This is a genomic window from Lentisphaera araneosa HTCC2155 (assembly GCF_000170755.1).
In the GTDB taxonomy this organism is placed as follows: Bacteria; Verrucomicrobiota; Lentisphaeria; order Lentisphaerales; family Lentisphaeraceae; genus Lentisphaera; species Lentisphaera araneosa.
Genome location: NZ_ABCK01000025.1, coordinates 1 through 57,671, shown reverse-complemented (window position 1 = coordinate 57,671; position 57,671 = coordinate 1). Strand labels below are relative to the sequence as shown.

General features: G+C 38.9%; 52 protein-coding genes and 4 pseudogenes (1 of these 56 running past the window's edge). 35 read left to right on the top strand and 21 right to left on the bottom strand.

What is annotated here, in order from left to right; translation table 11 throughout:
* From nqrE to hisS, 7 genes are all read right to left on the bottom strand, one after another.
* Positions 1-297, bottom strand: the 5' portion of a protein-coding gene (nqrE, locus tag LNTAR_RS19720) for an NADH:ubiquinone reductase (Na(+)-transporting) subunit E (protein ID WP_007280524.1). Its footprint begins 441 nt before the window's first position; 297 of the gene's 738 nt are visible here — the first part of the coding sequence; the start codon lies at positions 295-297; its stop codon lies off the left edge, out of view.
* Positions 298-299: 2 nt separating this feature from the next.
* Positions 300-914: an NADH:ubiquinone reductase (Na(+)-transporting) subunit D gene (locus LNTAR_RS19715; protein WP_007280523.1), complete on the bottom strand. Its 615-nt coding sequence runs from the start codon at positions 912-914 to the stop codon at positions 300-302.
* Entirely contained in the window at positions 914-1,669 is a 756-nt protein-coding gene (nqrC, locus tag LNTAR_RS19710) for an NADH:ubiquinone reductase (Na(+)-transporting) subunit C (protein ID WP_007280522.1), read from the bottom strand. Before nqrC ends, LNTAR_RS19715 begins: the two co-directional genes overlap by 1 nt.
* On the bottom strand, positions 1,656-2,819 hold the full coding sequence (locus tag LNTAR_RS19705) for an NADH:ubiquinone reductase (Na(+)-transporting) subunit B (RefSeq protein ID WP_007280521.1): 1,164 nt from the start codon (positions 2,817-2,819) through the stop codon (positions 1,656-1,658). The genes nqrC and LNTAR_RS19705 overlap by 14 nt, the downstream gene beginning before the upstream one ends.
* A 2-nt stretch (positions 2,820-2,821) precedes the next feature.
* On the bottom strand, positions 2,822-4,183 hold the full coding sequence (locus tag LNTAR_RS19700; RefSeq protein WP_007280520.1) for a Na(+)-translocating NADH-quinone reductase subunit A: 1,362 nt from the start codon (positions 4,181-4,183) through the stop codon (positions 2,822-2,824).
* A gap of 78 nt (positions 4,184-4,261) precedes the next feature.
* Positions 4,262-4,492 carry a hypothetical protein gene (locus tag LNTAR_RS19695; RefSeq protein WP_007280519.1) on the bottom strand — a complete coding sequence of 77 codons (231 nt, stop codon included), beginning with the start codon at positions 4,490-4,492 and terminating at the stop codon, positions 4,262-4,264.
* A gap of 147 nt (positions 4,493-4,639) precedes the next feature.
* Positions 4,640-5,947 carry a histidine--tRNA ligase gene (gene hisS, locus LNTAR_RS19690; RefSeq protein WP_007280518.1) on the bottom strand — a complete coding sequence of 436 codons (1,308 nt, stop codon included), beginning with the start codon at positions 5,945-5,947 and terminating at the stop codon, positions 4,640-4,642.
* Between the two features lie 160 nt (positions 5,948-6,107).
* On the opposite strand from hisS, the gene LNTAR_RS26125 reads away from it, so the two are divergent.
* From LNTAR_RS26125 to LNTAR_RS19655, 7 genes are all read left to right on the top strand, one after another.
* On the top strand, positions 6,108-7,307 hold the full coding sequence (locus tag LNTAR_RS26125) for a 50S ribosomal protein L11 methyltransferase (RefSeq protein WP_007280517.1): 1,200 nt from the start codon (positions 6,108-6,110) through the stop codon (positions 7,305-7,307).
* Positions 7,300-7,749 carry a lasso peptide biosynthesis B2 protein gene (locus LNTAR_RS26120; protein ID WP_007280516.1) on the top strand — a complete coding sequence of 150 codons (450 nt, stop codon included), beginning with the start codon at positions 7,300-7,302 and terminating at the stop codon, positions 7,747-7,749. The genes LNTAR_RS26125 and LNTAR_RS26120 overlap by 8 nt, the downstream gene beginning before the upstream one ends.
* Positions 7,742-9,514 carry an ABC transporter ATP-binding protein gene (locus LNTAR_RS19675; RefSeq protein WP_007280515.1) on the top strand — a complete coding sequence of 591 codons (1,773 nt, stop codon included), beginning with the start codon at positions 7,742-7,744 and terminating at the stop codon, positions 9,512-9,514. Before LNTAR_RS26120 ends, LNTAR_RS19675 begins: the two co-directional genes overlap by 8 nt.
* A gap of 110 nt (positions 9,515-9,624) precedes the next feature.
* Positions 9,625-9,903 carry a PqqD family peptide modification chaperone gene (locus LNTAR_RS19670; RefSeq protein WP_007280514.1) on the top strand — a complete coding sequence of 93 codons (279 nt, stop codon included), beginning with the start codon at positions 9,625-9,627 and terminating at the stop codon, positions 9,901-9,903.
* A 3-nt stretch (positions 9,904-9,906) separates the two neighbouring features.
* Positions 9,907-10,434, top strand: a complete 528-nt coding sequence (locus LNTAR_RS19665; protein ID WP_007280513.1) for a hypothetical protein — start codon at positions 9,907-9,909, stop codon at positions 10,432-10,434.
* A 25-nt stretch (positions 10,435-10,459) separates the two neighbouring features.
* Positions 10,460-11,311, top strand: a complete 852-nt coding sequence (locus LNTAR_RS19660) for a hypothetical protein (protein WP_007280512.1) — start codon at positions 10,460-10,462, stop codon at positions 11,309-11,311.
* A 27-nt stretch (positions 11,312-11,338) separates the two neighbouring features.
* Positions 11,339-12,898 carry an asparagine synthase-related protein gene (locus LNTAR_RS19655; RefSeq protein WP_007280511.1) on the top strand — a complete coding sequence of 520 codons (1,560 nt, stop codon included), beginning with the start codon at positions 11,339-11,341 and terminating at the stop codon, positions 12,896-12,898.
* A gap of 146 nt (positions 12,899-13,044) precedes the next feature.
* Here LNTAR_RS19655 and LNTAR_RS19650 read toward each other — a convergent pair.
* The 8 genes and pseudogenes from LNTAR_RS19650 to LNTAR_RS19620 form a co-directional block, all read right to left on the bottom strand.
* Positions 13,045-14,265, bottom strand: a pseudogene (locus tag LNTAR_RS19650) (IS1380 family transposase); the annotation flags it as partial.
* Positions 14,266-14,370: 105 nt separating this feature from the next.
* Positions 14,371-15,264, bottom strand: a pseudogene (locus LNTAR_RS19645) (IS256 family transposase); the annotation flags it as partial.
* A gap of 318 nt (positions 15,265-15,582) precedes the next feature.
* Complete coding sequence (locus LNTAR_RS19640) at positions 15,583-16,479, bottom strand: HPr kinase/phosphorylase (RefSeq protein ID WP_007280507.1); 897 nt, start codon at positions 16,477-16,479, stop codon at positions 15,583-15,585.
* Positions 16,480-16,489: 10 nt separating this feature from the next.
* Positions 16,490-16,957 carry a cupin domain-containing protein gene (locus LNTAR_RS19635; RefSeq protein ID WP_007280506.1) on the bottom strand — a complete coding sequence of 156 codons (468 nt, stop codon included), beginning with the start codon at positions 16,955-16,957 and terminating at the stop codon, positions 16,490-16,492.
* A 667-nt stretch (positions 16,958-17,624) separates the two neighbouring features.
* Complete coding sequence (locus LNTAR_RS27360; RefSeq protein ID WP_007280505.1) at positions 17,625-17,768, bottom strand: hypothetical protein; 144 nt, start codon at positions 17,766-17,768, stop codon at positions 17,625-17,627.
* A 134-nt stretch (positions 17,769-17,902) separates the two neighbouring features.
* Positions 17,903-21,097 carry a beta strand repeat-containing protein gene (locus tag LNTAR_RS26115; protein ID WP_157473738.1) on the bottom strand — a complete coding sequence of 1,065 codons (3,195 nt, stop codon included), beginning with the start codon at positions 21,095-21,097 and terminating at the stop codon, positions 17,903-17,905.
* Positions 21,098-21,108: 11 nt separating this feature from the next.
* Complete coding sequence (locus LNTAR_RS19625; protein WP_238527699.1) at positions 21,109-22,380, bottom strand: ISL3 family transposase; 1,272 nt, start codon at positions 22,378-22,380, stop codon at positions 21,109-21,111.
* Between the two features lie 20 nt (positions 22,381-22,400).
* Positions 22,401-22,679 carry a hypothetical protein gene (locus LNTAR_RS19620; protein WP_007280503.1) on the bottom strand — a complete coding sequence of 93 codons (279 nt, stop codon included), beginning with the start codon at positions 22,677-22,679 and terminating at the stop codon, positions 22,401-22,403.
* A 276-nt stretch (positions 22,680-22,955) separates the two neighbouring features.
* Between LNTAR_RS19620 and LNTAR_RS19615 the strand changes: the two genes are divergently transcribed.
* The 5 genes from LNTAR_RS19615 to LNTAR_RS19595 all read left to right on the top strand — a co-directional run bounded on the left by LNTAR_RS19615 (position 22,956) and on the right by LNTAR_RS19595 (position 30,803).
* Positions 22,956-23,480, top strand: a complete 525-nt coding sequence (locus LNTAR_RS19615) for a sigma-70 family RNA polymerase sigma factor (RefSeq protein ID WP_157473736.1) — start codon at positions 22,956-22,958, stop codon at positions 23,478-23,480.
* Positions 23,473-25,044 carry a LamG-like jellyroll fold domain-containing protein gene (locus LNTAR_RS19610; RefSeq protein ID WP_007280501.1) on the top strand — a complete coding sequence of 524 codons (1,572 nt, stop codon included), beginning with the start codon at positions 23,473-23,475 and terminating at the stop codon, positions 25,042-25,044. Before LNTAR_RS19615 ends, LNTAR_RS19610 begins: the two co-directional genes overlap by 8 nt.
* Before the next feature lie 79 nt (positions 25,045-25,123).
* Positions 25,124-28,255 carry a DUF1553 domain-containing protein gene (locus tag LNTAR_RS19605; protein WP_007280500.1) on the top strand — a complete coding sequence of 1,044 codons (3,132 nt, stop codon included), beginning with the start codon at positions 25,124-25,126 and terminating at the stop codon, positions 28,253-28,255.
* Between the two features lie 11 nt (positions 28,256-28,266).
* Positions 28,267-29,682, top strand: a complete 1,416-nt coding sequence (locus tag LNTAR_RS19600) for a DUF1501 domain-containing protein (protein WP_007280499.1) — start codon at positions 28,267-28,269, stop codon at positions 29,680-29,682.
* Between the two features lie 8 nt (positions 29,683-29,690).
* Positions 29,691-30,803 (top strand): NHL repeat-containing protein, encoded by a 1,113-nt coding sequence (locus tag LNTAR_RS19595; RefSeq protein WP_007280498.1) that lies wholly within the window; start codon positions 29,691-29,693, stop codon positions 30,801-30,803.
* A 4-nt stretch (positions 30,804-30,807) separates the two neighbouring features.
* Here the strand turns inward: LNTAR_RS19595 and LNTAR_RS19590 are convergent, their stop codons facing one another.
* Positions 30,808-32,229 carry a sulfatase-like hydrolase/transferase gene (locus LNTAR_RS19590; protein ID WP_040915372.1) on the bottom strand — a complete coding sequence of 474 codons (1,422 nt, stop codon included), beginning with the start codon at positions 32,227-32,229 and terminating at the stop codon, positions 30,808-30,810.
* A 183-nt stretch (positions 32,230-32,412) separates the two neighbouring features.
* On the opposite strand from LNTAR_RS19590, the gene LNTAR_RS19585 reads away from it, so the two are divergent.
* The 3 genes from LNTAR_RS19585 (at position 32,413) to LNTAR_RS19575 (ending at position 34,317) form a co-directional block, all read left to right on the top strand.
* Complete coding sequence (locus LNTAR_RS19585; RefSeq protein ID WP_007280496.1) at positions 32,413-32,991, top strand: hypothetical protein; 579 nt, start codon at positions 32,413-32,415, stop codon at positions 32,989-32,991.
* A gap of 77 nt (positions 32,992-33,068) precedes the next feature.
* The gene (locus LNTAR_RS19580) at positions 33,069-33,656 is read left to right on the top strand and encodes a hypothetical protein (protein WP_007280495.1); all 588 of its coding nucleotides are present in this window, start codon (positions 33,069-33,071) and stop codon (positions 33,654-33,656) included.
* A 151-nt stretch (positions 33,657-33,807) separates the two neighbouring features.
* A complete protein-coding gene (locus tag LNTAR_RS19575) occupies positions 33,808-34,317 on the top strand; it encodes a transcriptional activator RfaH (RefSeq protein WP_007280494.1) in 510 nt (169 codons plus the stop codon).
* A 1-nt stretch (position 34,318) separates the two neighbouring features.
* On the opposite strand, the gene ppk1 is transcribed toward LNTAR_RS19575, so the two are convergent.
* From ppk1 to LNTAR_RS19560, 3 genes are all read right to left on the bottom strand, one after another.
* Positions 34,319-36,391: a polyphosphate kinase 1 gene (gene ppk1, locus LNTAR_RS19570; RefSeq protein WP_007280493.1), complete on the bottom strand. Its 2,073-nt coding sequence runs from the start codon at positions 36,389-36,391 to the stop codon at positions 34,319-34,321.
* Positions 36,392-36,394: 3 nt separating this feature from the next.
* Entirely contained in the window at positions 36,395-37,924 is a 1,530-nt protein-coding gene (locus LNTAR_RS19565) for a Ppx/GppA phosphatase family protein (RefSeq protein ID WP_007280492.1), read from the bottom strand.
* A 120-nt stretch (positions 37,925-38,044) separates the two neighbouring features.
* A complete protein-coding gene (locus tag LNTAR_RS19560) occupies positions 38,045-38,683 on the bottom strand; it encodes a hypothetical protein (RefSeq protein ID WP_007280491.1) in 639 nt (212 codons plus the stop codon).
* A gap of 135 nt (positions 38,684-38,818) precedes the next feature.
* Between LNTAR_RS19560 and LNTAR_RS19555 the strand changes: the two genes are divergently transcribed.
* From LNTAR_RS19555 to LNTAR_RS19530, 6 genes are read left to right on the top strand one after another with little or no spacing between them, the layout of a single operon-like run.
* Entirely contained in the window at positions 38,819-39,799 is a 981-nt protein-coding gene (locus tag LNTAR_RS19555) for a polyprenyl synthetase family protein (protein WP_007280490.1), read from the top strand.
* Positions 39,796-40,395: a UbiX family flavin prenyltransferase gene (locus tag LNTAR_RS19550; RefSeq protein WP_007280489.1), complete on the top strand. Its 600-nt coding sequence runs from the start codon at positions 39,796-39,798 to the stop codon at positions 40,393-40,395. Before LNTAR_RS19555 ends, LNTAR_RS19550 begins: the two co-directional genes overlap by 4 nt.
* The gene (locus LNTAR_RS19545) at positions 40,388-41,203 is read left to right on the top strand and encodes a menaquinone biosynthesis protein (protein WP_007280488.1); all 816 of its coding nucleotides are present in this window, start codon (positions 40,388-40,390) and stop codon (positions 41,201-41,203) included. Before LNTAR_RS19550 ends, LNTAR_RS19545 begins: the two co-directional genes overlap by 8 nt.
* A gap of 13 nt (positions 41,204-41,216) precedes the next feature.
* Positions 41,217-41,939: a ubiquinone/menaquinone biosynthesis methyltransferase gene (locus tag LNTAR_RS19540; protein WP_007280487.1), complete on the top strand. Its 723-nt coding sequence runs from the start codon at positions 41,217-41,219 to the stop codon at positions 41,937-41,939.
* A 3-nt stretch (positions 41,940-41,942) separates the two neighbouring features.
* Entirely contained in the window at positions 41,943-42,176 is a 234-nt protein-coding gene (locus LNTAR_RS19535; protein WP_007280486.1) for a hypothetical protein, read from the top strand.
* Positions 42,160-43,350 carry a BaiN/RdsA family NAD(P)/FAD-dependent oxidoreductase gene (locus LNTAR_RS19530; RefSeq protein ID WP_007280485.1) on the top strand — a complete coding sequence of 397 codons (1,191 nt, stop codon included), beginning with the start codon at positions 42,160-42,162 and terminating at the stop codon, positions 43,348-43,350. The genes LNTAR_RS19535 and LNTAR_RS19530 overlap by 17 nt, the downstream gene beginning before the upstream one ends.
* A 458-nt stretch (positions 43,351-43,808) precedes the next feature.
* Here the strand turns inward: LNTAR_RS19530 and LNTAR_RS26775 are convergent.
* A pseudogene (locus LNTAR_RS26775) lies at positions 43,809-43,964 on the bottom strand (tyrosine-type recombinase/integrase); the annotation flags it as partial.
* Between the two features lie 576 nt (positions 43,965-44,540).
* On the opposite strand from LNTAR_RS26775, the gene LNTAR_RS19520 reads away from it, so the two are divergent.
* From LNTAR_RS19520 to LNTAR_RS19430, 14 genes and pseudogenes are all read left to right on the top strand, one after another.
* Positions 44,541-44,861: a hypothetical protein gene (locus LNTAR_RS19520; RefSeq protein WP_162026430.1), complete on the top strand. Its 321-nt coding sequence runs from the start codon at positions 44,541-44,543 to the stop codon at positions 44,859-44,861.
* Between the two features lie 117 nt (positions 44,862-44,978).
* Positions 44,979-45,305 carry a hypothetical protein gene (locus LNTAR_RS19515; protein ID WP_007280482.1) on the top strand — a complete coding sequence of 109 codons (327 nt, stop codon included), beginning with the start codon at positions 44,979-44,981 and terminating at the stop codon, positions 45,303-45,305.
* Between the two features lie 535 nt (positions 45,306-45,840).
* Positions 45,841-46,125 (top strand): hypothetical protein, encoded by a 285-nt coding sequence (locus LNTAR_RS19510; protein ID WP_007280481.1) that lies wholly within the window; start codon positions 45,841-45,843, stop codon positions 46,123-46,125.
* 676 nt (positions 46,126-46,801) lie between these two features.
* A complete protein-coding gene (locus tag LNTAR_RS19500; RefSeq protein WP_007280479.1) occupies positions 46,802-47,266 on the top strand; it encodes a hypothetical protein in 465 nt (154 codons plus the stop codon).
* A 547-nt stretch (positions 47,267-47,813) separates the two neighbouring features.
* The gene (locus tag LNTAR_RS19490; RefSeq protein ID WP_007280478.1) at positions 47,814-48,212 is read left to right on the top strand and encodes a hypothetical protein; all 399 of its coding nucleotides are present in this window, start codon (positions 47,814-47,816) and stop codon (positions 48,210-48,212) included.
* Between the two features lie 53 nt (positions 48,213-48,265).
* Positions 48,266-49,285 carry an ankyrin repeat domain-containing protein gene (locus LNTAR_RS19485; RefSeq protein WP_007280477.1) on the top strand — a complete coding sequence of 340 codons (1,020 nt, stop codon included), beginning with the start codon at positions 48,266-48,268 and terminating at the stop codon, positions 49,283-49,285.
* 83 nt (positions 49,286-49,368) lie between these two features.
* Positions 49,369-49,668 carry a hypothetical protein gene (locus LNTAR_RS19480; protein WP_007280476.1) on the top strand — a complete coding sequence of 100 codons (300 nt, stop codon included), beginning with the start codon at positions 49,369-49,371 and terminating at the stop codon, positions 49,666-49,668.
* 82 nt (positions 49,669-49,750) lie between these two features.
* Positions 49,751-50,104, top strand: a complete 354-nt coding sequence (locus LNTAR_RS19475; protein ID WP_007280475.1) for a hypothetical protein — start codon at positions 49,751-49,753, stop codon at positions 50,102-50,104.
* A 290-nt stretch (positions 50,105-50,394) separates the two neighbouring features.
* Positions 50,395-50,565 carry a hypothetical protein gene (locus tag LNTAR_RS27355; RefSeq protein WP_157473730.1) on the top strand — a complete coding sequence of 57 codons (171 nt, stop codon included), beginning with the start codon at positions 50,395-50,397 and terminating at the stop codon, positions 50,563-50,565.
* Between the two features lie 1,819 nt (positions 50,566-52,384).
* Positions 52,385-53,041: a hypothetical protein gene (locus LNTAR_RS19465; protein WP_040915370.1), complete on the top strand. Its 657-nt coding sequence runs from the start codon at positions 52,385-52,387 to the stop codon at positions 53,039-53,041.
* Positions 53,042-53,107: 66 nt separating this feature from the next.
* Positions 53,108-53,461 carry a hypothetical protein gene (locus LNTAR_RS19460; RefSeq protein WP_007280472.1) on the top strand — a complete coding sequence of 118 codons (354 nt, stop codon included), beginning with the start codon at positions 53,108-53,110 and terminating at the stop codon, positions 53,459-53,461.
* Positions 53,454-54,894 (top strand): annotated as a pseudogene (locus LNTAR_RS19455) (transposase). The gene LNTAR_RS19460 and the pseudogene LNTAR_RS19455 overlap by 8 nt, the downstream one beginning before the upstream one ends.
* 931 nt (positions 54,895-55,825) lie before the next feature.
* Positions 55,826-56,203 carry a hypothetical protein gene (locus LNTAR_RS27605; RefSeq protein WP_007280467.1) on the top strand — a complete coding sequence of 126 codons (378 nt, stop codon included), beginning with the start codon at positions 55,826-55,828 and terminating at the stop codon, positions 56,201-56,203.
* A 79-nt stretch (positions 56,204-56,282) separates the two neighbouring features.
* Entirely contained in the window at positions 56,283-56,834 is a 552-nt protein-coding gene (locus tag LNTAR_RS19430) for a hypothetical protein (protein WP_007280466.1), read from the top strand.
* Between the two features lie 330 nt (positions 56,835-57,164).
* Here LNTAR_RS19430 and LNTAR_RS19425 read toward each other — a convergent pair.
* The coding region (locus LNTAR_RS19425; RefSeq protein ID WP_007280465.1) for a transposase at positions 57,165-57,671 on the bottom strand (507 nt) is incomplete at its 5' end.

Sequence of the window (57,671 nt, the reverse complement as noted above, 5' to 3'; positions counted from 1 at the left end):
GAGGAACTGAACCATGGCCGCAATGAGGGCAATGTAAGAAACGAAAGTCAAGAAAGTTAAGTCAAGGTCAGGCTTGTTGAACAATTGACCGATAAGGTTTTGCTCACCTGGCTTAAGGAAGTAATTAGAAACGAGCCATGAAGCTGGGCAAGTTACAGTCGTAACGAACCATACAGCACAACCCATACCAACAGAAGTATCTACTTTCTTTGATACGGCTAAGTAAGAGCACATACCAAGGAAAAGTGCGAAAATCATGTTTTCAATGAAGATCGCTTTTAATGCTAATTCTAACATGATTAATCCTCGAACTGTTTAGTGTAGTTATGGTGAACCCACACGATCAAGGAAATAATCACAAAGGCTCCGGTAGGAACTACCATAAGACCACTGTGCTTGTAACCAAAAGCATCTGGAGAAGAAGTGAGTATCTCTTTACCGAGGAGTTTGCCCACTCCGAAAAGTTCGCGGAAAAACGCCACAATTACGATAATTACACCATAACCGAGACCGTTACCAATACCATCCATAAGAGCTGGTACAGGAGGGTTGTGAAGTGCATAAGCTTCGGCACGACCCATTACGATACAGTTTGTAATAATGAGACCAACAAAAACTGAGAGCTGACGAGAGATGTCGTAAGCATAAGCTTTGAGGATTTGGTCAACAAGAATTACCAGTGTAGAGATGATTGTTAATTCGATAATAATACGAATTTTATTTGGTATCTGCTTACGGAGTAAAGAAACCGTAAGGTTTGAAAGACCCATAACCGCCGTTACTGCTACAGCCATTGTAAAAGCAGGCTTTATCTGCGTTGTTACAGCCAGTGCAGAACAAATACCAAGTACCTGAACAGCAATAGGGTTTTGAATGATAAATGGGTCTTTAAACGCTTTCATTGTATCGGACATTATTTGTTGCCTCCACGATAGTGTTCAATAACTTTTTCATAGTTCTTAAGAGTTTTAACAAGCCCCTTATCAATACCATCCATTGTAAAAGTAGCACCACTAACCGATATGTAGTGATTTGGACTATCTTTTGCGATGGCGGCATCTTTAGACGCTTTTGGTGCAAGAAGTGCTCCATTATTATCAATAATTTTCTTACCTTCAAAAGAGACCTTCCAAAACTCTTGCTCAATCTCTGCACCAAGACCAGGAGTTTCTTTGTGATCGTAGTAGACAATACCTTTAATAGTTTCTGCATCACTCTCTAAAGAGAGATAACCGTAACAAACTGACCACAAACCAAAATCTTGAGTCGGAAGCACAATGGCCGATGGTTTATCTGCTGCTTTGTCAGCAGCTGAATCAAACTTAAGAAAGTATGGGTAGCGACGCGAGGCTACTGGCTCTTTCTCTTGTTTATAAAGGTCGAGATTTTTAAATTCGATCTCATTCATTTCAACTTCATTGCCATCAGCATCTTTAATAATACGAACAATAAACTTATCGTCTTTGCCTGCCTCAGAAAAGTATTCTTCAACATCTTTATCATTTTCAGCAGCTAGACCGAAAACTTGAACAATATTCTTTAATTTGAAAACTTTCGCATTAAGCTCCTGCTGGGGCTTAAGTGCTGTGGCAGTTGCACCCAGGATAACAGCGCAAACAACTGTAACAATCGTTGCGAAAGTCATCGTTTTTACATTAGACTCTTGCACGGTTCAATCTCCTTTTAATGCTCGACTTAACCACATAGTGGTCAATAAGTGGTGCAAAGACATTCATTAGAAGAACGGCTAACATTACACCCTCGGGATAAGCTGGATTAATAATACGGAAAAGCATTGACATCGCACCAGCACCAAAACCATAGATCCATTTGCCAAGATCCGTATTTGCTGATGAAACCGGGTCTGTCGCCATGAATACTAAACCAAAGGCAAATCCACCCATACAAAGATGCTTAACTGCACCAAGGGCCGCGATGTCGTTTGGATTTGTGCTACCAAGACTAATGAGCCATGCGAAGAGGAAACCACCTACAAGCATACCGAGCATAGTTCTCCAAGATGCAACTCCAGTTATTAAAAGAATGATACCACCAATGATACAAGCCAATGTAGATGTCTCACCAATTGAACCCGGGATAAAACCTAAAAACATATCCATTGTTGACCAAGTGATCTCATCGCCTTTAGCTGCAAGTCCCATTGGAGTAGCTGTTGCAACAACTTCTTGACCACGATCAAAACCTACCCATACTTTATCACCAGAGATCTGAGATGGGAAGTTAAAGAACAGGAACGCTCGGGCTGTCATTGCTGGGTTCAAGATATTCATACCTGTACCACCAAAGCATTCCTTGCCGATAAAGACGCCAAATGCTGTAGCCAATGAAACCTGCCAAAGAGGAATACTTGCCGGCACTACCATTGCTATAAGAATTCCTGTTACCAAGAAACCTTCATTAATCTCGTGTTTGCGGATACAGGCAAAAATACCTTCTATTATACCACCAGTGATATAAACAGTAAGAATAACCGGCACCACCATAATTGCGCCATAGACAATCATATCTACCATTCCTGGGAGAGCTTCGATTTGTCCATCACTTAGAAGTGCAGAATAATGTTGTAAACCTGTATTATAAATACCAAAAAGAATACATGGGACCATGGCAAGAACCACAGTAATCATCATTCTCTTGAGGTCGATGCTATCACGAACGTGAGCACCACGGTCAGTACGCTTATCGGTTACGAGGTGAAATGACTCACCCGCTTCGAAAAGGTAGTAGAATTTTTCAAGCTTGCCGCCCTTTTCAAAAAGGGGCTTCACCTTGTGAATTTGATCTTCAACGAATTTCACAATTAGCATCCTTCTTTACGGAAGAAGTCAAGACCCTTTCGGAGTGTGTCTTGAACTTCAATTTTAGATACACAGACAAAGTCGCAGAGTGCTAAGTCCTCAGGAGCAACTTCAAGGATGCCCAAGCCTTCCATAGCTTCCAAATCACCTGCCATAATACATTTTATTAAATGCACTGGATAAAGGTCCATTGGAACTACCGACTCATAAGCACCCGTCTGAACGAAAGCACGTTCACCACCATGATAACCTGTGTTGTGAGAGTATTTTTTATTTGGAGATAAGAATGAAAAGAAAGTTCTTGAAAATGATTCTTTCTCGTTACCAGGTAGTACCCACCCCATAAATTCCATTTTATTGATTTCTGGAATCACAGTAAGTTGAGAAGTACTTGAACCAATAAAGCCTCCAGTTATAGTACGGCCAGAGAGAACATCTCCCGAAATATAACGTAAGTTCTCATCTGATTTAACACGCCCCTTAGTGACATCGGCAACTGAAGCGCCCGTAATTACTTTCACGTGCTTGCGTTTATCAATTGACTCACCAGTAAGTGCGATAACTTTCTCTGAAACAACTTTACCTTGGATGAACAAATTACCGATGCTGATAACTGCTTGTGCGGTAAGAGTCCAAACGACTTCGTCTTTGTTAATGGGTGCAATGTGGTGAATTTGAATACCCACGTTACCTGCTGGGTGAGGGCCATTGAAGTGGTGAACTTTAGCATTTGCAGGATTCTTAAGAGCTTCAGAAAGATCAGAACGACCTCCCTCAATACCGAGATTTACAGAACCTGTTGTCAATTTCGAGAGCGCGTTGATACCTGCTTGGAAAGCGGCTTCGTTACCTTCGAGGATTAAATTGATTTCTGGAGCTAAAGGACCCGTCAAGTAAGCTGAAACGAAAATATCGCGTGGTTCAACTGCCGGATCTGCGAGAACCGCAAATGGGCGAGCTAGAACCTGGCCAAATAAGCCTGACTTGAGGATTTGCTCGAGAATCACTTCACGGCTTGTGTTGAGTAAGTCACCGGCACTAATAGCTTGAAACTCTTCAAACTCATCAGTTTCGTCAGCATCTACAATAACTTCTTGTAGAACACGACGCTCACCGCGCTTAACATCTTTTACTGTACCACTGACAGGGCTTGTGAAATAGAAATTTTCAGTCCCTTTCTGCAAAAAAAGCGGGGATCCGGCTTTTACCTTGTCTCCTGCTTTCACCATCATCTTGGGGCGTAGACCGTGAAATTCACGACCATCGAGCGCGACTTGCGTCGGTCGAGGTAGAGTCTCGAGAGTTGCTTCCGCATCTCCTTTGATTCTCAGGTCATAGCCTTTTTTCAGTTTGTAACTGCTCATGGCTTGTTTGTTTTCCTTGCTTGTTTATCGAAAAATTATAAGCTGTTATTTTTTTAACAGCTCGATTTAAAAAAATTGTTAACTACTCGCTTCTTCACTTTTTTTAGCTTCTTTGAGTGGACTGCCGTCACATCCGGTAGGATCCTCTTTTCCACATATGGAGCATCCGCCTTCGTTTAAAAACTCGTTGCGAGATGCACAACTTCCTTGAACTTCGTCATCTTTCTTTGCGAGAACCTTAAGGCCAACACCGAAAAAGAGGACGCCGAAAACGACCGCTGCTATAACTATATTTAAAAATGCATCCATATTTTATATAAAGACTCGTAGGTTAAAAAATCGCAAGACTATAGTGGATGTTTTATGAATTAAAACCAAAATATCCGATTTTTAAACATTTTATGACTTCTTACAAAACGCTTTCCTGCTCAAATTAAAAAATATAAACCTTTGATTCTAAGAGCTTAAAAACCCTCTCATCTTCTCGACGGAGAAATCTTCTTGATCACCAGTTTCCAGATTCTTCATCTGATCTTCACGGTCTTGCTCGGGAATAACGATGAATTTGGCGCCGCGTTTCTCGGCAAATTGAATCTGCTTGCCAAATTTTTTCACACTGGGAGCCACTTCCACATTAATACCATTAGCACGCATTTCTGTCGCCATTTTATTGGCTTTCGGACGCTGACTCTCATCAAAAAGAACGACATAAGTTTGCACTGGCGTTGGCGCTAGAGTATCGAGTCGGCCATTTTCAAAAAGAAGGTAGAGCAAACGACTTATACCAATTGATAAACCTACACCAGGAAGTTTCTTTTTAGAGAACTTCTCTGCTAAGTTATCGTAACGCCCACCCGAACAAACACTACCATAACTCTCGAGGCCATTAATCACACATTCATATACTGAGCCGGTGTAGTAGTCGAGGCCTCTTGCTATCGATAAATCAAAAATGACCGCACCATCCGGCAAGTGACTGAGGTTATCAAAAATTGTTTTAAGTTCATTCTGTGCAGCTGCCAAAAGCTCGTCACTCGTATCTAATTCTTGGATGAATTCCAGTGCTTGAGAAACAGAAAACTTCTTTTCTGCGAGTTCCGCGCAAAAAGTCGACTGCTCAATACTCAAACCACTCTTAATAAGAAGACGAACGACTTCGTCTTTGCCAATTTTATCAATCTTGTCGACGATAATGAGAGTTGCATTCATGTCATCAACATCCTGCTGACGATAGAGACCTTCAAGTAACTTGCGATTATTAATTTTCACCGTGAATTCGCCAATATTGAGCTGAGTGAAGATATCGTAAATAACTTGAACAACTTCAGCTTCATAGTGTAGGGGAAGTGTGCCGTCACCAATCACATCAATATCTGCCTGATAAAATTCACGATAACGACCTTTCTGAGGACGTTCACCACGCCAGACTTTTTGAATCTGATAACGCTTAAAAGGAAACTGCAGTTTAGCAAAGTTATCCGCTGTGTAGCGCGCCGTTGGTAAAGTTAGGTCAAAGTGCAAACCAAATTCAGCTTTCTTGTTCTCACCCTCTCCTGCTAAGCGATGAATGCCAAAAATTTCTTTACTCACATCACCCGTCGTCGCTAAGCTTTTCACTTTCTCTACTGCAGCAGTTTCAATCGGAGTAAATCCGTAACTCTCGTAGACTTTGGCTACAATATCTAAAATGCGCTTTTCTTGTCTTTTTGCAGCTGGCAACCACTCGGGAAAGCCACTCATCATTTTTGCTAATACATCTGCCATTGTTTGGCCCTCTAATCAAATTATTTAAAAATCCGCGCATTATACACTCCAGTGCATCAAAATCCACTCACTGCATAAGCCCTACACTATTGATTTATGAGCTTCCATGGTCTAGACTACAGCATTACACACCTACAGTAATTACTCAACAAAGTGAAGCATGAATCCTGAACAGATTTTACAAACTAACAAGAGATATGAGATTATTGCCTCTTCGCGACGACAGGTAAAAGTAATCATCAACAAAAAAACTTATTATTTATCGGATTCTATTTTTTCTATTCTTGCCGTTACGACACTGCCAATCAGCTACAATGAAATCATTCAAAAACTGACCACCTTATCTAGCAGCCACTCCCATTGGGTTCAATTGACGACTACTCTAAATCAAGCTATCAATATTGGTTTAATAACTTCGCCAGATAACTCCGCCATAGTAATCGGCACCAACTCTGCAAACTTTGATTCTGCCCCCGTTCATATTCGCATGCTCAATGATAAAACTCGAACTCTAGCTTACCAAAAAGCAATTCGTGAAGTCGTAAGCGAAAATGACATAGTCGTCGATATAGGAACTGGAACTGGAGTACTTGCCATCACTGCGGCACAAGCAGGCGCCAAACATGTTTATGCAATTGAGGCAACAGAGTTGGGGAAAGTTGCAGAACGCAACTTTGCAAAGAATAGGCTAAATGATAAAATCACTCTACTCGAAGGTTTATCAACTGAAATACATCTCCCTGAAAAAGCCAGTGTTTTAGTCAGTGAAATTATCGGTAATGACCCACTGAATGAACGCATAATACCCACTACAAAAGATGCTTGTAAAAGACTTCTTAAGCCTGAGGCTCGTCTCATTCCTCAAACCTTAGAAATATATCTATTGCCTTTAACAGTACCAACGAAGCTTATCAACAAGTACTTTTTCACCAAGAGAACTTGCTCTGACTGGAAGAATGCCTACCAAATAGATTTTTCAGAACTCCTCAACACTCCTACTAGTAATAGATTAATCGAACTTGGATCACATAAATGCAAGGACTTCCCCACTTTTAGCGAACCTCTCTTAATTTCCAAAATCGTTCTTAGTAAAATAAGTAATGAAACCCTATCAATACAAGGCTCTTTCAAATCTCAAATCGATGGAGTCCTAAATGGTTTTTTAATCTACTTCAACTCCAAACTATCTCCTCATACACTACTTACACTGCATCCTAATGAATCTGACTCACGAAACAACTGGGGAAACTCTATTTACGTCCTAGAATCAGCTCAAGTTTTATACACAAATCAAACAGTAAACTTTACTTATTCTTTTAAAAATAATCAATCCTCTATAGTGATTACCGACAATGCTTAAAAGCTTTCTCACTTTCATTAAACTCCCCTTTAAAATCAAGTTCTTAGCTTTAGAAGTTTTTCTTGAGCTCAACTTAGCCTGCCTACAGCTCAAAACTAAGGAATTTAAAAACCTTGCCAAAACTTTGGGTCAGAGCGAAAGTGAATCTCCTCAAAATGAATCCTCCATCTCAAATGAGATCAAGCTCCTTAAGCACCTCATTTTTCGAATAGCTGAACTACTTCCTTGGAAATGTGTCTGCTTTCCACAGGCGATCGCTGGGCAAAGAATCCTCAATAAAAAAAAACTTGAGTCCACACTCTATTTAGGCCTTAAAAAAGAAGATGGCGAAATCAAAGCTCATGCATGGTTGCGTCATCAACAGTATATTGTCACTGGCGATAATGGCATTGAAGAATACACAGTCATCAACAGCTTCACTCACGAGGTTTCTGATGATTAGAAAACGTTTAGAGTTCTTTTTCACCAAGGATTTCATCACTCAGATGAAAGTTTTTCTTAAACAGATTTCTCACTATAGGGAAATCATTTCCTTTTCACTTTTGCTGTCTATTATTGCGAATGCTCTAGGCTTGATTCCCGCTTTAATAAGTGGCCAAATTGTTGATGGCTACCTGAGCGGGAGAGAACTGGCCAACTCTCCACAAATTGAAAAAGAAATTTTGCTCTGGGCTGGCGCACTGTTCTTAGCCTACGTTTTAAGCGAAGTTTTAAATATTATCCAAAATCAAGTTCAACTACGTTTTAGAACCTCTTTCAACCATAGCCTTCAAGACAAGCTCTATAAACACGTGCTTCACTTGCCCATAAACTTTTTCAACAAGACAAAGTCAGGAGAGCTTCTTTCTCGTTTTACTAACGACATCAATCAAATCACTGGCCTCAGTAATCAACTGATCCTCACCCCTATCAACGCCCTACTTCGTCTAAGCGTCATCCTTGCTTACTGCTTTTACTTGAGTCCGTGGATTGCCCTTTTGATACTATTGATCATCGGAACTCTCACAATTCTCTGTATGTTCCTCACCAAAAAAACGCGCCCTCTGCAAAATGAAATCTATGATAAGCAAGCTGTGATCCACGGCTTTTTAAGCGAGGTCTTTCAAGGCATACGCACTGTTCGCTCTCATGCAAAAGAAGCAGAAGAAATATCTCAACATAGCCAACGCCACCTCGACCTCAATGACACTCGCCTCAAATCAAACCTTCAAATACAAGGTATCTACACTCTTTGGTCATTTATGCAGGCTATTGCGGCTGCCCTCATGCTGGCAGGTGGTTCCATCATGATCATTCGAGGTCATATGAGCTTAGGTGAATTAGTGGTAGTACAATTTTTCACAGCTCAACTTATGAATCCCATTTTCAATATCCTTTCTTCTATCAGTTCAACTCAAGGTGGACTCGCCTGCCTCGAGCGCTATCACAAGATCTTGTCAGAAGAACTCGATAATCCCCCTGACTCCAACAGGAAAAAGCTTGATAAATGTATTGAAAAAATTAAAATCGTCAACTTAAACTTCTCCTATCTTCCCGATAAGCCAGTACTAGAAAACATTTCTTTTACTATGCAAAAAGGAAAAACCTATGCCCTTGTAGGAACAAGTGGTTCAGGGAAAAGCACCTTAGCCGACCTTATATGTGGGTTCCAAAAAGCTTCTATCGGCAATATCCTTATTAATGGAATCGAACTCCAGGAACTCAACAAAGAAAATTACATCCAACATTTGGCCATCGTTCACCAGGCGAACTTTGTTTTCGATGGCACCATTCGTGACAATATCCTTTACGGCAATACTGAACTGACAAGTTCAGATTTAATCGAATTATGCCAAAAAGCTCAACTCCATGATTTTATTGACTCCTTAGAACTTGGTCTAGACTCCTACATCGGAGAAAATGGCATCAAACTCTCAGGGGGTCAAAAACAACGCCTCTGTTTAGCTCGCGCCTTTGCAGCAAAAGCCGACCTCATCATTCTCGATGAAGCGACAAGTCATTTAGATTCCATCAATGAACGACTTATTCAAAAAGCTGTTTTTGAAAATAAAAATGACCTCATCACCCTGATTATCGCTCACAACCTCAGCACCATCAAAGATGTCGATCAGGTCATTGTACTAGAGAAAGGGGAAATAAAAGAAATAGGAACTCATGAGGGGCTTATGAAGCTGAGAGGACTTTATTTTAACATGCTTAAAAGCTAAAAACTTAGTAAAGAAGTCTAATTTAACTATCATTTCTTGAACAAAGAATTGAATCCATCTAAACTGAAAATATTCTATTCATACATAAGTTTAATTTAGGTTCACAAAATATGAAATTAACAAATGACACAGTCTTACAACGCAATCCTGAAATTATCTCCAGCAAAATTGATGATGAAGTGGTGATGATGAGTATTGAAGAAGGCAAGTACTTTGGACTCGACCCCATTGGCTCAATCATTTGGGAGCTTCTCGATGAGCCCCAATCTCTTGAGCAAATACTCCCTATACTCATGCAAGAATTTGATGTTACTGAGGCACAGTGTGAAAAAGACTGCATGACTTTTATCCTCGATATGATTGATAAAAAAACCTTAATTTCACATTAGTTAATGGCCACAAGTCAAAATCAAGAACAAGAACTCTGCAAAGACTGTGGTTTTTGTTGCGACGGCACTCTCTTCACAAGGGCTACATCTTTCAAAAATGAAGCTCTACTTCCTAAAATGGGAGTTGAAATAGTCGATGATTCTTATTGGTTCAAACTTCCCTGTCAATATTTTGATAAATGTTGTACTGTCTATGATCATAACCGGCCTGCTATTTGCGGTGATTTCAAATGTCGTTTATTAAGTAAATTCTCTAATGGAAAGCTTGAATTCGATGAAATCAAAAAAAAAATCGAACAAATCAAAGATCAAAAAATTCGGCTAAAAAAACTCATCCCAAACATCAAAGAAACTCAATTACTTAAAGAAGCTTATTATGCTTTTTTAGAGAAAAACAAAAACGAGCTCAAAACAAAAAAATTTAGAATTCAGCATAGTCAGCTCTTACTGGAATGGGCTTCTTACGAAAATCGCCTCTCACAATTTCACCATAAAGAAAAAACGGCTAGAAAAGCGCCTAAAACTAAGTGATCATAAACAATGCGCAGCTTGACTCATGAATAAACTCGATAAGACCATGCTAAATAACGGCTCCTATGGCTTATTTGAAAACATTAGGCTAAATGAAGGCTCCATCCCGAATACTAAATCGTCAACAATCCAGCTTTATCCAAACTTAGGCCTCAACGCAAATAAAGTCATTGTAGAATTTGAGAATACAGGCACTTTCTATATCTCTAATGGAAATCAAATTGTCTATAATTTCATAGCCAATAAACTCTCATTTAATGACTATCTCCATAGCTTTATCACTGGCTTACTCCTCTTTCAAAGAGGGCATTTATTACTTCACGGCAACAGTTGCATATGGACTGATCAACACATTGCTTTTTGCGGAGAATCAGGCGTAGGAAAATCTAGCTTAGCCGCTCAATTTCACAAAAATGGAGCTCTATTCTTCTGTGATGAAATTATTTGTTTCGACAAACTGAGCAATATCACTTTGCCGGGCTTCCCCTTTCTTCGCTTATGGAAAAATGATCTAGATTATAACAAGTTTAACTCATCTCTTGTCTCTAAACTCTGGAATAATGAAGAGAAGTATAAACTCGATACTTCATCACAAAGAGTTGACGTAGATAAAGAATTAGACATCCTCATTTATCTAGAAACTGATGATTCCCTGAATAGCCCTCAGCTTAAGGAAGTGACTGGAACAGAAAAAGTAACCACATTTTGGTCGAGCTACTACCAACGTCCTGTGATCGACTCCATTGAATTAACGGCTCAATTTAATCAACAATCTTTCGATATTTTAAAAACACTTCGAGTTTTTAAATTAAAGCGCCCCAATCACAAAGAGTCTCGCTTAGAATGTTTTGAACTTATTAAAAAAGCTTTAAAGTAAATAAAGATCACTAAAAGATAAAAACACATGCTTTCTCACTCTCAGCTTGATATCCAAGGTGATATCCATATTTACTCTCATTCATCTTTAGCAGAACAAGCTGAAGAATACGTTTTATCATTATTTACCCAAACAGAAAATAACTTTGTAAATAAACTCTACGGTGACTTTTCCTTCCTCATTCACGATCAAACTAAGAACGAATACTTTGGTGCCAGAGATCATTTAGGTGTCATCCCGTTTTTCTACTGCTTCCAAAATGATAAGATATTCTATTCCACTAAACTCAAAGACCTCGTCCATAACCCTGAAATTACTCCGCAAATCAATGATGATTGGGTCATACGTTATTTAAATGACTGGGAAGAAGAGGAACACGAAACGGCTTATAGCAATATTTTTCGCTTACCACCAGCTCATTCACTTCATTATAAAAATGGGAACTTAAAAATCTCTCGCTATTGGCAAATGACGAAACCTGAAACTATTAATATTAGCCGTGAAGAAGCTTGCAGACTTTTTAGAGAAAAATTGACTTATGCCGTCAAACAAAGACTTCCTGTTGATGATACTCCGCTGGCAAGTGAGCTTACGGGAGGTGTTGACTCCACTACCATTACCGCACTTGCTTCAAAAATTGACAGTGCAATACATAGCTTTACTCATGCCGCAGAGCACGGTAATGATGAACGTTATTTGGTTAATGACTTTCTAGAAATGCACCCGGAAATCAAACACAAACTGATCACAAAAAAAAATGTCAACATTGCTGATGATTGTCGTTGGGCAACTACACATTTAGCTCAACCGCCAAGAGCAGGTGTGGGTGAATGGGCTCGTCAACTTATGCAGGCCGCAAGTGAATCAGGTTCCAAAATTATTTTCTCAGGCTTCGGTGGCGATGAGGGGGTGAGTCAAAGAGCTAGCGGCTGTGCTTATGCAGAATTCATTAAAAACCACCAATGGGGTCATATCTACATCGAAGCTAAAAACCGCCGCCCTATTTTATGGCCCTACACTTTTTCTCATATTATCTATAAATACTTCTTCAAGAGCAAGCCACTTTTTTTTGACAACTCCTTTGACCAAAACTTTCTCAAACCGGAATTCCGCCTCCCCCCACAAAAGCAAAACCATGGCCTACCAAGAAAAAGCACTTTTGAATACACGAAATACCTACTTCCCGACAGGAGACATACTGCTCAGCGCCTTGAAGAATCTTATCAATTAGGCGCAGAGTTCGGCTTACAATACCGTTACCCTTTACTCGATATTAAACTCATTGATTTTTTCAATTCCTTACCTACGCACTGTAAAGTCTACCTCAATCAAAATCGCTATCTCTTTCGAAACGAATCCATGTCCGACCTTACACCAAAAACCATACGCTACAACTATGACAAAAGCATTGGAGGCAGTATCGTCCCCGGCTTAGATGAAGTTTGGACTACTCTTAACTCTGAGTTAGATCAAGTTTTTGATTTGCCCCACATTAATCAGCATTATATTAAGCAAGCTCATCAAGAGAAACATCCCACAATCCCCATATACCTACTTATTGCTTGTAAAGAACTCTATCGAAAGTAAATCTTAGACTCGCTTTGGGAGTAAGCGACATACATAATTAACTCGCGCATTTCTTATCCTGCCCCTTCCCCTTAGTCCTACCACAACGATTACTATTGTTCTCTATACCGTTATCACCACCACCCGTATATGTGTAATGATCAATCGACAGAGATAGAGTCCCGTATCACGCAACGTAAACGTCGTCGTTGGCCTTTAATTTTTACAGGAGCCAACGGTTTATTCTTGATTAGGTGAGTACCGATAACTCTGAGAATATTAAAGGCGAGCATGGCGCAGTGCAGAAAAAACTGGTTTGCCACGAATTTGCCCGAAGGTAGGCGTTCCACATTCATATCGGTTTTGAGTTCGCTATGATACTGTTCGCTGGTTCCGTGATCATGGTAGAGATCAATTACATCTTCAGCTTCTTAAGGGAGGTTTGTCCAATATGTTTCAACTTCTATCTCAGGTATTAAGAGCTTATTGCCGTCTTGATCTTCCAATCGCTCTGTAACCTTAAAGATTAAAGGAATCGCGCTACGTTTTTCATTGTTGCCCGGAGACTTATGATGAACTTCTCCCACCAATATATTCTTGCCATCACGCGATTTGAGTTGACGGCCAAGGCGTCGCGCATTAGCAAGCCACTGAACTTTATCTTCTTTTCGAAGGTTTCGTTTTATCAAAAAGTAGTGGTCTTCTGGTAGGTGATCAAAGTTAATTTCAGCACCATGAGCAGAATCTAAGCGAAGTAGAACTGGGTGATTAAGATTAAGTTCTTTGACCATAGTAAAACTCTCGTCTAAAAACTGCGGCATTCCTTTCTGTGCGTGCTGTGATCCTGGTCGTAATTCCTGATTGAGCATAAAACCCTGAGTTCCGATATAAGCAAACATGGGAGAAAAACCATCGTGGTTTTTGTATGTCCAGCATACATGCTCTTTTTGACTACCGGAATTATCCATGGGTGAAACGTCCATATCAAGTGGAATGAAATCCATGCCACCTTTTGAAATTTGACCTACCGACTGCTTTTTAAGAAGCTTTGTATTCGCTTGCTTCAAAAGGCTTTTATGCTTGGATGGCATCGTTTCCAGGCGTTGGCGAAGTCGTTCCTCTGAGGGCACACTATTTAATCCAAGCGATTTGCTAAAGACTTCATTTTCACGAAACTGATTTATGTCTGTGTAGCGCTCACGACCTTGAACCAGCAAACCTATTTGTGACTTAAAGATATCTATATCCTGAAAGGTATGATTTGCTTTATGCTCTGTATTGAATGTTTGATCTATTTCACTTTGATGGAGTACTTGACCGGCGAGATATATTCCACCAAAACTGTGAAGAGAATCATTGCCAGTAGCGAGTTTAAATGCTTTATTCATGAAGAAACCTGTTGGGTGATTTTGGTGTGGTAACTTAAATTAATGTAAACCAACAGGTTTTCTTGTTTTTACGGTGTTTTTTCAGAAACAGCTCACGGATTCAGGAGTAAGCTTTAAAAGCCTTTCAGCCTCAAGCTTTGAAGGTGCATTAAAGATATCTCTAATATCTTGAGCTACTTCTGAGCGCATAGCTTTCTTAGGGACATAAGCACCAGCATTTTGCTGTAAGTGAAATTGACATCTCTGCCATGGGATAGAACCAAATACAGTCTTTAACGCTGCTTTTAGGCCCGAATGACTATCACTGGTAATCATCTTGAGGCCATGGAGTCCTCGAGCATTCAATGACAGAAAAAAGTTCCTCCAATGAACTTCCGCTTCACTTAAAGAAACACTTGTTCCGAGGACTGAACGTTTTCCTGATTCATCTATTCCATAGGCAATAAGTAAAGCACAATCTCGAACAGTCTTATCTACTCTAACCTTCTCGTATCTCGCATCCACCAAAAGATAAGAATATTTACCTAAAGGACGGTTGCGCCACTTTTCTAAACTCTCATCTAGCTCAGTTACCACACGGGATACCTGTGATTTACTTACAGATAGACCACACATTTTCTCTAAAAGTTTAGTCACCTTTCTAGTCGATGTCCCCTGAATATAACTCTCTGCCATAGCTGTCATTAAAGCTCGTTCACTTCGCAAGCCTTTCTCCAAAGAACTTGGATAAAAATCAATTTCACCTCTGACTTGAGGGATATTAAGCTTCATTGCTCCAAGTCGAGTGTTTACAGTTTTATTTTTATAGCCATTAGCATAACCCAAGCGACTTTCATTACGTTCATATGGATCAGCTTCAAGAGAATTACTTCTCTCCACTTTCATCGCTTCATTTAATAAAACTCTCATCGCTTCAAGTATTCCGCTTTCGCCGTTTTCTGTAACTTGTTGGATCATTTCTAATAAGACGCTACTGTTTTCTTGTGTAGAGTGGTGCATAATAATTCCTTGTGGGTTGTTTTGGTGCAACACCACTCTGCATCTTCTTTACCCCGAGTTACAAACAACTTCCTCAATTTCGCTCCGACGAGAAAGTTCCCATTCTCGCGAAGTCTCGGAAGCTATTCATAACTCTTAAAGCAGAGCAATAGCAGAATTTACAGAAAATTTGGGACACTACCTCGACAGACTTATTACAGTAGGTTTCAACCATTTTTTTTTCATCGCAAATGCATCCTTAAATTAACTGAATATACAAGTAATAGAAATAAAATCCTATCCACCTAATACTAAGTATATATGGTGAAATCACCCCATTTACAAATGAAACTTAAGATTTATGTAGTCAATCATTTGCATTAAGCAATAGTATGTATTGGGGCGATCCAAGTAATGACACTTAGCGATATTCGCAATTTTTGTACGTCTTTTCAGCATATCTTTCTCAGAATAAATCAGTTTCTCGATACTTTTTCGATAGTGGCCTTCTTCAAAGAGATTTAACTTCTCCCAACCACTCACATTTCTTATATTTGGCTTGGTGCAGTCTGTGGGATTCAAAATAAGTAACTCATCCAACTCAATTTCATCGCTGCAAAAACTAAAACCCTTCACATAATTTAACTTTGTGGGGAAATGATCAATATTTTCAAAATCCGCTGCCCTCACTGACATCCGGGTCATTGTTTCTTTCGTGACTCGTAAACGTGGGAAGCCTGGATGCATCATCAACTTATCACCTTCGACCTTCAAGGCAATGACATCATCAGAATAAACTGTGTACCCCTCTTCCATAAAAGCCAGAGTCAATGTTGACTTACCCACACCAGATGAGCCACAAAAACCAACGGCTCTATCTCCTATTTTCACACAGGCTCCATGAAGTAGGAAGTATCCTCGCAACAGCAAGCAGGCGCTCAATACCTGACCATAAATGAAACTACGCAGTTGAAAGTCATCTTCGGTAAAGACTTGCAAAGTTACTTCTTTACCATTTCTAGAGACTAAGGCTCGGATGACATCGGTAAAATCACACAGTAGACAATAATCATTAGCCTGCCACCAGTCCCCATACCAATCAGGGCCATTGATTTGATCTGGTGTTTCACCAAATACAATTTCTATATCAGCTTCGCCTTTAAAGTCCCTGACAATCAACTCATCGAGTTCAATTTCTGAAGTGACTTTTAGGCCATAAGCAAAATATTTGAACACAAAAACCCTATTAGATAAACTTTGCGAAATTCGCGAAGTTCTGTTTCATTAAATCGGCTTTCGCTTCGGATAGAAATGCGAAGTCCGCAAAATCAAAGCCAGGCGCCACTGTACAACCTACGAGAGTATAATTACCTGTACTTTCCGCCGCTTGCCAACGACCACCCTGAATACAGTGCTGATAATTTGTTGAAGCTCCTCCTAACTCAAATTCTTCAAAGCTCTGTAAATCTCCAGCAATCAAGCGCAAGGGAGCTCCCTCGAAAAAATGCCAAAACTCATCATGTAATACTTTATGGAAACGACTCACTTGCCCTTTGCATAATAAAAAGTAGATCTCCGTGACGGCGGATCGTTCGGATTCTGCAGGGTGAGAAAAGACATTTTCACTCGAGCGATAGGTCTCTTTGTAGTAACCACCTTCCGGATGCTCAATCAACTCTAGAGTTTCAATTAGTTCTTTGGCACGTATGTTCACTTGATATCCATTTTAGTTACTTCCTTGAACTACTTAAAAATATACAACCACATTTAAAAAACTAGAAGATTGCCTCACTATGGTTTTAACAGAAAACATGCCTAAAAATAATCCAATGCTTCACGAAATAATAAACACACTTGTTAATCTAAACAAATTAAATATATTTATATAATTAATGATAGGTTATTTGCATGAAAAAACAATGGAGCTCACCAAGCATTGCAATTATATTTATTAGTCCCAGCACATTAGCCGGTGGTACAAAGAGTGGTGAAGAAAGGTATAATAGAAGATGTGAATTAAGGAGGGTAAAGCGGCAGAACCCACCTACTAATAGAATATGTAGTTAGTATTGTATTAGAAATACATACCCATAAAATTAATGAATCCAAGTAGTAAGTTCAACAAGTCTGTTAGCCCTAAATATTTAATTTTATCTGCTTAAACGAAGTATTAAAAAGCTTGCTTAAAAGGAATGGAAATTATTTTTCTCACTCTTAAAGGCTCGAACGGCTGAACCCTAATCATTTTATTTTATTATGTAATGAGCTGATACAACAGTGTTTTATTGAATAATTCATCCCTAAAAAGCAAGATTAGATTATTTGAGAAATAAAGGGCACTATAAGTAAATGAGGTAAATGTTAAGTTCTAACAATTAAAACTAACTACCAATATAACGACGCCCAAATTTCTTTTTACCAGACTCTAAAATCGCAGGGTTATTTCCCCCAAAAGTTGAACTCAGTACCTCTAATTCATTAACTTGAGGGCTTTGCCAATTCTTTTTTTTAAAATTTTTCTTCATAAAAGCTTTTATTAAAGTTTAGTCGCTAATTTTCAACAATGTTAAATTCTTTTTTTGACGCATTAATTCAAAATAAAATAGCTGAGAAATCGAAAAACAAGTATTTGATTTGTATAAGTTAAACTTACTTACAACTAAATAATTGTCACTGAATTTTGAATGAGTAGGTCAGTCTCGGTATATGTGCTATGGGAGTAATGCTGATAGGTATTACCATCCAAATCAAGAGAGCCATTGTCTATCCAATCAATCAAGCCGAAATCGACTGAACCACTTCCTTCAACTCTTAATGCACTTGTCTCGTCTCCTATAATGAGTGAATCTGGGAGACTCTGAATTAAATCAAGGTCAATAGTCATACTGCGACTGCCATTAATTTCTAGAATTTCAAAATCTCTAATTTTACTATTAAAGTCACCTAGATTAATATTATTTACATTAACACGTAATGTATCAATACCGCTCCCACCATCAACTCGCCGAAAATTTTGATTATTAATAACAACCAAATCATCTCCTGCACCTGCAGAGGCCGATTCCGGATTACCTGAATTCACACCTATACTAAATAAAGTATTTGACGTACTATCACCTATTAAATGCCAATCTGAGCCTGTTGCAGAGTCAGAACCGCTCACTTCTTGAATATTATTCCCCCCATCAGAGAAGTCTTGACCTAAAATCACATACGCACTACCCGCATTAGTTCCTGAGTCATGATATGGCGCTCCGACAACAATATCATCATAACCATCTCCGTTGATATCACCTGCTCCACTCACATCAATACCAAAAAAATCTCCAGTCGTATTACCTAAAATAGTCAAGCCAGAGCTTCCCAATAAATCTAGAGAGGTATCACTAAGGGTATCACCACCAAATACGACATACGCCGCACCTGCATAAACCTCGCCTACTGAACTATAAGCCGCTCCAATCACAATGTCGTCAAAACCATCACCATTCACATCGCCAGCCGATGCAACACTAATACCTGTATAATCCCCTGCTTCTGCGGCGTTAATTGTTATACCCTCGGATGATGACAAGGCCGATAAATCAATATCGTTACCTAGAGTATTATCACCGTATACTACATGAACTCTCCCATAAGTATAATAGCTATTGGTTGGAGAGCCTATCATTATGTCATCAAAGCCATCTCCATTAATATCGCCAGCTGATGAAATTGAGTATGAACTATAATCAAATGCATTTGCTCCTGTTATTTTAAGACCCACACCTGTTAAATTAGACAAATCTATATCTGAATGAGAGGTATCCCCAAAAATTAAATATGCTGCCCCTTTATCGTCAGCTCCATTTCTAAAGGATCCAATCAATATATCGTCAAGATCGTCTCCATTCACATCACCTATTGATGAGACCGAAAAACCACTCCAATCTTGAATACTTTCTCCTGTTATTTTTATTCCCGAACTACCTAAATTGTCTAGATCGACATCGCTAAGGTCTGTATCACCGTAAATCAAATAACTCGTTCCAGATCTAGTGCCATTCTCAGATGCCCATGGTGCTCCAATAAGTAAATCATCTATACCATCTCCATTCACGTCTCCAGCACCATCTAGTGAAAAACCTGTCACTGATCCAGCCTGTTCGTTTAAGGTAGTCAGAACAATAAGATCAGGATCATTAACATTTGTTAGATTCCCAAGATTAATACTACCAACCGATTCACTCCCTTTAATAATATACACACGACCACTGTCCTCTCCTAATCCATCGAAACCCCAGGCTCCCACAATTAGATCATCATAACCATCACCATTAAGGTCTCCACCAGATGAAACCTTGTAGGCAAAGTCATCACCTTGGTCACCCCGAATCCTACGTATACGGTTATTCCCCAAATTAGATGCGCTTTGGTCGTCGGGCTGTTCTTTACCAAAAACAATATATGAAGTACCCGCATCAGTTCCTCCATCATCGTTAAATTTTGCCGTGACTAAATAGTCGTCAAAACCATCGCCATTATAGTCTCCTGCATCAGAAACTTCACCACCAAGTTGATCCCCATCATTTTTGCCATCGACAATTACACCGAATTTAGCTATATCATCAGTCGCATTAATTACTGTAATTGGGTTCGAAATATCTTCGTCTATATCTCGTTGAATTTCTAAATTAGCTCCACCATTCGTATAAACCTCAAAAATGGTGCCTCCATCAACAACATTTTCTTGCTGCTCCCAAGTCTCAAGAGAGCTTGTTACAGAGCCATTAGTCCCTGTAAATCGGAGAGTCCCAGTTTCTGAGATGGAGATGATATCTGACGCAGAGACGTTGATTATTTGTCCACTAGACCCAAGATCAATGACATCAAGGTTTTGAATACCCTCAGCAATCAGTTCATTGAGACCCAGTTCAGAATCTGAATTATCGTCTAAAGCTACAAAACCCGCATCAGAAAAAGAAAGCGTATCGCTACCAGTACCAAAATCTAAAGTACTCGAAGTCAAATTAGCTAATGTTAAAACATCATCTCCATTAGAACCACTAATCGTTGATCCCGAAGCATTAACTATTGTCGATCTACCAGCAGTCAAAGTGACATTTTCCAAGTCAATCAAAGTCATTTCTGCGTTACTAGTTCTATCTAGAACAACACTATCATCCAGCCCATTAGTCCCATCTATCGTGCCTTGGAAGTTATTTTTCCTAAGGTCTACTGTATCGCTATCTCCTTCAAGGTAAATTATCCCTGCGAAACGCGTATTGTTTACGATAACAGTATTATTCCCCGCAGTATAAGCCCCTGAACCTGTATGCAACTCTGCGTTAGAATCTGTCCGAGTAACTATTATCCTATCATTTCCCGCATCACCATAAACAACACCTGCAGAATCTGTCCCCCTCAATCGAATTCTATCCGCTCCATCTCCACCATTTATCACGCCACTAAAACCCGCTCCATCAATAAAGAAATTATCGCGTGAATCCCCACCGTTAACTACGCCACTGTAATTATCACCATCAATTTCAATTCGATCATTTCCAGACTCTCCATTTATAATTAAATCACTAGCGTTAGAATTTAAATAAACGCGATCTCCGCCATTGCCAAGATTTAAAACCCCTGTGGCGTTGATTGAATCAACGCCGTAGGTGATTGTATCTCGGTTAGCTCCCCCAAAAAAAGTAATATTAGAATTTTCACCTGTCACATTCAGGATATCATTACCTAAATCCATACTCAAATTAAGCGCAGTAAATAAGTCTCCATTAATACTAACTACATCTGCACCAGAACCTGTATCCAATAATGTAAAGTTAATATTATCACCATTAACGGTTATTGTATCCAAATGGTTCTTTCTCACTTTGAGGGGATGAGGTTTGGTATCCCAGTTAAATTTCCTTTAGTGAAATAGAGCATCATTTTTAGATATTCTTTAGATCTAAACCCTCTGGCCCGTCTTTTAACTGCTGAGAAAACGGAATTAATTCCTTCCAATACAGCATTACTTGTTCCGTGCCTCCATCGAGCAATAATTCCATCAAAATGTTTTGTAAGAGATTCGGCAAATTTCTTTAGAGGGTTTAAAAAGTATTTCCACATTTCTTTTTCAGCTTCATTATGAACCCAAGATATCCATGCTTTTAACCCTAACAAAGCTTTGATTTCGGACTTCGTTTTAAAAATATCTTGGAGACTTAAGCGCATTTGGTATGCCATGGCTGTTGCAGTGTTCAGCTCTTTTAATTTTTCTATAGTTTGCTGATCTTTTTCCTTGAGTTTGTCTCTGTTCTTTTGAAATAAACGAGGCTTTTTTAGGAGGTTTCGAATATCACCTTTTGTACGGCGCTCTCTGGAACAAACTTTGCCAATTGCTTTGTTTAAGTTTTGTGCAATATGGAAGTAGTCAAATACTTTACGAGCATTGCGCATATTTGAATCAACGCCACTTTTATAAGAGGGACTCATATCCATGCTAACTTCAGTAATTGCATGAGGGTGACCGTCTTTCAGGTAAAGTTCCTCGGTGAATTGTTCAAAAACTTGTGCATCTTTGCCGTCTGCAGCGAATAGAACACTATGGTTTTCCATATCCACAAAAACACTTACATAACGATGACCTTTTGCGATACTCAACTCATCTACTCCAATTCTCGTGAGTTCACTCCAGTCAAGTTTGGCCCGTTCTTTATCAATATATACTCTTAGAATCCTCCATAATTTTTGATCATCAACTTTCATTAATTTACCTACTTTTGACACGGGCATATGACGCATGAGGGTCAAGGCTAATGCCTCAAAGTCTTTACTGGAATGTTTATTGACACCTTCCCAAGGAGCTCGAATTGTCCACGTTTTTTTACAGGATTTACAAAGGGCACGAGGCAATCGGCATTTTAATACAGTTTTATAAGTCCACATTTGTAGATGATCCCATAGCCTTTCATTTGCATGATCTTTTATAATTAAATCGGTTCTCTTACAACAAGGGCATTCCATACCTTCTAAAAGTTTAGCTGTATCTTTAATTGTCACTTCAATACATGATTGCTCTGCCAAAACTTCTAGTTTACTAACTTCCCATTTATCCCCGAGATTTAACATTTCTGCAAAAAGTTGTTCGGTCATCATTAGCTCCTATTTTGATAAGCTTAACAATACTCCTTGGAGCATCTATCCACAAAAAATGAGAAAGAACCATCCAAATTATTATAAAATGATGCTGACGATATATTAACGTTGTTGGCATCTACTATAAAACTATCTAAACCGTTAGTTCCGTTAATGCTCCCCGTATGTCCAATTGCGGGACTTTCAATATTTATTGTAATGCCTGACAAACCATCGGCTTGCCCATCTATATCAGAGTTGAATAAGACATCATTTGTATCTACAATCGTGTAAGTGGCAGTTCCTGGATCAAGAGGCATAAAATTTTACCTTATCTAATGAATTATCTAAATAACTTTGTAAGTAATATTAATAAAAATCAAGAGCAAACCACAAACTAATCCGAAGATTAGTTTATTTTGTAACATAAAACCGTCTTAAGCGCCTAGATTTTACATAATATGTTTACAATTCAATACTTAAAAAACTAATAATCAGGCTCTAAAATCAAAACCCTAGGGTATTTACATATTATGCAGGGCAATTTCACTCTGAGTGGGAGTATACTTAATGAGAAGAACTTTTGGAAAACTTTTATGAACGACAAAGACAACTACGGACTCTTTATTGCAGAATATGGCAAAGCGCTCCCAGCTTTACGTGCTTTTCTGCGTCAATTACTGCCGACTTGGCATGATGTAGATGAAGTGATGCAAGAAACAAGCATCATTCTTTGGAAGAAATTTGACCAATTCGAACAAGGTACCAGTTTTTCGGCCTGGGCCAGTATGGTGGCCCGCTTTGAAGTCCTCAAATACCGCCGCGGCAAAAGCCGCGATCGCCACGTCTTTTCTAACGAAACTCTAGAAATCCTCGCTGAAGAATGCCTAGAAATTGAGGAACTACTAGCTGAACAACGTCAAACACTTAAAACTTGCTTTGCCAAGCTCGAGCAAAAACAACAAACCCTCCTCATCCAATCTTATTCACGTGATTTAACTATCAAAGAACTCGCAGAAAATGAGGGTAAAACGCCAGGGTCGCTCTACAAAGTTCTCGACCGTTTACGTATCAAACTCATGAAATGTGTTAAAGAGAATGGAGATTTAGCTCATGGATAAACTCGAAAAGCTCATTGCCGCCTACTGTGATGGCAACATTTCTGATCAAGACTCCCAAGAACTCGAAAGCATTCTTGGATCGTCCGCAGAAGCGCGCAAAAAACTCATCGAATACATGAACATCGATGCTGGACTCAAAGAAATAGCTGATGCAGAGAACGACATCATTGCTTTCCCAAAAGAAAAAATTCAGAAAAAAACTAGCGCCTGGCTCTATGCTGCAGCGGCCTTACTCGTGATCAATTTAGCGCTCCTTTTTCAGCCGACTAAAACTCAACCCGAAATGGCAGAGGCACTCGTAGAAAAACCACAGGCCGAAACTCAGATTCCAGACTTTAATCGCAATGCCATTGCGCAAATCACCCGCGCCGTCAACACTGAATTCGTTGATGAGAATTCTAAAACTCTCAATCCTGGACAACTCAAACTCGAATCGGGTTTGTTGCAAATCGAATTTTTCTCTGGCGCCACCATGGTATTGGAAGGCCCGGCTGAAATTGAACTCATCAGTGCCATGGAAGTCGCAGCCCTCTCAGGTAAAATGCATGTCAAGGTTCCCGAAACGGCTCAAGGCTTTATTGTCGACACAGGAAAAATGCAGGTTCATGATTTAGGAACAGAGTTTGCCATCGATATGAATAAACCCTCTCCGGAAGTTCACGTCCTCGATGGTGAAGTGGAAATTCACCACGACAAGAAAAAACTCAAAACCCTTCTTAAGTCAGATTCTATTGCTTGGAATAATTCCTCTGAATCAGTAAAATATATCGAATCGCGAGAAGATTTCATTTCCTACCGTCAAATAGGTCAAGTCGACAACTATAATCATCAAAACCGTCAACAAGAATGGTTGAGTTACCTCGACGAACTCAAAAGCAGAGATGACCTCTTACTCCTTTACGACTTTCAACAAGAGGAAGAATGGCAACGCACCCTTCAAAACCAGGCCCCCTTTGGCAAAATGGAAGGCGCTATCATTGGAGCTCAATGGTCAGAAGGCCGCTGGCAGGGAAAATCAGCCTTAGATTTCAAATCAATCAACGCCCGTATTCGTCTCAACATCCCTGGTGAGTACACCAACATGACCATGGCTTGCTGGGTGAGGATCGATAGTTTTGACCGCTGGTTAAGTTCACTTCTTCTCACCGATGGCTTTAAAAAAGGTTCATTACACTGGCAACTGAGCGACATTGGTGAAATGATCCTTGGTTCTAAATTCTCTGATCAGAGAAATTCCAGCTTTGATCAGGTCGCTTACAATGTATTTTCACCACAAGTCATTCAGCTTGATGATATGGGCCAGTGGATTCATATCGCCGTAGTATATGATCATGAAAACGCTAAAATAACTCATTACCTCAATGGGGGAGCTATTCATTCTGAGGCTATAGACCAAACTCAAACTATCGTTCTAGGCAATAGTGAAATTGGCAATTGGAATCACCATAGAGATAACAGCAAAGACATTCGTAGTCTAAATGGTCGCATGGATGAATTCCTCATTTTCTCGTCGGCATTAAGTTCTGGCGAGATTAAAAATATCTACGCACAAGGAAAACCTTAAGTTTTTTCAAAAAAGTGCGGGCAATTTATTTGGAGATGGGAGTAGAAGGGCAAGACATTAACTAAAACCCGGAAACTTCATGAAAAAAATCTTACTCTCCTCCTTCTTGATTTTCTCTCTTGCCGCTGAAGACAAGATTAGCTTCAACGAGCAAGTACGCCCCATCCTTTCAGAAAAATGCTACTACTGCCACGGTCCCGATGCCGAAGATATAAAAGGCCATGTTCAACTCCACACTTTCGATAAGGTCACCAAAGAACGCACTTATAAATCACGTAGCGGGAAAGTAAAAACTCTCGATCCCGTCATTATCCCTGGAGACCCCGAAAACAGCTTACTCTTTAAGCTTGTGACTACCGATGATGAGGATGATATTATGCCTCCAAAAAAACGTCACATGCCAGTGACTAAAAAAGAAATTGAAGTCTTACGCCAGTGGATTAAAGAAGGCGCCGAATACGAAGAACTCTGGTCATTCCAGCCCCTTCCCGGTAAAGTTGCGATCCCCGCAAAAAGCTCTGAAAAAGCAAAAAATAATATCGACTACTTCGTTCAGCAAAAGCTTCAAAAAAATAAACTTCAGCCAGCCCAAGACGCCAATGAAGACATTCTTCTTCGACGCATCTACCTAACGCTTACAGGCCTTGTCCCCACTCCTGAACAAATTGCCGAATTCAAAAACGACAAGAGCGGCAAAGCCTACGAAAATACCGTTGATAAACTCCTCAAATCCAAAGCTTGCGCGGAGCACCTCGCGGTAGAATGGATGGATGTGGCACGTTATGCCGACTCCTATGGCTATCAAACTGACCGTGGACGTCACGTTTGGCCCTATCGCGATTGGATACTCCGCGCCTTCGACAAAAACCTTCCCTACGATCAGTTCATTCACCACCAATTAGCGGGAGATATGATCCCCAATGCCAATAATGAAATGAAACTCGCCACAGCGTTTAACCGCATGCACATGCAGAAAAATGAAGGCGGATCGGTTCCAGAAGAATTCCGTACTGAATACGTTGCGGATCGTGCACAAACTGCGGCGACCGCATTCCTCGGCATGACCATGGAATGCAGTCGTTGCCACGACCACAAATACGACCCCATTTCTCAAGAAGATTACTTCAAAACTTTTGCCCTCTTTAATAATATTGATGAATCAGGGCTTTATTCCTTCTTCACTCAGGCAGTACCAAGCCCCAGCATGCCAATCATTAATGATGATGAAAGGAGAACCTTAGCTCAAAAAGCTAAAGTTCTTGCACAAAAGCAAAAAGCCTTTGATTCTCTACACACTTCACTAAAATCTGATTTTGATCAGTGGAAAAGTACTTGGAACAAAAGCATTGAGCCCAAAGGCCTTCTAGCTCATTTCACCTTCGACAAAATCGAAGGCAATAAAATCATGAGTGAAAATGGTAAAAACCACGGAACTTATAACGCCAATTACTCAAAACCTGTCGAAGGGAAATTTGGCAAAGGCTACATTCTAGATGGTGATAGTGCCTTGGACTTTAAAGGTCTCGGCAATATCGAACGTCACAAGCCCTTTTCTTTTAGCCTATGGGTCAATGCAGACAAGAAATTCGATCGTTCCAACCTCCTTGGTCGCAATCGCGGTTGGTACGATGCTGGTAGTCGTGGCTATGAACTGATGATCGAAGATGGCAAACTCAACTTTGCACTCGTCCACTTCAATCCTGGAAATGAGATTCGCGTAAGATCTAAAAAAGAACTCCCCATTAAACAATGGCATCAAGTCAGCGTCAGCTACAATGGCTCATCAAAAGCCAATGGTATTAAAATCTTTCTCGATGGCGAAGAGCTCGCCTGTGACATCATCAAAGATAATCTCACTAAAGAGATTTGGTATAAGAACCCTGATCACAAACCTGATCCTAAAAAAGACAAAAAGAAAAGCGACCGAGGTGAGAAACTCTACATCGGAGCACGCTTTCGCGATACGGGCTTCGCCAAGTCACAAGTCGACGATTTCAAACTCTTCGACCGTCAGCTTAGTTCTCTTGAAATGCGCCATAATTTTGCGACGAACGCAAAAGCTAGTGATGCTGAACTTTTCGAGTACTTCCTCCTCAACCAATCAGAAAAATATCAGCAGGCCTTTGCCGATCTTAGCAAAGCTCGCAAAGATTATAATGTTTACTACCAAAGCCGTTTCCACATGATGGTTATGGAAGAAATGCCTGAGCCTCGCACAACATATATCCTCAAACGTGGTCTCTACAGCACTCCAGATCTCGAGCGCCCCGTCGAGCCAGGACCGCCTGAAAAAATCTTCCCCTTTGGAAAGGAATACAGCCGCGACCGTCTTGGCTTTGCCAAATGGCTCACTCACCCCAAGCATCCACTTACATCTCGTGTCACCGTGAACCGTTACTGGCAGATGGTTTTTGGTCGCGGCCTCGTCGCTACTACAAATGATTTTGGTTCACAAGGAGAGTTCCCCACACATCCGGAACTCTTGGATTACCTCTCACGTTCATTCGTCGATAGTGGATGGGATCTAAAAGCTTTACTCAAGCAAATGGTCATGTCTCACACGTTCCGCCAAAGCTCTAAAGCTCCTGCTAATCTCCTAGCAAGTGACCCTGAAAACAAGTTGCTCGCTCGTGGCCCAGTCAATCACATGACTTCTGAAATGCTTCGCGATAACACCCTGTTCACTGCCGACCTCATTGTCGATCAATTCGGTGGTCAAAGTGTCCAAGCCAAGAACCTTTGGCGCAATAAATACCGCCGCAGTGTTTACACTTATTGGAAGCGTAACGACCCCAACCCAGAAATGCTCATTTTTGGTACTCCTCGTCGTCAAATTTGTTCAGTCAAACGTGAAAAAACATCAACTCCTCTACAACCACTCGTACTCATGAACAGCCCATTGGTTTCCGAGAGTGCAAAATCCGCTGCCGTAAATACCCTTACAAAAGAGGGAGACGATAATGCCCGCCTCAACAAACTCTACATTCAATTGATTAGTAAAGAGCTCAGTCCAAAACAACTCGAACTCTTAAAATCATTACTCAATGATCAACGTCAATACTTTAAAGAAAACAAAACTGCCGCAGATCAATATTTAAAGGTCGGAAAAAGTAAAATTGACATCACAAAATTTGATAAAAATGAACTCGCTAGTTGGGCTGTACTCGCCAACACTATTGTTAACCTCGACTCATTCTACATGGTGCGCTAAGGAGATATAAAATGGATAGAAGAAACTTTTTAAAATTTGGTGCTGCACTTGGTGCATCACAAGGACTTAAGCTTAGCGCAGCAAATGCTAACCCTACGGGCTTTGATCCTAATAAAGGCGTCATGGGTCAACCGCACCATGCCGCAAAAGCTAAACGCGTCATTTACCTCTACATGGCAGGTGGCCCTTCTCAGTACGAAAGCTTTGAAAACAAACCAGTGATGAAACAAATGCATGGACAAGACCTGCCAAAGTCGATCATTGGTGAAACTCGTCTTACTGGTATGTCTGGCAATCAATCTTCACTACCTGTAGCTGCGAGTCCCTATAAATTCGCCAAACATGGGCAGTGCGGAATGGAAGTTAGTGAACTTCTTCCTCATACCGCCAAAATTGTCGACGATATTGCCCTCGTAAAAACGATGTACACAGAGGCCATTAATCACGGCCCCGCCAACACCTTCATGCAAACGGGCTCGCAGATTGCTGGTCGTCCCTCTATCGGCGCTTGGCTCAACTATGGCCTCGGCTCGGATAACCCTGACCTCCCTCCTTTCGTCGTCATGCGCACCAAGGGCAAAGGTGGCCAACCACTCTTCGCTCGTCTTTGGGGCAACGGCTTTCTTCCCTCTGAGTACCAAGGTGTGATGTTCCGCCCAGAGAACGATCCCGTTCTTTTCCTTAATAATCCTCCAGGAATTAACCGCAACTCGCGTCGCAAAGTGCTAGACACCATCCTCAAAATGGAAGGCCTCAAGAGTGCCGAACTCGCCGATCCACAAATTGATTCGCGACTTGCGCAATACGAAATGGCTTATCGCATGCAGAGTTCAGTCCCCGAAGCCACCGACTTTTCAAAAGAAAACCCAGAGACACTCGCTCTCTATGGTGAAGACGTTAAAAAGCCCGGTAGCTTTGCCAATAACTGCCTCATGGCTCGTCGCCTTGCTGAGCGTGGTGTCAAGTTTATCCAACTCTATCACCAAGGCTGGGATGCTCACGGCGGATGCCCTGGAGGCATGAAGCGTCAATGCGGTGAAACCGACCAAGCTTCCGCTGGTCTGATTATGGACCTTAAACAACGCGGTCTCCTAGAAGATACTGTTGTCATCTGGGGCGGAGAATTTGGTCGTACCGCTTACTCACAAGGTAAGATGAGTGCAACAAATTACGGTCGCGATCACCACCCCGCCTGTTACCCCATGTGGTTTGCTGGTGGTGGCATTAAAGGCGGCACAAGCTTCGGTGAAACTGATGATTTCGCTTACAATATTGCTTCCAAGGACAAGATGCATATTCACGATTTCCATGCCACCATCCAGCACCTGCTTGGCATTAATCATGAACGTCTCACTTACCGTTTCCAAGGACGCAACTTCCGTCTCACCGACGTCCACGGCCACGTCATCAAAAAAATCCTAGCTTAAAGAATACTATGAAAAAATTAATTACTACTGCCCTATCATTGTCAGCGTTAACTATCCTCGCTCACGGTCCGAACGATGGGCACAAACACGAGAGCCTTCCTGCGAGTCAACAAGTCCAAACAGGAGAAGTCCTCGGTCATGGTTCACTCCAATACAAAGTTCACAAAGACTGGGGCAAGCTCGATAAGGCTAAGTACCCCATCAAAAACTGTCATGCCATGCTTGAGCTAAAGGACGGAAACTTTGTCGCTCTCCTAGACGATAATAAGCACAACTTCCTCAAGTACAGTCCCGACGGCAAGCTCCTCGATGCATGGATGAAGGAATACCCAGGTGCTCACGGCATAGCCCTCTTTGAAAAAAACGGCGAAGAACACTTTGTCGTTGTGGATAGTGGCTGGGCAGTACGTAAAGGCCGTCAATACCGCGAAACCGGCCGCGTGGCGATTACAAAAGCTAATGGCCAACTCGTATTTGCTCTTGGCCACCCTCAAACTGTGGGGGCATACGAACCGGGTCAAAAGTATATGCCATGTGATGCTGCCGTAGCTCCCAATGGCGACATTTATGTCGCTGATGGCTATGGATCACAGTGGGTTCTTCAGTACAATCAGCACGGTCAATTCATTCGCAAATTTGGTGGTGCACAGGATCCCAACCCCAATGCACGTCTCAACAGTTCCCACGGTATCTCAATTGATACGCGAGATCCGAAAAATCCAAAACTTCTTGTGAGTTCGCGCAGTGCGAATCAACTGAAAGTATTCACACTGGATGGCAAGCACTTAGAAACCATTGACCTTCCCGGTGCTTATGGCGGCCAGGCAGTCGTCCACGGCAATAAACTCTATGTTGGTGTCTGCTGGTCTAAAGAAAATGGCACGGGTAAAAAGCTCAAGCAATCGGGTTTTGTCGCCATCCTCGACAAAAATAACAAAGTCATTTCTTGCCCAGGAGGAAGCGAGCCCAAATACGTCGATGGCAAAATTCAGCCCATGTACCAAACAACCAAGACCTTCCTCCACGTTCACGATCTTTGCGTTGATAGCAATGGCAACATTTTTGTGGTTCAATGGAATGCGAAAGGGGCCTACCCCATTAAGCTCGAATTAATAAAGTAGGAACTTATTGATAATCCTTCCCATTCAAACTATGGATAACTGAACGCATCCATTCATTCAGTTCTTGAGTCATTTTTTTCAAACGACTTTCTTGACTAGGGTCCTTAGCCAAGTCCCTAGTTTCCATGGGATCAATCTCCAAATTGTAGAGTTCATATTTATCCCCGTTGATACGATGTAATTTCCAGGGCCAATCGTTCCAGGCCGCATGCCCGATCTTCGTACCTTCGGGAAACTGCGGGAATTCATCCACATCTTTTTTAAGACGGGAAGAATCATGAGGCAAGGGAGCTTGGGCTTGCTGTTTTTCCATGATAGCTTTTAGGGTTTTATCATTCCAAGTACTTTGGCCTTGTTGAAGTCCATGCCAAAAACCAATAGATTTTTCACGTCTACTTTTGCGTCCCATTATTATATCGCTGACATCTTCCCCGTCTAACTTATGGAGTGGTTGATGCTTGATTCCCGCCATTGATAGAAGCGTCGGGTACATATCATTAGTCGAAGCGGCAACTGAGCTTCGTCCTTTCAATTTTTGTTGAGGCCACTCGATTAGAGCAGGCACACGTAAGCCTCCCTCATAAATACTACCCTTTTTCATCCGGCCGCCTGAGCTCTCTTTTACTAAGCCACCATTATCGCTACAGTACCAAAGAATCGTATTTTCAGCTAAATTCATATCTTTTAATTCTCGGCGCAAGCGCCCTAATTGTTGATCCAAAAGAGCAATCTCTCGATAGTAGCCAGCAAATTTCTTTCCTTGGTATAAATTTGTCTTATCGGGAAATTCTTTATGGGGTGAATGAGGCGAAGGGTACCACAAGACCATAAAAATTGGTTTTTCACCCTTTTTATGTTTCTGCAGAAATGAAATCGCATCGTCTGTAATAATAACAGAGCCCTGTCCTTGGCGACGCTTAACAATTCCTTGGTGACTGAGATAGGGGTTTCGATCAAAAAAATTCAAGCCTATAATCCATTCATCAAAACCCATTGCACTGGGGTTACAAGGTGAATTAATTTGCCCCGAACCCATATGAACTTTACCGAAAATCCCTGTGACATACGAATGCTTCCTTAGAACTTCCGCAATGGTATCTTCATGATAACGCATATAGCGACCATGGTTCGTCACTTTTGTGCGAATGGGAGTTCTTCCTGTCATCACACTCGCTCGAGTCGGAGAGCAAACTGGTGCGCCAGCATAAAAACGATCTAAGATCAGACTCTCTTGAGCCATCGCATCTAATTCGGGTGTTTTTAAAAAGGGGTGACCATTATACCCTGTATCTCCCCATCCTTGATCATCCGCCATCACCAAAATTATATTAGGTTTCTGGATGGCATTCCCTTGTGCATCAAAAGCGTAAGTAGACAGACATACAAAAATATAATTTAAGAGTAGCTTTATAAAAACCTTAGACATGACGGACCTATTATTAATTGTATTTATTATATATTTAAAAATATTTTTTATATTTAAAATATTGTATTAAAAATAAAAAAATCAAACTAACGAAGATCTATCTTAATTTGATGAAAAATATTTATAACTGTAACAAGCATCATTATTTGTGGTTCAATCTTAAAAACAACACTGGAGCCTTATATGAAACACCTTATTATTCTTCTCATCCTCACGGGACTTTCTCTCAGCGCTAAAGAAATCCTTGAAGACCCCACTTTCAAAAAAGAAGAAAAATACTGGAGGTTAAGTATGACTCCAGAATACAAAAATACTGAAGCCAAATACAAGCGAAAATCTGTGGAGTTTGATATCTCCCACACGTCAGAAGCCTCCTACCTATCATTTATCACTGAAGCTGACACTAAAGACGATCGCGTTTATAAAGTTCAATTTAAATTCAAAGGCGACGGTTCAGGCGAAGTCTTTATCAAACACATGGCCTTCCCCAACTTCTTCAAAGGTAAAAGATATATAGAAGGTAGCCCCATGGCGAACCTTGGACTTCACCAAAAGTTTAACCCTACCAAAGAATGGCAAACCGCAACATGTTACTTCCGATCAAAGGAAAACGTAGAAAGTAATTACATGAAGTCACTACTTTTTTGGCTCGGGAACTACCAAGGCAAACTCACTTTTGGTGAAATCTCTGTAACAGAAGCCAAAGATAAAAAAGACATGGCTCTAACCGCCCATGGCTCGATAGAAATCACTAAAGAATAAAGAAAATTTAATTTTTATTGTAACTTTATCCTTTCAGCTGCGATTATATGTATTAAACAATTCACGGAGTTTAGCATATGATTTTTCGAGCCTTATTATTCATCGCCTTTCTAACGAGCACAGCTTTTGCCCAAAGAGAAATCCTTGAAGATTCTGAGTTCAAGAAAAAAGATAAGTACTGGTATCTACGCAAAGGACAAGAATACAATAAACTTAAACCTGAGTATAAAAGAGGTGTATTCTCTTTAAAGATTAGTCATACTTCTGAAGCTCACTACCTCGCCTTTCTTACCCCTGCGGAACTTAAAAAAGGCCGTCATTATAAGCTCACTTTTGACTTCAAGGGAGATGGTGAAGGCACAATAAAAGCCAACTACCGCAATCACAATAATGTTTTTAAGCGCAAAAAAAATACAAACAACAACAAGTATAGTAGCCTTGGTTTGATGCAAAAATTAAGTCCGACTGCTGAATGGCAAACGGCCTCGATGTATTTTACAGCTTTGGATAACCCCGTTTCAGATTTTGATGAGTTCATTATTTTTATGTTCGGTGAATTCCAGGGAGAACTCAGTCTAAGAAATGTATCGCTTAAAGAAGCCAAAGATGCACCAGTCCCTCTTGGTAAAAATGGTAAACTAGAATCAGTCAAGAAAGCTGAATAAAAGCTCGCCTATAAATTTTCTAGCGCCTACTTTCCCAATATATAAAGAGGCTTTACGCCTATTGAGTTTTCTATTCAGTTCTCCCACTTGAAAATCACTCTTTCCTCACTAGAATGTGTCCCATAATTTTCAAGTTTTAAGGATACAAAATATGTTCGAAGGTGATTGGTACTGTCTCTACACAAAACCGAGACAAGAAAACCTTACTGCTCAGTCTGCATTAGATGCGGGCTTTCCAACGTTCAATCCAAAAATTGAGGTTCGCAAAGTACGTCGAGGCAAGGCCACTTATGTCCATGCTGCCTTATTCCCCTCCTATGTTTTTATTCAAGCCAATGAAGGCAACTTAGATAAAGCTCGCTATTTACGCGGCGTCAACCGCATCATTGGCTTTGGTCGAGATGGTGAATCCTTAAAAATCCCAGCTGTCATTTTAGAAACACTTTCAACTTTCCTTGAAGACAATGTCTATAAGCATGATATGCATGAGCTCAAAGATGGAGACAAAGTTCAAGTTCTCGATGGCCCCTTAAAAGGCGTGGAAGCTATTTTCAAAAAAGGACTCAAAGATGGTGAACGCGCCGTTGTACTCTTTGAGCTCTTCTCCAACTACCAAGAAGCCAAGGTCAATATTGAAGACCTCATTAAGTCTGATGACTAAATCACTCCGGCTTACGTCGAACTTTTAAGCCTTCAGAAATATCTTCTTTACTCGCTTCTACAGCCTCTTTATAGAAAGTTTCCTGCGCACTACTTTTACCACGATTACGCTTAGTATAAGTACCATCAGGCTGAAGAACATGAGATTTGCGATTATCGTTTAACATCGTGTCTAAAATATGCTTCACGCGCTCTTTATGATGCTTTTCAAATACTGGGAACATCAATTCCACGCGGCGATTCAAGTTACGAGTCATCCAATCTGCAGAAGCTAAATACATCTCCTCTTTACCACCATTACTGAACCAATAGATGCGACTATGTTCTAGATAACGACCAATAACAGATGTGACTGTTATGTTATCACTTAGGCCTTCTATACCTGGCTTTAACATACAAATACCACGGATATTTAAATCAATTTTCACTCCCCCCTGAGAGGCTTTGTAGAGTGCTTCAATCATATCTGGATCTGAAAGCGAATTAAACTGCGCCCGAATACGACCTTTGCCGCCATTCTCAGAAATCATCGTTTCACGATTGATCAGCTGTAAGAATTTTGGCTTCATCGTAGTTGGTGCCATGTAGATGTAATCCATTTGCGGCAAATCAGAGTAACCCGTTATTGAGTTAAAGAATAAGGCTGCTTCATAAGTAATTTCATCGCGACTCGTCATCAATCCCATATCTGTATAAAGCGTCGCTGTTTTCTCATTGTAATTACCTGTCCCCAAGTGCACATAGCGACAAACACCAGCTTCTTCACGACGTGTAATCATCAAGAATTTGCAGTGCACTTTAAGCTGAGCTAAACCGTAAATTACCGTTGCTCCCACCTTCTCCAGTTGCGTCGCCCAACGAATGTTTTGTTGCTCATCAAAACGAGCTTTCAATTCTACTAACGCCGTCACTTGCTTACCATTACGCGCCGCTCGCAAAAGCGCATCTGCCACAGGTGATTTTGACCCCGAGGTTCTATACAAAGTCATTTTAATGGATAAAACATCAGGATCATCAACTGCCTGATTAATCAGGTCCAAGACAGGATCAAATGATTCATAAGGGTGGTGCATGAGCAAATCACGTTTACTCAGAGCTTCAAAAATATTCTCTCCACGCTTGAGGTCCCTTGGGAACTTAGGTTTCTGTGCGCCGTAATGCAGGTGGTCATAGCCACTAAGGAAACAAACCTCCATTAAGCCTTTGAGGTTAACCGGTCCGTCAACTATGTAAACACCAGCTGAGTTAATCTGAAAAAGTGTCTTTAAGCGCTCTCGAATGTCTTCACTTTGTGTTTCCACCTCTAAGCGAACAGGAAAACTTTGACCACGTTGTACGATGAGTTCTTCCATGGCGGACAAAAGATTTGTATCATCATCCTCGTCTACAGCTAAATCAGCATCCTTGGTCAAACGGAAACAAGAGCTTTCAACGACTTGGTATCCAGGGAATAAACGTTCTGCAAATAAACGTACGAGGTCTTCTAAAAAGACAAACTTACGCTGCCCACTCTGATTACTCGGCAACTCCCATAAACGTTTTAAGCTGGAGGGCATCGGGATGACCGCAAACTCACGCTCAATTTCGGGGGTCGATTTTTTATCTAAAGTCACAGCTAAGTACATCTGTAAGTTCACAAAGTTGTGAATTGATTTATTGACATCAACGCGCAGGGGAGTTAATACAGAAAAGATTTCTCGCTCATAGACTTGGTTGAGGTACTGCAGTTCGGCTTCATCAAATTCTTTTACAAATTCCACGCCTTCTTTTTTCAAAGCAGGCAAAATATCTTTGTTTAAAATTTTGTATTGCTCTTGGCACATCTCATGAGCTTTTTCATTAATGCTCTTTAAAACATCAAAGTAAGATACTTGAGCAACTGTGGGCTTTAAATTTTCCTTCATCGCGCGAATGGTCGTCGCCACACGCACCATGAAAAACTCATCGAAGTTGGAACTTGTGATCCCTAAAAACAAAAGGCGCTCTAGAAGAGGTACACTCTCGGTTTTAGCTTCATTTAAAACTCGATAATTGAACTCCATCCAAGAGAGTTCCCGATTAAAATAATTAGACATACTCTAACTCCTTTCTGCGAATTCGATTTTTAGGCCAAAGACATCTTGAAAAATTTCTGAGGCATCTTGTAAACTGCCCACTTCTAAGGGACTAATGTTCGCGATATTCATATTTAATTGTAAACGGTTGGCATCTTGCTGAACACTCTCAACTTTGAGTCTTTGCACTAAACGTATATCAAGCGCTCGCGCCACTCGCAAAATTGCCGAAAGTTTAAAGACTGTGAGGCGATCATCTCTCCTCAATGAAGAAAACTCGCTATGAGTATGTTTGGGCCTCGTTTTCCCATGATAACGAACAATCAAGCCAACTATAATGCGGTCGAGCTCATTTAAGCCAAAAATTTCTGAATTGCGTATCAAGTACAAACCATGGCGCTGACTATGTCGATGGTGCAGGAATAAACCAATATCCATTAAGACGGCAGCTGATCTTAGATAAATTTTATGGTCTTTATCAAAATTACCAATTTTTGCCAAGGCATCAAAAATTTTCAAAGCATTAAAAGCCACATTATCAGAATGCTTTTTATCGACGCCAAATTTAGCTGCTAGGGAATAACAAGCACCCGCAATTTCATCTTCTAAACTTGCTAGAGTTGACGTTCGCTTAGTGGACTGTAACACACCTTCGCGAATACTCACTTTAGGAACAATTAGATTCATCGCACTACACTGTTTAAAGAAGGCCCCGTAAATCTGTAAAGTAGCAAAGAAAGCGCCTGATTCAGAAAATGGCACTCCATATTCACTGGCAACTTCCACACTCTCCATACCTGAAATTTTTTCTAAGAGCTGAACAAAAGCTTCTTTTTCTATGAGGTAATAGCCCTTGTTTTTTTCACCAATTTGTCCTGCAACTCGGCGAATATCACTGCCTAGAGCTACAAAGTACCTCACTCTTTTTAGGGGAAACTCCATTTCGAACTGGCGAGTCGCCACTAAAGTTTTTTGGTCCAAAAGCTTTTGTAAGTAATCACTTGTTCCCAAGCCAGATTTTAATTCTTTTTCAAAACGAATAGAACCTAAGTTAAGGGAATGTGCCCCTACCATGAGCCCTTTATTTAACATCAGTACATTTGTACCACCGCCAGACGTTTCCACAATCAACGCATTCGAACGCTTAATACGTAAGTGCCCTCGCAAGGCATGATCCACTGAACGGTAAGTGAGTAAATTAGCTTCCATTGCTTCGAGAACTTTGAAAGCAAAACCCGTTTGCAGTTCAACTCGTTCAATAAACATATCGCGATTATGCGCTTCTCGCACTGCGGAAGTCGCAATGCAACGAGTTCGCGAGGCTGCTATGCCCCAGGACTCAATGTATTCTCTAAATAAACGCAAAATCTCTATAACTTGCTGAAAAGATTCTTCAGAGATCTCTTCTGTGATAAAAACGTCTCGACCAAGAGTCGTTTTTCGTTCCAAGGTTTCTAGTGCTTTCCATTTTGTCGCACGCTTCTCGGCAATGAGTAAGCGAATTCCACTAGACCCTAAATCTATTACTGCTGAAAGACTTTTATTTTTCTTCATTTAACCCACCTAAAAAACAACACTCACATAAACTAAAAAACTCTGGATAAACTTATTCATTCTAATAAGCTTTCCCAGAGTTTTTGAAGAAATATTGATAAAGATTTTATAAAATCTTAATTAAGCTCCTGAAGTCCATTCCGCTTCGTGCCACACGAGTGTGTATTCCGTGCGTAAGTGGATACCATTCATCGCATACATTTTCTTCTCTAATTGAGCCAGCGCCCAAAGTAGTGTTTGGTAATAAGACACATCATCCAAAATACCTTGTGGTACTTCTGAAAGACCGATGTGAGTCAAGCCATCTGTAATCGCAGCTTGCTGTAAAATCTTAAGGAAAAGCATCGCTTTAGTCGGCATTTTACAAAGTTCAGCCATAAAAGCATTTTTTCTGTAGGAGTCAAAATCACCACCACCGAGACTCAAGGGGTCTTCTGAGTAAAGTTTGCACTGGTCAAAAAATTCCAAAACGCGGAAGGGGTCAATTGATAAAACCTTTTCTTTTGCGTCATACATGGTAGGACGAACGAATTTCGGATCATCTCCTGCGATCGTAAGCTGAAATTTTGATGACGCAAAAGTATCAAATTCTGATAAAAGAACGCGACCCAGGTCATTAATAATTGTCTGCACATCATCTTTTGCGAGCAATTCTTTTAACTTATCTTCTGCTTCTGTTAAGCTCGTTTTATCGTTTTTATAGGACTGATAAAACTTCTCTACATTCTGCCAGATCGAGTTCAGACTTCTTTTGGCCATTTCTTACCTCAAATATTTCATTTTTTAAACATAGTCGCCAAAATAGTAGATAAGTTCGATTTTTCCAGTGCTCAACTTTGCGCAACGGCTAATCCGGACTAGTTTTTAAGTTATATTAATTTTTGCGGAATTTTTATGCAATCAGATACACTAAAAAGCTTAAGTCAAATCACAGGAAAATATGCAACTTCCTTAGAAGAATGCAATGAGCTAATACAAGACACTCTAAAATCGAGTGCCCCCCAAACCAGTGACTTAGCTATAACTTTAAAAAAATCTCGTGGCAAACAACTTCGGCCCTTACTCGTTTTCACAATCTTAGGCCAACAAACTAGTGCAAATAAACTAGCTGCAGTTTGCGAAAGCATTCATTGTGCTAGCTTGGTTCACGACGACATTATTGACGATTGCAGATTGCGTCGCAATTTACCGACAATGAACTCAATCCATGATAACTCCATTGCACTCCTTCTTGGCGATTTGATGTTCACCTCTATATTTACTCTATCTTCTTGCCTCCCCTCTTGGGTTACTTCTGAATCAGCTCAAACTATAAAAACTTTGATCGAAGGGGAACTGCTTCAACAGACCTACAAATGCGATATCGCAGTAACTAAAGATCAATATCTCGATGTTTTACAAAAAAAAACAGGCGCACTTTTAAGTTTCTGTACAAAAGCCGCTTCTCGTTTAGCTGATAAAAACCCCGACGATGTACAACTGGCTGGTGAATACGCCAATACTTTTGGTTTGATTTTCCAAATTGCAGATGATTGGGCCGACTTTGTCAAAGCAGGTACTGAAGACAACAAAGATCGCGGCGCCGATATCGGCAATGGCTTTGTTACTTTACCATGGATTCTCATGCTGGAACATGCTCCAAAGGAACTTCATGAGCAATTACTCGAACTCATCACAAGTAAGCAGCGCTGTGGAATGAATCACCCCCTCGTCAAAGAAATTTACGCACTGATTCAACTCGATGAAAAAATGCAGGTCGAAATCAACTCCCTAGAACACCAAGCACGACAGGCACTCGAGAGCATGAGTTCTGCCATGCCCATTGACGAGCTTGAGATCTACTTAAATACTGCACTCAAAACATTTAAAAGATGACACATAAAAGATACATATTAGCAATTAGCGGTGCCTCAGGATCCTATTTCGCCAAAGCTTGCCTCAAGGCTTTAGTAAATACAAGAGCCAAAATATTTGTGGTGGCCTCACAAACGGCTAAGCAGATCTGGACCGACGAAATGAATGAGGGGACCCTTGACGATTTTATCCACAGCCTTAGCACTGAAGAACAAGCCCTCATCCAAGTGGAAAACATCAAAAACTTAAGTGCCGCAATTTCTTCGGGAAGCTTCCGTCATGACGGCATGCTGATCATGCCCTGTTCGGCAAAGTCCTTGGCCTCAATTGCCAATGGTATTTCATCCAATCTTCTGGAACGCGCCGCAGATGTCTGCATCAAAGAAGGCTTCCCACTAGTTATTGGACTACGAGAAACTCCCCTCAGCGCTATTCACTTAGAGAATGCCCTAAAACTCTCCCGTCTCGGAGTTCAGATTGTCCCCTGTATCCCTGGATTCTATCACGGAGATAATAGTTTTGAAGGCATGGTGAATTTTGTCGCCGGCAAGGCACTCGACCAACTCAAGATCGATCATAAACTCTATAAGCGCTGGAAAGAAGACGACCATGCTTAAGATCGGCCTTATTAACTACCTCAATGCTTACCCTTTCTCTTGGCCACTTATACGCAATCACAAACAAAAAGGCAAATGGAAGACTGTGCTCGCTCGTCCCGGTGAACTCAACCAACTCCTTGCGCAAGGCGAGTTAGGCATGAGCCTTGTCTCTGCTTTTGAATACCTTAGAAATCGCGATCAATACATTCTTGCTCCTGGAATAGCTTTATCATCAAAAGGATACGTTGACTCCGTCAAACTAGTTTCTAAAGTCCCTATCAAGAAACTGGAAAACAAAAGTATCTACACCACCTCAGCATCTGCAACGTCAATTTCGATCCTCAAAATTCTTTTGGGTGAAAAAAATATCAAGTCCAAAGCCCTCATAGACTATGACTGCCACCAAGGCGTACCAAAAGAAGCTCTCGCTGCATTAACCATTGGTGACGAAGCTTTAACGGAAGACTTTTCTGCATTCACATACTCATGGGATTTGGGCGCCGCTTGGAGAGAACTCTTTAAGCGCGACATCGTTTTTGCACTCTGTGTCATTCGTAAAGACGCACTAGAAATTTATCCCAAAGAAATTTCATTCTTAGTCAAAAAACTGCAAAATGCTCCCACAGAGTCATTTGCCTGTGAAGAAACTTTTGCCAAAAACTGTCGTCAAACTTACCCAGAGATCATTAAGCCAATGACCTATTTACGCAATTTGCATTTCGAATGTGGTGAGGCAGAAATTTCTAACTTCAATTTTTATATCGAGCTTTGCGCAAAACATCAACTTATTGATCAAGTTTTTGAAGCTCAATACTATACAGAATAATTCGGATATCAGCATGGATAAACTCACTCAAATCAAAAAAAGCGATGCCGATGAATGGCGTAAAAACGTCGAAGATATGTTTCAGGAAATCGCCGATACTTATGAAAAAATTAATACCTTCATTTCCATGGGCATGGACAAGGGCTGGCGCCTTAAGTTACTCAAACGCCTCAAACAATACTATGACCCCAGCCACCCTGTACTCGACATTGGCTGTGGCCCTGGATCTTTATCAGCACTTTCTAAAAAACACCTCCCTGAAGCACGCTTCCTAAGCTCAGACATTTGCCCCCGCTTCCTAGAAATTGCAGCGAATTCAGGCAATGCACAGGAAGTCTTGCGCCTTTCCGCATCTGACCTTCCCTTCAAAAATGAATGCACCAGTGCCGTCACTTCGGCTTTTGTCCTTAGAAATCTTCCCGATCTCGAACGCTTCTACAAAGAATGCCATAGAATCTTGCGTCCCGGCGGCGTCATTTCCATGCTCGACCTAACTCAGCCAAAGTTTAAGCCCATTAGTTTTTTCCATTCCCTCTACATGGCCCTCGCCTTACCTTTGGGTGCAAAAATCTATGGCTCACGCCTCGAAGCTTACGAGTACCTAGACCGCTCAATTAAAAACTGTTTAGCTCCAGAAGAGATGAATGCCTTGCTCAAGAAATGCGGCTTCACTGTTAAGCACACCGATAGCCTTTGCATGGGCACAGTCACAATTTACACCGCAGTTAAGGAATAAATCATGTTACTTGCAGTTGATATAAAATTAGCCCTCATGCTTTTCCTCGGTCTCACCGCAGTGGTTCACACCGCATGCGCCCTCGCGGTCTTGTTTCACTTCATGAAGCACCCACCCAAATCTGGGCCATCCATTACAAAGCGTTTTTTACTCACCTTAGTATTAGGCGCTATTGGCTTTGTCTACTTCATTTTCATGCTCAAAGATCCCCAAGACGAGAATGAACCCAAATCCTAAATACGACCTCGTCGTTATCGGAGCAGGTGCAGCCGGCCTCATGTGTGCTGGCTTAGCGGCAAAAAAAGACATCAAAACTCTTATCATTGACCACAACCCCAAGCCAGGTCGAAAAATCATCATTTCTGGTGGGGGACGCTGTAACTTCACCAACCTCAATATTCAGCCCGACCGCTACCTCTCGCAAAACCCACGTTTTTGCATTTCCGCACTCAAGCGCTACACGCAGCACGATTTTATTAAGCTAGTCAAAAGTCACAGCTTAACTTTTCACGAAAAGACTTTGGGCCAACTCTTTTGCGATCAAAAATCTCACGCCATCCTCGCGATACTCCAAGAAGAATGTCGTTCAAAACATGTCGACACCCACTACCAATGCGAAGTGAGCGAAGTCCGCAAATTAGACAATGGTTTTGAACTCACAACTTCTAATGGCAAGGTTTTCACTCAAAAATTGGTCATTGCAAGTGGCGGACTCTCCATGCCAAAAATTGGCGCCACCAACTTTGCTTACAAAATAGCAAAACAATTCGAACTCAATCTCATCCCGACGCGACCCGGACTTGTTCCCTTTACCTTGAGTGGAGAAAAACTCGAGCTCGCCAAGAGCTTAGCGGGTGTCGCTATTGAGGCTAAGGTTTCACTTAATAAAAAAACGAGTTTTAGAGAAAATATCCTCTTCACTCACCGTGGAATTTCTGGCCCCGCAATTTTACAGATCTCTTCTTATTGGCAGGAAAGCCAGCCCGTCTTTTTTAACTTTTTACCCGACGAGAACCCCGAAGAATTCATCAATGAACTTCGTAAGACTCGCGCTAAGGAAAATCTCGACCAAGTCCTCAAAAGCTACCTCCCGAAAAAGTTCATCGAGCTCTTTTTGCGCGCTCCGCAAAAACCCATGGCCCAGCTCTCTAAAGTCGAGATTAATAAAATAAAAGAAATGCTTTTCCAATGCTCAATCACACCATCAGGAACCGAAGGTTACCGTACAGCAGAAGTCACTCTCGGCGGCCTCGACACACGTGAACTCTCTAGCAAGAGTATGGAAGTCCAAAAAGTACCCGGACTCTATTTCATCGGTGAATCCGTCGATGTCACCGGCTGGCTCGGTGGCTACAACTTCCAATGGGCCTGGAGCTCCGCCTCCGCCTGCATAGAAAATATTCAACATTAATCTCTGCCCGTCGATGGCTGGCAAGCCTAGCAGGGATGGGGACAGCGTCCCTACGATTCCAACTCAACTAGTTTCCCATAAGTCTTAAGATTCTCTCGCGAAGGCGCCAAGACACGAAGTTTTTGTTCAGAATTTATTTTTAAGATTTTCTTTATAGTTCTAAGATGACATTTGACCACCGAGCGCGCGGAGAGCACAGAGAAGAGACAACTTTTAGTCATTAGAACTCTTGGGCACTTTAATAATTTAGAATTGATCATTAAGAACCAAAAATTGCCCGCCTCGTGCGCTTTTGCTTTTGCGAAGTTCGCAAAGCCCCATTCTATTAGATGATTGATATTTACTTGGAGGTAGGAGTCACTCACACATTACAGTTTCCCCCTTTCCCACAAAAGTGCTTTAACCACTTTTGATGCGGAGCCTGCCTGTCTTTTAATTTTTAATTCCTGATTCCTCAACTACAAATCATCTAAAGGGCTGCGCGTCCCAGATTGGTTCAAACTCAGCACATGGGTATAAATCTGCGTCGTACTTATATCCTCATGCCCCAACAACTCCTGAATCGTCCTCAAGTCAGTCCCACGCTCCAACAAATGCGTCGCAAAACTATGCCTCCGCGGTATTCCCCGACTTATGCATGCTACACATAACCCCCGCATTTCCGGTTTATTCATACTCAATAATGCAATAAAATACAACTACTTTTAAGCCCTTTTTTGGCTCTTCATAATACAACCCCCGACTTATGCATACTACACATAACTCCCGTATTCTCGGGTTATGCGTACTAGCTACTACAGATCACTACTTAGCAAAGACTCACTTATTGACTTTAAACATCGTGAAGGCATTACAAAACTCACAACATCACTGCTATCTTAAAACCATGAAAAACTTAACCATCCCCGACAAACTCATCGTACGCACAAAACCATGTTAGTATAGAATAAATTTAAATGTCAGAAACGATTATCCCATGAATCGCGGATGCACACATTCACAATGATCAGAACTTAGATAATTTTAGAACGATATTGAATCAGAAATAATTATCTCAAATGATCAGATTTTATAAATTAAAAAACAAAAAAAGACGAAATACTAACCAAAAAATCGAACTGATATTTTCGTTTTGAATCAAATTTTAAATAGAAAATACAGCTCATTTAGGTCGTTATACTACAAAAAAAATGACAAATAAAAGCACCAAAAGAACCGTAAATCAGTCTTCTAATATGACTAATATAATTTCTTTCTTATTTAGTTTATTTGGGGTTTTCATGCCAACTATAACTACAAAAGTAATTGGCTCAGGCACCGATATGGGTGGTATCGGTGTAGGTATATTCGGCTTATTACTAGGTTGTGCTTTAACAATCATTTGCTTCGTATTTGGATTAATTATATCAAAAAAATCAAATAATAAAAAAGGAACTTTTTATCTAATCACGACTTTAAGTAATGCACTATGTATACCAGCTGCTTGGTTCGTCCTGATTGCACTAAATTAAAAAATCAAAACAAAGTATAACAAATCACTGGAGTAGATACTTTCGTTTGGAGTCAAATTTTAAACAGAAAGTACTACTCAGTTCAGACGTTAGACTAAAATAAAATGGAGCAATATAATGTATCCCGATGCTTGGAAGGATGATCCAATAGTTGATATAGAAATTGAAACTATTGACTCCAAAGAAAAAGTTAGAAAATTCAAAATTTTATTAGCAAAACCAGTTGAACATGAAGGTTACTTTTACTCTCATGCTAAATTCAAAGGATTAAACTTCTCACCTACCCCACAATTCGGAGAAAATAGTTTACATGCATTATGTAAAGGTATTTCTAACATTAAATCAGAGTTGAGAAAATATATAGAAAGTCACAAAATGGTTCTAAAGTACAACAATGAAATCATGGATTTAGAGTCATTTGAAAAATTCTTTGAAATCAAATAAAAACAAAGTCTAACCAAGGATCGGAGTTGAGATTCTCGTACCTCGAATCCAACTCAATCCAGACGTTCTGTAGAATAAAGAATAATGAAAGAAACGACGATCCAATAAATCGCGGATGCACACATTTAATCTTATCTGAAGCTAGAAATTCTAGAGCAAAAGTTGAATCCTCAATTTAGAATTATGCTAAGTCAGCAATAATCTTATAGAAATAAAAAATAGAAAATAGAAAATACAGAACCAAAAGCTGGAAGGAAGATTTTCGCTAAGGCTCAAATCTCCCTCAGCTTAGACGTTAGTATAGAATAAATTTTAATGGTAGAAACGATTATCCAATAAATCGCGGATGCATGAATTTAGAATTATCTGAACCAAGAATTTGTTAGAACAAATTGAATCTGAAGTTTTAAATAAAAAACAAGAAATAGAAAAAAAATACTAACCAGAAACTGGAGTTGATACTTTCGTTGTGAATCAAATTTTAGATAGAAAGTACGAACTCAGTTTAGACGTTAGGTAATCAACAATAAACACAATGATCGCAACATTAATTATACTTTTTGGAGCATTCCTCATAATCGGAACTTGGGCTGCATTTGCAGGATTTCCAATTGTAATTTTTGGGATAATAATAGCTCATTATAATCATCACAGAGCCAATAAAAAAGATGATAAAGAAAAAGCGGAATCAGCAAAACAAATATATAAATTTGGTTATCTTGTAATCGTACTAGGTATTTTATATATCGGATTAATTACAGCTTTATATCATACATCAATTGAACAAAATTCAGAAAAAATAGAAACGAAACAAACCTAACAAATCACTGGAGTAGATACTTTCGTTTGGAGTCAAATTTCAAATAGAAAGTACTACTCAGTTCAGACGTTCTATGGAAATAAAGTAAAAAACACTCAATGTCTTCAATTATAATTTTAACTATCCTGAGCGGACTTCGATATCAGTCTATTTATAAAGGAATTGATGATAATAAAATCAAAAATTTCTTTCTTAAACATGCTGTTATTCATATAACTGCGTTACCATTTGCACTATACATTTTTTTTGAATTTATAAATTTAGAAATAGTAAGTTCATATGTAATTTATGGAATCCCATTGTTAGTTTTAGGGATACAGGATTACTGGCTAATGAAAACAAAAAAGAAAATGATATCCCAAATAAATGAAACATAGAACAAGAAAATGCACCTGATACTCTCGTACCTCGAGTACAGGTGATTTAAGTCGTTCTGTAGAATAAAGAATAATGAAAGAAACGACGATCCAATAAATCGCGGATGCACACATTTAATCTTATCTGAAGCTAGAAATTCTAGAGCAAAAGTTGAATCCTCAATTTAGAATTATGCTAAGTCAGCAATAATCTTATAGAAATAAAAAATAGAAAATAGAAAATACAGAACCAAAAGCTGGAAGGAAGATTTTCGCTAAGGCTCAAATCTCCCTCAGCTTAGACGTTAGTTGAACATATAATGATCAAACAACTTTCAAGTCTTAAAACATTTTCAGTCTTTGGATTAATTTTCAACTTCCTGAGCATAATCATGGCTCCAGCCATGTTAACTTCTAGTCAAAAAGTTGCAGCAAGAGGTCCTATCGGACCAGAACGATTTCAGATATATTATTTACTACCTTTAGTAATAGGAGTAATCACAAACTTATTAATTTACTTATTGATTAGAACCTATTTTAAGAAACATATTTTAAATAAACCTCTTCTATCAACAATATTGATTATTCATACAGTTTTATTTTGGGTAATGTTTCTATTATTTCTAGACAGTAGAAATGAAACGGCACTGATGATCATATTTGCTAATTTAGGAATAATCTTACCTAATTTATTTTTAACCAACATTTCAACACTTATATCAATTTATAAGAAATCAGAAATAGAAACACAACTAACAAGAAGCCGGAAGGAAGATTTTCGCTAAGGCTCAATCTCCCTCAGCTTAGACGTTAGGCTGTAATAATAATGAAAAAAGATAAAGATCATTTTGGATTAGGAACATTATTTGGCATAATTCTTTTTGGAATAAAAATCATATCAAATGATTCGTTGCTCATTCAAATTACTGAAAAGAATTATTATCAACCCTCAAAAGTTGCATGTGTTCTATTTTTAATAATTGTTGCCATATACTTATTTTTGAAAATTTTTAAAGAATATAAACACTTTACGAAATTCATAAAAACTTATATAACTTTAGATATAGCCATATTAATAATTATCTTTTATATAGATATATTTTTCGATAAATACTTTTCTTATAAATCTAGATCATACTCAAGGTACAATTTTTCTGGACTGTACCCTTTAATAATCTTTATCTGTACATTCTATAGTTTAATCACATCTATCAAATCACTAAAAAATAAGACAATAGCCTAACAAGAAACTGGAGTTGATACTTTCGTTATGAATCAAATTTTAGATAGAAAGTACGAACTCAGTTTAGACGTTAGTCGGTAATAATAACAATGAAATTTCTATACATTTTAATAATCATTCTAGTCATTGGGTGTAAGTCCAAAAATGATAAATCCGAAGAGCCAAACGAATTAAATACATCAGCAAAAACTGTGCAAAAAACAATTACTCCTGAACATATACAACCATTATATACAGAATTAAGTCAGCAAAAAGGCTTAATTAATTTGGAGGAATACGAAATAACTAATGACGAAATTAAAGTAAATGAGTTTATATATTTACCTTTACCTAGTAGAACCTTAATTGGCAACGATCTTAACGAGTATGCTCTATTATGTAAAGAAAATTCTAAGAAATGGTACTTGCTACTAAGAGGTGGAATTAGTGACCATTACTTTATATATGAAAAACGACTAACCAACAAATCGAAGGAAGATCTTCGCTAACGCTCAGATCTCCCTCATTTAAATCGTTAGTGTACAATAAAAAAGGACAAATAATGAAACAAATAGCAGTCATTTTACTCACCTTTCTTCTATCATCATGTTCAACAGATGAGGAAAAATTTTCTAAATACAAGGTAGCTATAGAAAATAAAGATTATTCAAAAGCAGAAAGTATCATTAAAGATCCAAAAATAGCATTATATAAGACCGTAACAGGTGAAACCCCGTTAATTATCGCCATTGAAAACGACAATTTAGATTTAGTTAAAATATTAATTAAAAAAGGTGCTGATGTTAATAACATTACATCATCATTCAGAACCCCATTATTAAAAACTAAGAGTCTAAATATTGCTAAAGAATTAGTCAGTAATGGCGCTAATTACAATTATAATTCTCCTAATTATGGAACTGTCCTACACACTGCTGTAAGAAAAGACATCGAACTATTAAGTTATTATTTAAAGTTAGGTGTAGACGTGAATTTAAAAGCAAAAGTTCAACAAGTAACTGCTTTAGATGTCGCATACAAAAAGAATGTAGACAAGACGATTATTGAATTGTTAAAAAAGTATAATGCAAATAGTTCATTTACAGACGATTTTGACTCTGAATTATATGATTCACTTGAGTCTGCAGTAGCTTTTAATAATATTGAAAAAACTCATAAGTATTTGAATATGAATGTTACCTTTGATTATTCGTTATTCGATAAGGCAGTGCGATATGGTAGTACTGAGTGTGTAAAAATATTACTAAAGAAAAAAAATCTAATCGATCGTTCGATACTAGATAACATCACATATAGTGGTGTCCCCTCAGAGTTAGCGCTTATTTTGATCGAAAATGCCAAATTAGACGATTTAAATGAAATTGATGAAGATGGAGGAACCTTACTACACTCATGTGTTGTAATGGATAGACTTGATTTGATAAAAGCTTTAGTGAAACACGGGGCTGATATAAGTATCAAAGCTACAAAGTATGATCGTAAAAATTTGACTCCTTTAGAGTATGCAAAGAAAAAAGGAAATAAAGAATTAGTAACTTATTTTCAATCATTAAAACACTAACCAAAAGCTGGAAGGAAGATTTTCGCTTAGGCTCAAATCTCCCTCAGCTTAGTCGTTAGATCAGATATAAATAAGGAAAGGAAATGGAAAACACATTTGGGAAAGCATACGTAAACATATTGAAAGTATTTACACTTATTATGTTAGCTCTTATTGGGTATATTTTATTAAAGGAATTCTATAAAGTCTTCATAAAATACACTCCACTTATATGTGGAATTATTCATATAATTTTATGTATTACATCCTTAATTAGAATCAAACATTTAAAATTAAGTGATAGTGCACAAGCATTATGGACACTAATCATTTTAACTATTCCAATTATTGGTCCAATTGTCTCTTCATATATGACATCAAATATTGAAAAAAATAGAAAATAGAAATAGATCTAACCATTAGATGCACCTGATACTCTCGTACCTCGAGCACAGGTGATCTAGGACGTTAGGATATAAAAGAAAAATGACAACTATACAAATTTTCCAATCAGCATTTGGTGCTCTTGGTATCCTAGCATATGTAATATGGGGGAGAAAATTCATCATTCTGAAGCAGGCCAAAAGATTCAACGAAATGTATAAAATAACATCACTGACTATTAAAAAATCTGGTCTAATTGAACAAAATATGCATTTTGATTATATCGCCTTTGATGACAATTATTGTTACACAAACTTTCCAGTTTTTCCATTCTTTATCTATAAATTAGAAATTATAGAAAGAGATGATAAAAATTTAACCCTCACATATAAAGGCGGGACATATAAATTACGGATAATGAGTAAAGAAAATATCCTAACCAACGAATCGAGCTGATACCTATGTATGTCATGAAACATGTTACGGTATCATCTCTTGACGTGAAACATGTTTCACGCCAAACAGGTACCAGCTCATTCTGGATGTTCGGTAAAAAATAAAAAATGATAAATAACATAATTGAATTCAATAAAAAATATCAATTCAGAATAATTTTGGTGCTAGCATTAGCACTGAAATTAACAGATAACTATCCGATATTAGATTTTATCGTTTTCTTACTTTGTAGTCTATTCGTAATAACTGTAGTCATTACGAATGTAACATCGTATATAAAATGGATCAAAGTGAAAAATGATGCACAAATAATTATTGAAGAAGGCTTTGGTATCGATTATATAAACGACGAAATCAAAAAAATTGAAAATAATAACACATTGTCGGATAATAAAAAAACAGAGATTATCAACAAAATGAAAAACGCGATTGATAGCCTTAACCAAACACAAAAGAATTAAACAAAAAAAACCGAACCAAGGGTCGCAGTGAATACTCTCGTACCTCGAGTATCACTAAACCCAGACGTTAGATTGTAATAAAATTAAAAATATATTTTATCTGATCACGTCATCTAGAAAGCAAATCATCCTAAGCTCAGAGTCATATTTTCAAACACAATCTATAACACACAGTCTTAATCTGTATAAATGCGAAGTCAGCATTTCACCAGAAGTAAACGCAAACTATGCATCAAATATGATTCCGAGTAAATGCGGAATCAGCAATTGATCGAATCAGAATTTGAATCAAAATAAATCTAATTATCAGCAATTAAAAACATAAAATCTAACCATTAGATCCACCTGATACTTTCCTCTGGCACTCAAAATGCGGAGCATTTTTCATGCCATCAGAGTACAGGTGATCTAGGTCGTTAGTTTGTAATAAAATTAAAAACAAATTGTAGAAATGAGAGTCCAAATAAATCGCAGATGCACGAAGTTAGAATTATCTGAAGTAAGATGATTTTAGAACAAAATCAGATCTGAATTCATTATCTCAAATGAAAGAATTTTATAAATATAGAAATCAGAAATAAAAGACAAAAACTAACAAACGGATCGATCTGATACTTTCGTTGTGAGTCACAATTTAGATAGAAAGTACAAATCATCCTGGACGTTAGTATATAATAAATTTAGATGATAGAAACGAGAATCCCAGAATCGCGGATGCACGAATTTAGAATTATCTGAACCTATAATTTTAGAGCTAAATTGAATCAGAAATGCTGATCTGATAATGATCAGAATTTTTAAATAAAAAACAAGAAAAAGAAAAAATACTAACAAACGGATCGATCTGATACTTTCGTTGTGAGTCACAATTTAGATAGAAAGTACAAATCATCCTGGACGTTAGATCAGAATAAAATTCATAAGAATTGATAGAAATTCGCATCTTAAAAAGCGACTCACTTTATTCTTGGAATCACAGAATTAAGCTGCATAAATGCGAAGTCAACAATTCACCAGAAGTAAACGCAAACTATGCATCGAATACGATTCCAAGTATATGCGGAATCAGCAAATAAAAAGAAATAAAAGTCTAATTATCAACAGTAAAAAAGAAAAGATCTAACAAATCACTGGAGTAGATACTTTCGTTTGGAGTCAAATTTTAAATAGAAAGTACTACTCAGTTCAGACGTTATGTAGGAAAATAAAAAACGAAAAATGAACATAGAATTTGGCTAGTAATTATCACAACAAACGTAAACAAGTTTCCAAACCAAATATCCAATTAAGAAGTCTTATCAAATAACCTGGGAGGTCATACCGCTAACCCAGGGAAAACTAGACTGGATCTTATCAAAGTATTATCAATACGAAGTAGATTTTATCCAAAATTAAATTGATGTTATATCAGCAAATATTGAATCAACACTTATAAAAAATAAAGAGACTAATACATAACAAATCACTGGAGTAGATACTTTCGTTTCGAGTCAAACTTTATATAGAAAGTACTACTCAGTTCAGACGTTAGATCAGAATAAAATTCATAAGAATTGATGAAAATTCGCATCTTAAAAAGCAAGTCACTTTATTCTTGGGATCACAGAATTAAGCTGAGTAAATGCGAACTCAGCAATTCACCAAAAGTGAACGCAAACTGTGCATCAAATAAGATTCCAAGTATATGCGGAATCAGCAAATGAAAAGAAATAAAAGTCTAATTATCAACAATAAAAGAGAAAAGATCTAACAAAGGGTCGCAGTGAATACTCTCGTTCCTCGAGTATCACTAAACCCAGACGTTCTACATAAATAAAATATGAATACACTTACACAACAAATATCCGAAACCCTGCTACCTGGTATGTACTTACCAGATCCACTAAAAAAATTATTTGACTGGATAGAGCATAATAAGCTTTACACAGATCAAGCAAATGGCAGAACAGGTTTTTTATTTCCTGAAGATAAATTAAATGAAAGTTGGACAGATGAAGAACGAGAAGGAGGAACTTTAGTTTACTTTTATCCAGAAGGTAACGTAAACTTAAAATATTGGTTTGGACACGAAAAACCAGATGTTATGAATCGGCTTTGTGTATTCGCTAAAACAGGTGGAGAAGGTTCACAAGCTGCTTTATGGTTAGACGATGATGGAAAACAAAAAATTATTCATATGGGATCAGGTTCAGGATCTGTTTTATGCTGTGTCTTGGCAGAAGATCCAATAGATTTTCTACGTTTACTTGCCATTGGATACGACGAGATTTGCTGGAACTCTGAATTCTCCTACCCTCCAAACTCAGATCCTGATGAATGCCATATCAAGCCAAATATTGAATTTCAGAATTGGGTACAAAAGGAATTTAATACCACTATTCCTCAAACAGCATTAGAAATAGTTAAACACCCTGACGAAATGGGAGATGAAAAAACAAAAGATGAATTCAATCAATGGGTTAACAAAATAGTGTAGAACCATTAGATCCACCTGATACTCTCGTACCTCGAGCACAGGTGATCTAGGACGTTAGGAGATAAAATGAAACAAATACTTTATATATTAATTTTAATATCAAACACAATATATTGTTCTGAAAAAATTATTGGAAAACATACGGAAATTCCTATTTCTAAATTGGAAGAACATCTAGAAATAAAAATACACCATAGTCATTTAGTTTTTCAATCTAAAACTCCTGTACATATGAATATCATTATTGAGTATAGATCTGAAATATCAGGTAAAATTGAACATTCTATTCTAAACTCAACAAACAAAGCTAAACAACATGAGTTTAGTTACATAGCAACAGATCAAATTGAAGAGTACGAACCTTTAAAAGACTTAATACGAAAAAGATATAATAACCTAAGAAGTACGAATTGTGTATAAAAGCTTCACTGGGTGGGTGAAAAGTGGAGTTTGGGTTAAATTAGCTTCGACCAAAAAACCTCAACCCAAAAACCACGTACTTACGATGCCCAAGAAAATCAAAAAAACTAGAAAATCCAAGAAAGAATGTCGAAGAAAAATCAAAAAAATTGGAATCACCACAAACTGCTTAAGTTCTCAAGCAGGATTAGCACCTTTTGTTAATTTCATTAATGGCACAGGTATTTGTGATGAGCTCGCACAGGTATTTAAAGATCTAAGAAAAAGCAAGAAAGGCATAGAGCTTGAAGAAGCTTTTTTACAGCTTGTACTCTTTTTTGCGGACGGTCGTGAAAGTAGTTTAAACACCTTTGATACGCTGAAGGAAAACGAAGCTTGGCAAAAACTTTTAGGCTGTGAAGTTGCTCTAGGTACGGCTGCATTAAAAAGAATCCTTCACAAAGCTTATACAGTAGATGTTGAGATGATTCGTCCTTTAATCCGCAGGGTTTTTCTTAGTGCGCTCAAAGCTAAAAATCCGAATAAAGTCATTCTCTTTCTAGACTCCAGTGTCTACGATAACGACGGCGCTAAATGCCGCGCGGGAGTAAAATGTACCTACAAGAAAAAGAACGCTATCACCCAATCAACCTCATATGGGACGGCATGTATATCGATACTTATTTCCAATCAGTCATTGCTCACAAATCACGATGGGGTTGCTATTGAGATGTACAGAAATCGTACCATGATTCGTGAAATCTTGAGAGACATTCAGTCATCGTTCGATGGATGTGTTATTACGATCAAAAGATTTTTGCTGCTTGCGACGCGCTTAAAATCAACTTTATTTGTGCAGGGAAACGCTATTCAGATCACAAGATTCATGCCAATACAAAACTCGAAAACTTCGATGGCGTCTATCGTAAAAAAGCTTGTACTTGGCATTACCTTACTTTTCAGAACGTCGTAAATCTTGGCCCAAAGAGATGGCGTATCGAGCTTTGTTTTTACGGCCTACAGAAGAGAATGGCGAAGCTTTATTAGGTTTAGAAAGTCGTATTATCCTTACAAATCTTGACGTAAAATCTTGCTCCGATCAAGAAATAATTGATTATGATCATTCCCGCGGAGCTGATGAACTCACTCACCGTGCAGCTAAAGATTTCGCAAGTGAGAGGATGCCATGTCTCGACTTTCACGCTAACTCCCTTTGGTACTCAATGGGTATTGTATCCTTCAATCTCTTTCAGATTTTCAAACGCAACATTGCGGGTTTTTCTTGGAACTGCTACCCCACTACGGTACGTCGTAAACTTTTTGATTTAGCAGGAAAAATCATTAATAAAGGACGCTCATTGACACTCAAAATTACCCCATGGAAAATGAGGGAGTTGAAATTTGATCAAATATGGGAGAAATCACTTACGCCTTGGGTTCTTCCTGTTCTTTAGTTGCTGAATATACATTTTAAAAACGGGTGCTTTTCAATAAGCGCCAGGATCCTCACGCCCAAATAATGGATGAAATACACAGAAATCACAATCTGAAGATCGAAAAACTCCATAAACTGATCTCTGGAGCAATGGAGTCAAATTGATAAACGAGATGGACTTCAAGGAGAAAAATCATCCCTTTTGTAATGCCTAAAATAGTCTATACACGCGTATCACGACCTTTGGGAAATAAAATCGTACGATTTAGGAATAAACAAATTTCTTTATATCATAAAGAAATTTACAATAAACCTATCGACAATTTCACTCTCCTAGGATCCTTTATTAAAAAGACAATTATCTTAGACCCTAGCTTTTTAGAGAATAATTCCATAATTTATAATCTTGGTGATATTTCCACAGACGTAGATCAAAAACAAAATATTTTTGAGCAGAAAGCAACAGGTAAATCTGATGATCGATTTATTAAAATATATATCCTATTCACTCATAAAAAGGAAAACTCCTAACAAGAAACTGGAGTTGATACTTTCGTTGTGAGTCACAATTTAGATAGAAAGTACGAACTCAGTTTAGACGTTAGTGAAAGATAAAAAATGAGTGAGAACCGATTCAAAATAAAGTGTCAATTACAAAAAAAACTGAATAAAGGTTCATGGAAAATGAATCCTTTTTGGAATCACAAAAAATAAATCAATCAAAAAAGATAAATCAAAACTTTGAAAAGAAAGAATTTTATCTGACTTTATAAAATGCTGAATCAGCAAAATATTAAAAAAAATTATATCCAAAATGGGAATCACTAACCAACGAATCGAGCTGATACCTTCGTATGTCATGAAACATGTTATTATATAACTCTTTAAGTAGAAACATGTTTCACGCCAAACGGGTACAAGCTCATTCTGGATGTTAGAGTAACAACAAAATGATTAAACATTTATTAGCAATCAGCTCACTTATCTACTATTTCTTTTATACGCTATTTGCTCTTTTTACACACATTGCTTTCACCATAAGTTTTTTTCCTGAAAGCGTCATGGAATTGATTAGTAAAATGAACCAATACACAAACGTTCTAGGTGGTGTAGCATTTCCAATGTTGTTTATAGGATTTATGACTGATGCACTTAATTATTATTCTAGAGCATATTTTATAGCTCTAATCTTTATATCAATTTTTTGGTTATTCATATATCCATTTGGAACAGTTATGGCATCAGTAGTTATATTTTACTGTGTTCATAGAATTATAATTAATGAGAGAAAAATTAAAGAAAAAACTCTAACAAGAAACTGGAGTTGATACTTTCGTTGTGAATCAAAATTTAGATAGAAAGTACGAACTCAGTTTAGACGTTATACAACAAATTAAATAAAGAAATATGAACGAAATAAACCTTAAAACTGACTATCAAACTATATATAATTACATAAAAGAAAAAGTAGAACAATATAGTGATCCACAAATGGGTAATTCATCAGACCCAATAAAAATTATCCATCTAGGATTCCAATTTGAACAAGAAGGTTGGTTCACACTAGTCTTTGATACACGACCGAATGCTGAACCTGATGGAGAATGGACAACCAATTTTTATGAATCAATACTAAATTTATCACACTGGTCAAAAACAATTGATGAACATTGTGAAAATGATATTCCTTTCAAGGTTACAATTCTTGATGGTCAAAATATTATTTTTGATGGAATAGATCATGAAGATGACGAAGAAATTGACACAAATATTGTTAATCATATTGGGAATATGATCATAAAAATTATGAAAGAAGCAATGAATAATGGAGTATTTAATCAACTTAAGTTTGCTACAAATCCTACATTTGGAGTTGAAGAAATAAATGGTGAATTTGGTTGGCCAGCATATGATCAAAGATTAATTCAAGGAAAAATTGAAATAGAAAAAAATGTATAACGAATAAGATTAGATTTCGCTGATATTAAAGGGAACCCAAAGTAGCCGGAATCTTAATCAATGGTTGGACGAGCCCCATGCTCGGACCCCGCCCTATGTATTTAGCTTTTTAGCCTGAGGGAGATGAAGGGGTCAATTTTGCCCCAAAAAAGGCAATGGATACGCCTGTTTGACTAGATGGACTCACTACTTTTGTGAAGGTCGAGTCTTTTCCTAGGATTAATCGCAATCGAAAGATTTTTTGAAGGGCATTTATACTGAAATTCCTCAAATTTGGGCATAGGGGATCTATGACCCAAAGTTTTGTACTGAAAAAATTAATGAATAAACTTAGGAGATTGAAACTATAGGCGGCGAGCGTGCCCCTACTGACACTAAAGATTCTTGCTTGAGACGTCCTTCACTAATGACTCGGCCAATGGGCAGCATAATGCCCTGACAAAGACTGCAGCGTAGCGCAGGTAATTTTGGCGGAGGATCATTGGGAATTTTGACTTCCAGTAAGTTCTGCATAAGAAAGAGTTTTTTCTTGGCTGCAGGAGCGAGAAAACCGTATTCCCGCACGCGATGGAAGCCCCTTGGCAAGACGTGCTGAGCGAGGCGCTGTAAAAACTCCACGGGTCCAAAATCTTTGGAGTCCATCCGCTTGGTCTGCGAATCCTTATACCGCAGTCGAACTTTATCCTCTTTTTCGGACAAGGATTGCTCTGAAACTACACCTCGCATGAGGTAGCGACTAAGGTATTCGAGGGCATGAAGCCCTTGGCCTACACTTCGGCAATCCACATTCCACTTTTTTGCATAAAGCGAGGATTGGAAGCCAATTTTGTGCTCAGT

Coding starts and splice junctions, on each gene's coding strand:
- LNTAR_RS19485 (WP_007280477.1), top strand. CDS start 48,266: ATGAAACAAATAGCAGTCATTTTACTCACCTTTCTTCTATCATCATGT.
- LNTAR_RS19700 (WP_007280520.1), bottom strand. CDS start 4,183: ATGAGCAGTTACAAACTGAAAAAAGGCTATGACCTGAGAATCAAAGGA.
- LNTAR_RS19670 (WP_007280514.1), top strand. CDS start 9,625: ATGAAATTAACAAATGACACAGTCTTACAACGCAATCCTGAAATTATC.
- LNTAR_RS19595 (WP_007280498.1), top strand. CDS start 29,691: ATGAAAAAATTAATTACTACTGCCCTATCATTGTCAGCGTTAACTATC.
- LNTAR_RS26125 (WP_007280517.1), top strand. CDS start 6,108: ATGAATCCTGAACAGATTTTACAAACTAACAAGAGATATGAGATTATT.
- LNTAR_RS19500 (WP_007280479.1), top strand. CDS start 46,802: ATGATCAAACAACTTTCAAGTCTTAAAACATTTTCAGTCTTTGGATTA.
- LNTAR_RS19715 (WP_007280523.1), bottom strand. CDS start 914: ATGTCCGATACAATGAAAGCGTTTAAAGACCCATTTATCATTCAAAAC.
- LNTAR_RS19460 (WP_007280472.1), top strand. CDS start 53,108: ATGAAACAAATACTTTATATATTAATTTTAATATCAAACACAATATAT.
- LNTAR_RS19675 (WP_007280515.1), top strand. CDS start 7,742: ATGATTAGAAAACGTTTAGAGTTCTTTTTCACCAAGGATTTCATCACT.
- LNTAR_RS19695 (WP_007280519.1), bottom strand. CDS start 4,492: ATGGATGCATTTTTAAATATAGTTATAGCAGCGGTCGTTTTCGGCGTC.
- LNTAR_RS26120 (WP_007280516.1), top strand. CDS start 7,300: ATGCTTAAAAGCTTTCTCACTTTCATTAAACTCCCCTTTAAAATCAAG.
- LNTAR_RS19550 (WP_007280489.1), top strand. CDS start 39,796: ATGACACATAAAAGATACATATTAGCAATTAGCGGTGCCTCAGGATCC.
- LNTAR_RS19575 (WP_007280494.1), top strand. CDS start 33,808: ATGTTCGAAGGTGATTGGTACTGTCTCTACACAAAACCGAGACAAGAA.
- ppk1 (WP_007280493.1), bottom strand. CDS start 36,391: ATGTCTAATTATTTTAATCGGGAACTCTCTTGGATGGAGTTCAATTAT.
- LNTAR_RS19665 (WP_007280513.1), top strand. CDS start 9,907: ATGGCCACAAGTCAAAATCAAGAACAAGAACTCTGCAAAGACTGTGGT.
- LNTAR_RS19555 (WP_007280490.1), top strand. CDS start 38,819: ATGCAATCAGATACACTAAAAAGCTTAAGTCAAATCACAGGAAAATAT.
- LNTAR_RS19600 (WP_007280499.1), top strand. CDS start 28,267: ATGGATAGAAGAAACTTTTTAAAATTTGGTGCTGCACTTGGTGCATCA.
- LNTAR_RS19480 (WP_007280476.1), top strand. CDS start 49,369: ATGGAAAACACATTTGGGAAAGCATACGTAAACATATTGAAAGTATTT.
- LNTAR_RS19475 (WP_007280475.1), top strand. CDS start 49,751: ATGACAACTATACAAATTTTCCAATCAGCATTTGGTGCTCTTGGTATC.
- LNTAR_RS19545 (WP_007280488.1), top strand. CDS start 40,388: ATGCTTAAGATCGGCCTTATTAACTACCTCAATGCTTACCCTTTCTCT.
- LNTAR_RS19530 (WP_007280485.1), top strand. CDS start 42,160: ATGAACCCAAATCCTAAATACGACCTCGTCGTTATCGGAGCAGGTGCA.
- LNTAR_RS19540 (WP_007280487.1), top strand. CDS start 41,217: ATGGATAAACTCACTCAAATCAAAAAAAGCGATGCCGATGAATGGCGT.
- LNTAR_RS19515 (WP_007280482.1), top strand. CDS start 44,979: ATGTATCCCGATGCTTGGAAGGATGATCCAATAGTTGATATAGAAATT.
- LNTAR_RS27605 (WP_007280467.1), top strand. CDS start 55,826: ATGATTAAACATTTATTAGCAATCAGCTCACTTATCTACTATTTCTTT.
- LNTAR_RS19510 (WP_007280481.1), top strand. CDS start 45,841: ATGATCGCAACATTAATTATACTTTTTGGAGCATTCCTCATAATCGGA.
- LNTAR_RS19565 (WP_007280492.1), bottom strand. CDS start 37,924: ATGAAGAAAAATAAAAGTCTTTCAGCAGTAATAGATTTAGGGTCTAGT.
- LNTAR_RS19580 (WP_007280495.1), top strand. CDS start 33,069: ATGATTTTTCGAGCCTTATTATTCATCGCCTTTCTAACGAGCACAGCT.
- LNTAR_RS19490 (WP_007280478.1), top strand. CDS start 47,814: ATGAAATTTCTATACATTTTAATAATCATTCTAGTCATTGGGTGTAAG.
- LNTAR_RS19610 (WP_007280501.1), top strand. CDS start 23,473: ATGGATAAACTCGAAAAGCTCATTGCCGCCTACTGTGATGGCAACATT.
- LNTAR_RS19660 (WP_007280512.1), top strand. CDS start 10,460: ATGAATAAACTCGATAAGACCATGCTAAATAACGGCTCCTATGGCTTA.
- LNTAR_RS19655 (WP_007280511.1), top strand. CDS start 11,339: ATGCTTTCTCACTCTCAGCTTGATATCCAAGGTGATATCCATATTTAC.
- LNTAR_RS19430 (WP_007280466.1), top strand. CDS start 56,283: ATGAACGAAATAAACCTTAAAACTGACTATCAAACTATATATAATTAC.
- LNTAR_RS19615 (WP_157473736.1), top strand. CDS start 22,956: ATGAACGACAAAGACAACTACGGACTCTTTATTGCAGAATATGGCAAA.
- LNTAR_RS19560 (WP_007280491.1), bottom strand. CDS start 38,683: ATGGCCAAAAGAAGTCTGAACTCGATCTGGCAGAATGTAGAGAAGTTT.
- hisS (WP_007280518.1), bottom strand. CDS start 5,947: ATGGCAGATGTATTAGCAAAAATGATGAGTGGCTTTCCCGAGTGGTTG.
- LNTAR_RS19535 (WP_007280486.1), top strand. CDS start 41,943: ATGTTACTTGCAGTTGATATAAAATTAGCCCTCATGCTTTTCCTCGGT.
- LNTAR_RS19620 (WP_007280503.1), bottom strand. CDS start 22,679: ATGCCTCTTGATCCAGGAACTGCCACTTACACGATTGTAGATACAAAT.
- LNTAR_RS19585 (WP_007280496.1), top strand. CDS start 32,413: ATGAAACACCTTATTATTCTTCTCATCCTCACGGGACTTTCTCTCAGC.
- LNTAR_RS19520 (WP_162026430.1), top strand. CDS start 44,541: ATGACAAATAAAAGCACCAAAAGAACCGTAAATCAGTCTTCTAATATG.
- LNTAR_RS19605 (WP_007280500.1), top strand. CDS start 25,124: ATGAAAAAAATCTTACTCTCCTCCTTCTTGATTTTCTCTCTTGCCGCT.
- LNTAR_RS19465 (WP_040915370.1), top strand. CDS start 52,385: ATGAATACACTTACACAACAAATATCCGAAACCCTGCTACCTGGTATG.
- LNTAR_RS19625 (WP_238527699.1), bottom strand. CDS start 22,380: ATGATGACCGAACAACTTTTTGCAGAAATGTTAAATCTCGGGGATAAA.
- LNTAR_RS19590 (WP_040915372.1), bottom strand. CDS start 32,229: ATGTCTAAGGTTTTTATAAAGCTACTCTTAAATTATATTTTTGTATGT.
- LNTAR_RS27360 (WP_007280505.1), bottom strand. CDS start 17,768: ATGAAGAAAAATTTTAAAAAAAAGAATTGGCAAAGCCCTCAAGTTAAT.